The sequence below is a fragment of the Mesorhizobium sp. ORS 3428 genome (assembly GCF_001854785.1).
Classification (GTDB): domain Bacteria; phylum Pseudomonadota; class Alphaproteobacteria; order Rhizobiales; family Rhizobiaceae; genus Mesorhizobium.
This window is the reverse complement of the sequence record NZ_MDFL01000001.1, coordinates 230,686-288,356: the sequence shown is the minus strand read 5'-3', so window position 1 is coordinate 288,356 and position 57,671 is coordinate 230,686. Positions and strand designations below refer to the sequence as shown.

The following is a 57,671-nucleotide window of genomic DNA, read 5'->3' as shown; positions in this document are numbered from 1 at the left end:
TCACCACGATACCTTGCTCGGCGTCGACGACGAAACCGGAGCCCAGCGACTGCACCTTCTGCCCGGCGCCGCCCTTGTCGCCGTTGCGGTTCTTGAAGAAGTCGTCGAAGAAATCCTGGAAGGGCGAGCCTTCGGGGAGTTGCGGCATCGGCACCGCGCCCGGGCCTTCCGTGCCTTTCACCGTCTGCGAGGTCGAGATGTTGACCACCGCGCCAAGCAGGCGCTCGGCGAGATCGGCGACGGAAGGTGGACCGTCGGAGGCGACCGTGGGTGTCACGAAAGACGGGACGGCAAGGATGCCGACGGCGAACGCGGTGGCGCCGGCGAAAAGCGTGCGCCGCGCCGCGCGCAACAGGGTGTCGGATATCATCGTAGCCTCCCGGTGTTTCAGAAAGGGAAAAGCGCTTCCGCAAAGGCGCCGGTCCGATTCATGTTGGCAAGAATTAAGGCACGTTTGCGGCTATAGCTATCGGCGCAAGATTAATCGTCAATCGCTGCGGCACCAAGGAATTTCATCAGCCGCGGACCAGCCAGACGATCCCGACGCCGATGGCGATGGCCGCCAGCCCACCGAGCCGCAACGTACTCTCCGGCATCGACTGCACCTCCGCCGCGAGTTTCCGGGCCAGGGCCGGAAACCCGCCATAGACCAGGCCCTCGATGACGAGGACCAGACCGATTGCCGCGAGAAGGTCCTGCACCGCCCGCTACTGGGTGCTGCTGGGCTGCGCCGCCGCCGGCGCGGCCGGCCCCGGCTGCGCTGCACCCGGTTGAGGTCCCGTTGCCGGTCCGGAGGCAGGCTTGCTGTCCGGATCACGGAAGAAGCGGAAGAATTCCGAACTGGGCGACAGCACCATGGTCGTGCCGGTGTTGTCCAGCGCCGTGCCATAGGCGTTCATCGAGCGGTAGAAATCGAAGAAGGCCGGGTCGCGCTTGTAGGCTTCCGCAAAGGTCGCGCTGCGCTGCGCCTCGCCCTCGCCGCGCAGGATTTCCGATTCCTTCTGCGCCTCGGCGATGATCTCGACGACCTCGCRGTCGGCCCGCGCCTTGATACGCTGTGCCGCCTCGTTGCCGCGCGCCCTCAACCGCTCGGCTTCYGCCAGACGTTCGGCCTTCATGCGGTCGTAGGTCTGCTGCGAGACTTCCGCCGTCAGATCCGTCCGGCGGATGCGCACATCCTCGATGTCGAGACCGAGCGACGTTGCGTCAGGGCGCAGCTGGTCGCGCACCTCGCGCATCATGACGGCGCGTTCCTCGGAGAGCGCCGCCTCGAAGTCGCGCAGGCCGTAGACACGGCGTAGCGCCGCATCGAGGCGCGTTCTCAGCCGGGCTTCGGCCAATTCCACCTGCCCGGAGACCGCCGCGCGGAAGGTGCGCGGATCCGAGATGCGATAGGCGATGAAGGCGTCAACCTCGTAGAACTTGCCGCCGGAGACCTGGACGCGGATGTTGTCGAGGTCGAAGCGCATCACCTTCTTCTCGATCATCTGGACGCTGTCGGCGTCGAAGAAGGCGAAAGGCGCCTTGAAGTAGATGCCGGGCTCGCTCTTGACATCGATGATCTCGCCGAATCTCAGCACGATCGCCTGTTGGCCAGCATTGACCACGAAGACCGACGAATAGAGGAGGAACAGAAGGACGGCCGCGATGACGGCAACGATGGGAAGACGGTTGGCCATCACTGCTTACCTCCGAACGCCGGCGCCGGCGGCGCCTTCGGCTGCAGTGCCGGCAACGGTAGATAGGGAAGTACGCCCTGTCCGCTGCCCTGCTCGACGACGACCTTGTTCGAGTCTTTCAGGATCCTCTCCATCGTTTCCAGGTAAAGCCGCTTGCGCGTCACGTCGGGCGCCTTGGCGTATTCGTTGTAGACGGAGATGAAGCGCTGCGCCTCACCTTCCGCCTCCTGCACGACGCGGTTCTTGTAGGCGGCAGCGTCCTCGCGGATCTGCGCCGCCTCGCCGCGCGCCTGGCCGAGCTTCTGGTTGGAATACTGGTTGGCCTGCTCGACGAACTTGTCCTCGTCCTGCTCGGCGCGCTGCACCTCGTCGAAGGCATCGGCCACCTCGCGCGGCGGTGCCGCGTCCTCGATCGAGATCGCRTTGACTTGCAAGCCAGTCTTGTAACCGTCGAGCGTCGTCTGGATGATCTCGCGCACGGATGCCGCGATACCCTGGCGGTCGTCGCGGAAGATGTCCTGCGCCGGGCGCCGGCCGACCACTTCACGCATCGCGCTTTCGGCCACCTGCGCCAGCATGCCGTCCGGATCGGAGACGTCGAACAGATAGGACCTGGGGTCGGAAACCTGGTAGGCGACCGAAAACTGCACGTTGACGATGTTCTGGTCGCCGGAGAGCATCAGCCCGGCGCTGTTGCTGCTTGACCCGCCGCCGCCGATGCTGACCAGTTGTTCGGAGATCTTGGCCGTCTCGACCGTTTCGATCGGCCACCAGTGGAAATGCAGGCCGGGCTGCGAAAGCTCTTCTTTCGGCTTGCCGAAGCGCAATTCGACGGCGACCTCGTCGGGCTGCACAGTGTAGATTGCCTTGAAGGCCCAAAGCACGACAAGCGCGAGCGCAATCAGCCCGAGGACGGCCGGGCTGGCGCCGCCGCCTCCCGGAAGAGCACGCCGCAGCCTGTCCTGGCCGCGGCGGATGATGTCTTCGAGGTCGGGTGGCGAACCCTGCGGTCCGCTCGGCCCTCTCGGCCCCTGCCCCCAGGGTCCCTGATTGCCGCCGCCGCCCCAAGGGCCRCCGCCACCGCTCTTGTCGTTCCAGGGCATGAATGTCCTTTCGGTTCGGTTCCCTCGGGCCTTGCGGCGCAATCTTGATGTCGTTCTTCTATAGGGACGCTGTGAGGCGCTTTCAACGCGATCTGCCACCCGCGCTGTGCGATTTGGGCGGGCAGCGACCCTTTGTCGTCGTCACCGACCGTCGCAGCGGCGCTCGTAGACCGTGTAACGCGTTGCGTGGCTATCCTTTTCGCCTGCCGGAAAATCCTCGGAACGGACGATCCGCCAGGCGGCCGGGTCGATCGGCGGGAAATGCGCATCGCCATCGACCTCGGCCAGCACATGCGTGACGTGCAGACGGTCGGCGAGCGGCAGGGCCTGGGCATAGATCTGGCCGCCGCCGACCACGCAGATCTCCTCGGCACCGGCCATGCAGCGGCCGCGGACTTTAGCGAGCGCAATCGCCTCGTCGAGCGAATGCGCGACTTCGATGCCCTCGGCACGCCAGCCCTTGTCCCGCGTCACCACGATGTTGACCCTGCCGGGCAGCGGCCGGCCGATGCCTTCATAAGTCTTGCGGCCCATGATGATCGGCTTGCCCATCGTGTCGGCCTTGAAGCGCTTGAGATCGCTGGAAAGCCGCCAGGGCAGCCCGCCTTCGCGCCCGATCACGCCGTTCTCGGYAATGGCGACATAGATCGCGATATCCATCAGCCACCGTTCCCGCTATTGTCCGAGGGCACGAGCAGCAGGACGTCGATGTCGTGCTCGGGATAGAAATCCTTGGCCGCCATTTCGAACGTGGTCGGACCCACCTTGCGCACATTGCTCCCACAGAACGAAACCAGGGTCTTGGGGTTGCCCTTGTCGATGGTCAGCTTGAAATTGCCGATATTGCCGGACGCCCAGTTGCCCCCGGTGGTCAGAATATAGGCGATGCGGCTTTCGAAATACTTCGGATAGCTGTCGGCATTTTCCTTCGCCGCCTTGCGCACCGCGTTCTCGAACCCACCGTCCATGCAATAGCGGGTCTTGTAGGTGTCGTACTGGCCCTGGAACTTGCCGTCATAATAGAAGCTGACGGAGGACGTGCCGCCGACGCTCGGCTTGTAGCGGTGCGAAACATGGACTTCCTTGTTCGCCGGGAAGGTCGAGCGCCACCAATAGGTCGAGCGCAATTGCCAGAACGGCGCGTAGACGGTTTGCATGCCCGAGCCGTTGTCGGCGGTATCCTCGATGACGATGCCGCGGTTCTCCCAATCCTCTGCGACGGCCTTCGGCAGCTTCGCCAGCGCCGCCTTGGCCGCATCGCCGAAGGGATAAAGCGGCACATTCTGGGCCTTGAGGTCGGCGGAGATGTCGATGCCCAGCGCGAATGCCCTTTGCTCCAGCTGCGGTTTCGCATCGACGCCGTCGATTGTCACCTCGAAGCCTAGGAAATTGTCGCTCTGGGCTTCGGGGATTGCCGGCATTTCGTTCGGATCGCCCTCGATGTCCGGCATCGGGAACGCGACGATGGCGCTGACGTCCTTGTCGGTGTTGTTGCGGAAGACGTAGTCGACGGTCACCTTTTCCGGCRAGATGAAGAGATCCTCGCTTTCCATGGCGACCGCATCGCTGCGCGACAGGATCAGCCCCCCGGTGCCAAGCTCGGCGACCGAATCGTTGGCGAAGGCCGGCGCAGCCAAAAGTGCCAGCGCTGCGGTCAGGATGGTGCGAAACATGGATCCCCCTCTCGATGGCCGCACCGGAATGATCCGGATGCGCGATTCCATCTAGAGCAATTCCAGGAAAAATGTGTAACGGTTTTCCGTCTGGAATTGCGCAAGGCAAATAGCTAGAGCAGGTCAGCGTCTTGACCAAACGACGGACTGCTCCAGCCGTTTCGATGCGGTGTTGCAAAGGCTTTGCGCCTGGCCCGCGTTTGTCGACGCCGGTCTGGACACCGGCCGCCCGATCGGGCAGGAGATCGCTTCATGCGCAAGCTTCTCGTCATCGGCATCGGCGCCGGCAATCCCGACCACATGACCGTCCAGGCCATCAACGGCCTGAACTGCGCCGATGTGCTGTTCATTCCCGATAAGGGTGCCAAGAAGAACGACCTTGCAGAACTGCGCCGGCAGATCTGCGACCGCTTCGTCAGCAACCCGAAATCGCGCCGGGTCGAGTTCGATGTCCCGGTTCGGGCCGAGCCGACATCGTCTTATCGCGAGATCGTCGACGATTGGCACGAGGCGATTGCCGAGATCTATGAGCGGCTGATCCGTGACGAGCTTGCCGAAGACGGYTGCGGCGCCTTCCTGATCTGGGGCGATCCCTCGCTTTACGACAGCGCGCTGCGCATTCTCGAGCGCGTGCGCCTGAGAGGCAATGTCGGTTTCGAGCTGGAAGTTATCCCGGGCATCACCGCGATCCAGGCGCTGGCCGCCGCCCACGCGACCGCCCTCAACCGCATTGGCGATTCGATCCTGGTCACCACCGGCCGCCGCCTCACCGAGGAAGGGCTGCCCGCGAATGCCGGCTCAACTGTGGTGATGCTCGACGGCAAATGCGCCTTCAACACGCTGGCCGACAAGGATGTCTTCATCCAATGGGGCGCCTATCTCGGCACGCCGGACGAAATCGTTGTTTCCGGCCGGCTCGGCGATGTCGGCGCCGAGATCGAGAAGGTCCGTGAGGAAGCCCGGCGCAGAAAGGGCTGGATCATGGATACTTATATGCTGAGGAAGCCTGGAGCATAGGCAGTAGGCAGTAGGGATTGGGCAGTAGGGCGATCGAGAGTCGCCGATGCCATTGGGACTGCTTACTGCCTATTCCCTACTCCGCATCTATCTCCGCCTRCAACGCCTGCATGTGCACGGCCGCCGCCGAGGCGGCCGCGCGCTCGATGGCCCTGAAGCGGCTGACAACGGCAAGGCCCACCGCCGTCAACTGCGCGCCGCCGCCCTTCCTGCCGCCGGTCTGCGCCGCGACCAGYGGCTTGCCGAACACGCGGTTCATGTCCTCGACAAGATCCCAGGCGTGCTTGTAGGACATCTCCATGCCGCGCGCCGCGGCTGAGATCGAGCCGAAAGCGGCGATCTGCTCCAAAAGCTCGATCTTGCCCGGGCCGATGCGCCCATCGGGATCGAGATTTATGCGCAAGCTCAGCGACGGCATCCCTTGTCCTCCGCGGTCACGCCGAAAGTACCCCCTTTACGGCCAAATCGCTATTCCATTGCAACATAGCGGTATGCTCTTTCGTCAACCATCGGCTTCCGCCGGCAGCCCGGGCCCGGTCGTCGCACTGTCGAAGCTCACCGTCTTGATCACCGCGAAGACCTTGCGGCCGAGCGCAAGGCGCAAGGTTTGTTTCGACTGTTCGGTGATGCGGGCCAGCACGGTTGCGCCATTGCAATCAATGGCGATTTCCACCGTGGGCCCGACGCCCGGCCTGACTGCCGCGATCGTTCCCGCCAAAATGTTGAGCGCGCTGAGGCCCGCCGGCTGCTCGGTCGCGATCATGACGTCGCGGGCTCGGATGCGGAGCCGCACCAGAGCTCCGGCCGGCAGCGCGAGACGCTGCACGCGGATCTCGCCGGCCGGCGAGGCGAGCACGGTCATGCCGAAGGCCTCGTCGTGGCGCAGCACCCTTGTGTCGAGCACCGCGCCGCCCTCGCCTCGCTCCTCCGCCGGCAGGAGGTCGAGCCGCTGCATGATCGCCTCGGTCGGGCCGGAGGCCGCCACCTTGCCTTGCGAAAGCACCACCACTTCGCTTGCCAGGCGCGCCACTTCGGCGATGGAATGGCTGACATAGACGATCGGGATCTTCGTCTCGTCGCGCAGCCGCTCGATATAAGGCAGAATCTCGGCCTTGCGCGCCTCGTCGAGCGAAGCGAGCGGCTCGTCCATCAAAAGCAGCTTCGGGCTGGCAAGCAGGGCACGACCGATCGCCACGCGCTGCTTTTCGCCCCCGGACAGTTTCGCCGGTCGCCGGTCGAGCAGATGGCCGATGCCGAGGAGATCGACCACCGCGTCGATGTTGGCGTAGCGCTCGGAACGCGGCGTGAACCAGCGTCCGTAGCGCAGATTGCCCGCGACGCTCATATGCGGGAAGAGCCGCGCATCCTGGAACACCATGCCGATCCGCCGCTTGTGCATCGGCACGAAGATGCCGGCGGCGGTATCGACCAGCACCCGCCCGTCGACCGCGATGCGCCCCTTCTTCGGCCGGATCAGCCCTGCGATCAGGTTGATCAGCGTCGACTTGCCGGAGCCCGACGGCCCGAACAGCGCCGTCAGCCGCCCGGCGCTCTCGAAATCCGCCTCGATCGCGAAACCGCCGAGGCGATGACTGATGTCGACCGCGAGCGTCATTCTATGTCCATCTGCCGGCCGACCCGCCGCGCAAGGACCTCGGAGGCAACCAGCGCCGCCATCGAGACGACGATCGAGATCAGCGTCAGCCTGAGCGCCCCGGGATCGCCGCCCGGCACCTGCGTGAAGGTGTAGATCGCCGAGGGCAGCGTCTGCGTCTCGTTGGGGATGTTGGAGACGAAGGTGATCGTGGCGCCGAACTCACCCATCGCCTTGGCGAAGGACAAGATCGCGCCGGCGATCAGCCCGGGCAGGGTCAGCGGCAGCGTGATGGTGGCGAACACCCAGAGCGGATTTGCGCCGAGCGTGCCGGCCGCCGCCTCCATCTTGCGGTCGACCGCCTCGATCGACAGCCGGATCGCCCGCACCATAAGCGGGAAACCCATCWCCCCGCAGGCAAGCGCGGCACCCGTCCAGCGAAAGGAAAAGACGATGCCGATATGCTCGGCCAGGAAGGCGCCGGCCGGTCCGCGCCGGCCGAAGGTGAGCAAGAGCAGATAGCCGGTCACCACCGGCGGCAGGATCAGCGGCAAGTGCACCAGCCCGTTGAGCAGCGTCTTGCCCCAGAAGCGCCCCCGGGCCAGCAACAGCGCAATCAGGATGCCCGGCGGCAGGCTGGCGATCATCGCCACCGTCGCCACCTTGATGGACAGCCGGACCGCATTCCATTCGTCGGGAGTGAGGTCCAGAAACCAATTCATGGGCGGTGTCAGGTCTTTCTCAGTTGCTCGGCGCGAGCACCGTAAAACCCTGTTGCTTGAAGAGGGCGGCGGCCTTGGCCGACTCGACGCATTTCAGGAAGGCAGCCGTATCCTTGTCCTTCGAATCCGCCGTCTGGGCAATCGGGTAGATGATCGGCGGGTGCGAATCCTCGGGGAAGGTTCCGACGACCTTGACGCCCTTATCGGCATGCGCGTCGGTGGCGTAGACGATGCCGAGCGCGGCCTCGCCCGTCGACACCAGCTTCAGCGCCGCGCGAACGTTCTCGGCCTGCGCGACCTTGCCCTCGACCGAGGACCATATCCCCAGCGATTCCAGCGCCGCCTTGCCGTATTTGCCGGCCGGCACGGCCTTGACATCGCCCATGGCGAGCCTGCTGTCGCCGATCAGCCTGGCGAGATCGAAACCCTTTTCGACCTTCGCCTCGACCTTGGAATCCTTCGGCGCCACCAGCACGATCYGGTTGCCGAGCAGCTTCACCTCGGTGTCGGGCCTGATCAGCTTCCTGTCGGAAAGGTACTTCATCCAGTCCAGATCGGCTGAGACGAAGACATCGGCCGGCGCGCCGCCTTCGATCTGCTTGGCCAGCGCCGAGCTTGCGGCATAGGAAATGGTGGCGGCCTCGCCGACCTCCGGCTCGCAAGCCTTGTTCACAGCATCGAGCGCCTCCTTGAGGCTTGYCGCTGCGAACACGACAACCTTGTCGTCGGCATGAGCCGCCGGCACAGCGGCCATCAGCGCCGCTGTCAAACCGCCGATGGCGATCGCCTTCCARCCAAAGCCTCTGCCCGTCATGAATCCTCTCCCTGTTCGAAATCCGCGCGGTTCCGAGCCCTTGATCGATATATCCAGATGAACATAACAAGGGAAGCGATTTTACCACCGAACGACAGGCTCGTCCCAGCTTGCGATAAAGTCCGCACGATACAGCGATGGCTGAGGAGAGGTCACCGAGACCGTCAAGGGGATGTCAGCATCGACACCGGCGCCGGCGTTAGCGTCACCGCTTCAATCACCAATGAGGCTGTTGCTCACCTGCAGCTCGAAAAGAGCAAGCAAGCCATCGACTGGCGGACACTAGCGGCGGCCGAAACGGACCTTAGACCGCGATCGGCGCCTTGATGCTCGCGTCTGCAAAATAGTTCTCGAGGCGGAAATCCTCGAAGCGGAAGGCAAAGAGATCCTTCACCTCCGGATTGATCCACATCGTCGGCAGCGGCTTCGGCGTGCGCCGCATCTGCTCGCGCGCCTGCTCAAAATGATTCGAGTAAAGATGCGCGTCGCCGAGCGTATGGATGAAGTCGCCTGGTTTCAGCCCCGTCACCTGCGCCACCATCATGGTCAGCAGTGCATAGGACGCGATGTTGAACGGCACGCCGAGGAAGATGTCGGCCGAGCGCTGGTAGAGCTGGCACGAGAGCCGGCCTTCCGAGACATAGAACTGGAACAGGCAGTGGCACGGCGGCAGCGCCATGGCCTCAACCTCGGCCGGGTTCCAGGCCGATACGATCAGCCGCCGCGAATTGGGATTCTTGCGTATTTCCTTGAGAAGTCCCGCGATCTGGTCGATCTCGCCGCCATGCCCGTCCGGCCACGAGCGCCACTGCTTGCCGTAGACGGGGCCGAGATCGCCGTTCTCGTCGGCCCATTCGTCCCAGATCGTGACGCCGTTGTCGTTGAGATATTTGATGTTGGTGTCGCCGGCCAGGAACCAAAGGAGTTCGTGGATGATCGACTTCAGATGCAGCTTCTTGGTGGTGGTGACCGGAAAGCCGCGCGAAAGGTCGAAGCGCATCTGGTAACCGAACACCGACCGCGTGCCGGTGCCGGTGCGGTCGCCGCGATCGGCGCCGTTCTCCAGCACGTGCTTCAGCAGGTCGAGATATTGGCGCATTGGCTCCGCCTCGATTCGGATGACAAGCGATCATAGCCGACTGGCCGCCGCCCGAATACCGTCACAGATGTGGATCGCGCGCCAGGAAGTCCAGGGCGCCGACACGGATCGGTCCGTGYCGGCAGCCGAGGGCTGGGTTTCAGAGGGAGYCGAGTTTGCCCAAATCCTTGGCGACCAGATAGTAGAAGGTCACGCGGCTCTTGGTGTTGTCCGCGGCCATCGCCTTGCAGACCTTCTCGATCGCGGCGTCGGCCTTCGTGGCGTCGGCGACGCCGAGTTTCTTGCCGACCCAGTTTTCCCGGACGCGCTCGAGTTCCTTCGGGTCCGTGCAGGAAACCAGCGAGGAATCGCGGTTCCTGAGCGCGATGCCCAGATGCTTGACGATCTTCTCGACCTCGTCGGCGCTGGCGCCGGCATCGTATTTCTTCACATCCGCAAGATAGTCGGCCATCGAATTTCCCTCGTCGGCGCCACGGATCCGATCGATGAGGCTTGTGGCGCGCAGCGCAACTTTTGCGCTAGGTCAGAGATTCCTCATCGCGGCGAAGCTTCGATTGAGTAAGCGCGCAAGTCAACCCTCGGCTGGGCCGTTTGGCGCGGGGGACAAGTGGCGGTTTGGCCCTTTCATTTTCCATGATCGCTCCCTATATTCGCTTCGTCGGCTTGACCGACTATGGCGATAAACAGGCGATGAAATAAGCCGTTCGGACCCGGGGGCGGTACCCGGCGCCTCCACCAAAAACCGCTCTTCTAAAGGGAGCGGCTTTTGCTGGGGGCGAAATAGGATCGACGAAGGTGTAAAGATCGTACTTTCGCCCGGCATTGTACCACCGTCATCGGGCTAAACTTATAGTTGCCAACGACAACTATGCGGAAGCTCGTCTCGCCGCTTAATGCGGTGCGAACGCTTCAAATCAAGTCCTAGAGGTTCGCACTTCTAGGCGGGGTTCGGAGGTACCTGGCAACAGAAACCTCCACCTTTCTCCCCTCTTTGCTTCCTTCCCAGCTCCACCGAACGGCCAAGGCCCGTCCGGCGCGCATGCGTCGTTCGGCCTGTCGGTCATCTTCCATGGACAAGCCATGCAAAACCATTCCGATCGATTCTTCGTGCTGACCGGCGGTCCCGGTTCCGGCAAGACCACGCTGATCGAGGCGCTGAAGTCCGCCGGTCTCTCGACGGCGCCGGAGGCCGGACGCGGCATCATCCGCGACCAGACGGCTATCGGCGGCCCTGCCCTTCCCTGGCAGGATCCGACGCTCTTTGCCGAGCTGATGCTGTCATGGGAGCTGCGTTCCTGGCATGCCGCGAGGAGCGAGCCCGGTCCGGTCTTCTTCGATCGCGGTGTGCCGGACACGATCGGCTATCTCAGGCTCGGCGGCCTGCCGGTGCCGAGTCACCTCACGCGTGCCGCGTCGACATTCCGCTATGCGCGCCGCGTCTTCATCGCGCCGCCATGGCCAGAGGTCTTTGCCCAGGACGAGGAGAGGAAACAGACGCTCGACGAAGCCGAGCGCACCTACCACTCAGTGGCCGGCGCCTATGCCGAGCTCGGCTACGAACTGGTGCCTCTGCCGCTCGCGCCGGTCGAGGAACGCGTGCGCTTCATGGTCGATGCAGCCGGATTGCCACGAACATGAAAAAGGCCGGGCGGCCCCGGCCTTCCTCAGTATTTGGGAGCTGTCACTCCGCCGGCGCTTCAACTGCTTCCCGCGCGCGGCCGAGCGTAAGCTTGGCCAGGCTGAACGAGATGACCGCGCAGAGCGTGATACCGGCGACCATCGGCAGCGGCGTGCCGTCGAAGAAGAGGCCTGCAACGCCCATCGCCAGCGCGCCGATGGCGAARTGCAGCGTGCCCATCAGCGCCGAGGCGGTGCCGGCGATCTCGCCATGCTCTTCCATGGCCAGCACCGAGGTGGTCGGGATGACCAGGCCGAGGAAGCCGTAGCCGACAAAGAGCAGCGCCGCCATCACGTCGAGCCGATCGACGCCCGAGGCCATGATCGCGAACAGCGCCACCATCACCGTGGCGTAGCCGGTCACCGCCACCCAGACGACGCGCTTCAAGCCGAAGCGATCCGCCAGCATTCCCGTCAGCTGCGACATGCCGATGAAGGCGACCGCATTGATCGAGAAGAACACGCTGTAGACCGATGGCGACAGGCCGTAATGGCCGATCAGGATGAAGGACGAACTCGACAGATAGACGAAGAAGYTCGCAATGCCGAAGCCCGCGATCGCCGTCAGGCCGAGAAATTGCGGTCACCCATCAGGTACCGGTAACCGGCCAGCGCCGTGCCGAAGGACGAGTTGGCGCGCTCCTCGACCGACCGCGTCTCTTTCAGCGAAGTGGCGAGCAGGATGGTGGCTAAAGCCGCTGCGCCAGTCACGGTCCAGAACACCGCGCGCCAGCCAAAGCTTTCGATGATCTGGCTGCCGGTCAGCGGCGCCAGGATCGGCGACACTGAGAATACCAGCATCAAGAGCGACATCAGCTTGGCGGCCTCGTTGCCGGTGTGCAGGTCGCGCACGACTGCGCGCGGCACCGCCATGCCGGCGCTGGCGCCGAGCCCCTGCAGGAAGCGGAAGGCGATCAGCCATTCGATGTTTGGCGCCATCGCCGAGCCGACGCCGCCGACCATGAACAAGGCGAGCCCGACATAGAGCGGCAGCTTGCGTCCGACCATGTCGGAGATCGGTCCGACGACGATCTGGCCGAAGCCCATCGACAGGAAGAAGATCAGCAGGCTCATCTGCACGGCGGCGGTTCCGGCCTTCAAATCCTCGCCGATCGACGGCAGCGCGGGAAGATACATATCGATGGCGAATGGGCCGATTGCGGACAACAAGCCGAGCACGACCGCGACGCGGAGGAATTTGGGACTCATGATAGGGCTTCTTTCGGATCTGGTTGCCGCCGTGGTCGGGCGTCTACCCCAGGACGTTCCATCCCGTGGAAATCCGACATCCGAGAGCGAATTCATTCGTCTCTTCAGAACGAATTCATCGTCTCCCGCGGCGCGAACTTCCCTTTGTTGTGTCCAGAAATTTAGACAGCCTTGTCCAATTCGTCAATCACCGCTATATAGTTTTTTATGAAGCTCGGCGTTTCTCCTGACACTTTCCCGCCACGCAGCCATGAGGCCAAGCGCATATCAGTGGTCGACGCTGCCGCTTCGGTTTTCTGCCGGGAGGGCTACGCCGGCGCCAATATCGACCTGATCGCGGCAGAGGCCGGTGTTTCACGCCAGACCGTCTACAACCACCATGGCGACAAGGAAAAGCTCTTCATGGCCGTCGTGCGCGACCTGACCGAGCGCTGCAATGCCGGCATCTTTGCCACGATAGCCACCTTCCCCGACCAGCMGACCGATCTCGAAGCCGATCTCATCGCATTTGCCGTGCGCATGAACCGCAACTGCATCTGCAACCGCGAAGGCAGGTTCCTGCGCAAGCTGATCCAGGCCGAAGGCGAGCRCTATCCCGAGCTCTTTGCCGAATGGCGCGAGCAGGGACCGGGCCGCACCTGGTCGGCACTCGCCGCCCGCTTCGCGCGACTTGCCTATGCGGGGCACCTGTCGATCGACGATCCCGACGTGGCGGCGCGCCAGTTCCTCGCCCTGGTCAATGCCGAGCTGCAGGTAACCTTCATGCTCGGCGGCATGCCGACCGAGGAGGAGGTGCTGCGCTCCGCCACCAACGGCGTGCGCACCTTCCTCAGCGCTTTCGGCTCTCGCAAAACAGCGACCGTCAAGCGGGCCGACCTCGCCCCTGTCTGAACCGATCAAATCGCCGGCAGTCCTCTTGGCCTTAGCGTTCGGCGCCTATATGCGGTTTACGCCGCGCCCAAGCTTGATTACAGCTATGCGGACGATTCAACGGAAACCGACCATCACATGGCCGACGACCACATCCGCTACGACATTCTCGCCCAGGAGGCATTGCGCGGCGTCATGCGCAAGGTTCTGGCCGAGGTCGCGCGCACTGGCCTTCCCGGCAACCACCACTTTTTCATCACCTTCCTGACCGGCGCGCCCGGCGTGCGCATTTCCTCGCGGCTGCGCGAACGCTACCCCGAGCAGATGACCATCGTCATCCAGTTCCAGTATTGGGACCTGAAGGTGACCGATACCGGCTTCGAGGTGGGGCTGTCCTTCTCGGACGTGCCTGAAAAGCTCGAAATCCCCTTCTCCGCCGTGCGCGGCTTCTACGACCCTTCGGTGAATTTCGAACTCGAATTCGACGTCAAGGCCGAGGGCGCTGCGGAAGACGACGCCGCCGCTCCTGCCTCGGAACCCGTTGCGGCGGTGGCCGAAAAGAAGCCGGAATCGAAGAAGAAGGCCGCCGAGGCCGAGAAGAAGCCGTCCGTCGCCGACACCGGCGRCAAGGGCGCCGACGTAGTTTCGCTCGACGCTTTCCGCAAGAAGTGAACCGGGACATGGGCGAGGTCGTCAATCTCCGCCAGGCCCGCAAGCAGAAAGCGCGCATCGCGAAGGAGCGCCTGGCCGGTGAGAACCGGGCATTGCACGGCCGCTCAAAGGCCCAGCGCGAGCGTGATCGGCTGAATTCCGACAGCGCGGAAAAATTCATGGACGGCCATCGCCGCGAAAAGCCCGGCGATCCGAACAAACGCTGAGCATCTGAGATGGCCGCGGTCGAAAAACGCTCGGTGACGATCCGCGGCCACCGCACCAGTTTTTCCTTGGAGCAGCCCTTCTACGATGACCTCGTAGCGATCGCGGCAGAGCGTTCGATCTCGCTGGCGGCCCTTGTCGCCGAGATCGATGCAACGCGGACCCGTGACGCCAACCTCTCCTCCGCCCTGAGGCTCTATGTGCTGGCCTGGGCCAAGCGCGGCGGCAAGTCCTGAAAGCAACTACGTCGTCGTATCGCCGATGCTTTGCTGTGCCTTGCGCTTGGCTCCGAAGCTGAGCAAGGCGGAGCGGTCTCGTTCCTCCGCCTGCTTCTTCGAGCGCACCCGCATCAGATCCTTCCAGCCGACATAGCCGACGAGCCGGGCATCCTCGCGCGAGACGACTGGCAGGTGCGAGACATTGGCCAAGAGAAGCTTGTCCGACAGCCCCTCCAGATATTCGTCCGGATAGGCGAGCGTGACCTTGCTGCCGRCAAGCAGCTCGCCGAGCGTCGTCTTGCGATGCATGCCGGCACGACGCCAGCGCAGGATAGCGGGCGGATCGATGAGGCCGAGCACATGCCCTTCCTCGTCGATCACAGGGAAGCTCGGATGCCGCGTCTCCGGCGCGGTGAGGAAGGCGGCCGCGCCATGCAACGTCATCGTTGCCGGCACGCTCTCGACCTTGGTGGTCATCACTTCGCGCACCCTGGTCAGCGCGAAGGGATCGACGCGATACTCGCGCACGAGATGATGCCCGCGCCGCGCCACCTTTTCGGTCAGGATCGAGCGCTTCATCAACAGCACGGTGACGGCGTGAGCGGTGGCGCAGGCTGCGATCAGCGGCACCAGCATGTGAGTATTGCCGGTAAGCTCGACCGCGAAGAAGGTCGCGGTCAGCGGCGCGCGCATGGTACCGCCCATGGTCGCGGCCATCGCCAGCAGTGGCCAGAAGCCAGGCGTCGCCTCGGGCAGGATGCCGGCAAGCGCCGCTCCCATCGCGCCGCCCATGATCAGCAGGGGCGCCAGCACGCCGCCCGACGTTCCGGATCCCAGCGCCACCGACCAGATCACGGCCTTCGCCACCAGCAGCATGAGCGCCGCGCCCGCGACGACACGGCCATCGAGCATATTGGCGATGTTGTCGTAGCCGACGCCGAGCGCCTGCGGCTCGATCAGCCCGCCGATGCCGACCACAAGTCCGCCGATCATCGGCCACCACATCCAGTGGATGGGCAGCTTCTGGAAGGCGTCCTCGCAGGCATAGACCATTTGCGTCAGCAGGCCCGAAAGGAGCCCGGCGGCAATACCGACCAACACCCAGCCGCCCAATCCGGCGACCGACGGCTCCATGCTGCCTGAGAACGGAAAGATTGGGCCCGGCAGGTGCAGCAAGGTGCGTTCGACCTCGGCGACGATGGCCGCGACGGCGACCGGGATGAAGCTGCGCGGCGTCCATTCGAACAGCAGCAACTCGACGGCCAGCATTATTGCCGCGATCGGCGTTCCGAATACCGTCGTCATGCCGGCCGCTGCGCCCGCCACCAGCAGCGTCTTGCGCTCATTGTCGCTGACCGGCAGCATCTGGGCGATCAGCGAGCCGATGGCGCCCCCGGTCATGATGATCGGGCCTTCGGCGCCGAACGGGCCGCCCGAGCCGATCGAGATCRCCGACGACAGCGGCTTCAGCACCGCGACCTTGGCGTCGAGCCGCGAGCGGCCGAGCAGGATGGCCTCGATGGCTTCGGGAATGCCGTGGCCGCGGATCTTCTCGCTGCCGAAGCGGGCCATCAGGCCGATGATCAGCGCGCCGATCACCGGCACGATCACGGCGGCATAGCCGAGCGGGGTATCCTCGAGCCTGAGCTCCGCCAGCGTGAACTGGCCGAAATAGGCGATGTTGGTAGCGAGCCGGATGAGCTTCAAGAGCACGATGCCGGCAAACAGCCCCGCGGTCGCGACCACRACCGCGATTGCCGCGATGATGAGCACACGCGGATCGGTGGTGAAGTCGCGGAGGTGGCCGTTTCCGGCATGAGCGGATTTCATTGGGGAGCCTGAGCTTTCTGGCGGCGCACCCGCCGTCCGGTTTTTCGCGCGGCTACATATCGTAACACGATATAATTCTTCAAGGGCGTTTCTCGATCATCGATCCGCGTCATTTTGGACAAGGATCGAGCTGAACAGGGTCGCGCCGAGCCGCCCTGAGCTTTCGTAGGAGTTGAGCTTTCGCCGGAATGGTCCATAAGTCGGGAAATGACGCCGCCGAAGAAAGCACGCCCCGCCATCAGCCAAGCCGACTACCAGCGGCTGTCGCAGTTCCGCTATCTGATCCGCCGTTTCCTTGAATTCAGCCAGCTCCAGGCGAACGAGGCTGGCCTGACCCCGCGCCAGCACCAGGCGCTGCTGGCGATCAAGGGCTACCCCGGCGGCGGGCCGGTGGCGATCGGCGATCTGGCGGAGCGGTTGCGCATCCGACACCACAGCGCCGTCGAACTGGTGAACCGCCTCAGCGAGGCCGGACTGGTCACGAGGGATCAGGACAAGGCCGACCACCGCCGCGTGCTGCTGCAGCTCACGCCTCTCGCCGATGATCGCCTCGCCGAATTGTCGGCCGTCCATCTCGACGAGCTTTCGCGGATCGAGCCAATGCTGCGCCGGCTGCTTTTTCGTCAGGAACCGTCCTGAACATCGCAAGCTGAATCCGGAATTGYCGGGGCCCTCAGGACGAACAGCCGCTATCCGCCGTCCAGCGATTTCAGCAGATTGTCGATCGTGAACGGGTTGGCCTTGGGTTTCGGCGGGGGCTGCGCATTGTCGTTGGCGGGCGGCAGCGGCACGCGCTCGATCTTTGTTTCACTCGCCTTGCGCTCGGCCTCCAGCCTCGCCTGCTCCGCCTTCTTGCGGTCCGCCTCGGCCTGCGCCTTGGCCGCCTCGTCGGCGGCTTGCTGTTCGGCCTTGGCCTTCGCATCGGCCTCGGCCTTGGCTTTCGCTTCAGCCTCCTCTTTGGCGCGCGCCTCGGCCTGAGCCTTCGCGTCGGCCTCAGCCTTCGCCCTCGCCTCTTCTTCCGCCTTGGCTTTTGCTTCGGCTTCCGCCTTTGCCTGCGCCTCCGCTTCTGCCTTTGCCTGCGCCTCAGCCTCGGCTTTCGCCCGGGCTTCGGCCTCTGCCTTCTGCCGCGCCTCTTCCTCTTGCCGGCGCAACTCCTCGGCCGCGCGATCGCGTTCGGTTTGGAGCGCCGCGTAGTAGCGCACCTCACGCCGCAGCCTCTGCTTCTCGAGCAGTTCCGCCTGCATGGCCTCGACCCGCTGCTGCTCCTTCTCCAGCGCGCGCTGCGTCAGGAACTGCGCCAGCGGCGCGCTGTCGAACTCAGGCGCCATCGCCCCGAGCGGCCCGGCAAGGCTGAAATTCACCGCCGGCTCGGAGCCGACCAGCGCCTCGTCGCCGGGATGATAGGTGATCGCGCCCTTGGCGGAGACTGTGCCGGCGTTGAGGTCTGCCATGACGTCTGCCGACAGGGTCGCCGCCGGGCTGTTGAGGCTGATCGGCGGCGCCCGCAGCGTGCCGTTGGCAACTGTGAAGGCGATCTCCGTGTCGCCAGCCGGGAAACTGCCCTCCCCGGCGATCTGCGGCGCGAAACCGGCTGTTTTGGCGGCATCGATGTCGCGCCCTATAGCGTCGGCCTTCGCGATGATGGGCGCAAAGGCATCGGGATTGATGCCGGCAATGGTCAAGCCTTTCAGCGCTGCCGTGCCGGACCCGGACAAGGCGGCAACCATCGCATCGACCGACTTGCCGCTGGTCGACAGCGCCGCCGAGATGTCGCCGCTGGCGCTGATGCCGGCACCCGGCAGCACGGCGGACAGGTCGCCGCCGGCCAGCTTCAGCTGCGCCGAAAACAGGCCGGTGCCTTCCGTGTTCTTGAGCTCGAGCAGGCCGGTCAGCGCACCGCCAAAGAGCTTGGCCTTGATGTCTGAGACATGGATGCCTTCCTGGTCGAGCTTCAGCGACAGGGCGGCGTCATGCGCGGTGGCGAACGGTCCGGCGGCGAGGGCTGCCGTGTTGAGGTCGAGATCGGCGCTAAACGGCAGGGTCGACTTCTGGCTGAACGGCGCGGTTGGCCAGCCTTTCTTGGCGGGACTGAAGGACTGGTCGCCGAACAGCGAGACCGCCAGCGGATCGAGATCGAGCTCGTCGAGCGCCAGCGCGCCGGCAAGATGCGGCAGTCCGTCCTTCATGTCGACATTGACGTCGCCGGACACCGCCGCCTTGTTGATCGCACCGTTGAGGCCGCTCAGCACCAGAAGCCCGCTGCCGAAATCGGCATCGGCGGCGAGCGATGCCGAAGTGCCCGTGCCCATGCCGGGCAGCCCGACACCGGTCGTCATCAGCCACGGCTCGATATCGGCGGCGTCGAGATTGACCTTGCCCTTCGCCGTGGCGCCTTGCTCCGTCTCGGCGACGGTCCCGTCAAAACTCGCCCTGAATTCATCGGCCGTCAGGTTGAAGCTGGTCGCCAGACCGCCCCCTAGCGAACCTTTCGCAGTGACGTCGGTGGTCGCCTGTCCAAGCATGCCGAGCGGCAGCGCCGGCAGGCCGTAGAGCGCAAGCAGCGTGGCGGCATTCTCGTTCCTGGCGTTGAAGGTAAGCGATACCGGCGCCTCCGGAAGTCGATCCGGCGACCCCTTGCCCGAGAGCGAAGCCGAAAAGGTCGAGCCGCCGGCCTTGCCGTGCGCGGAAAGCGCAAGCCCCGTGGTGCCGTCGCCATTGTCGGCGGCACTCGTCACCAGGTCGATGCGGGCGTCCTGGAACAGTTCGGGATAGGCAGCCGCACGGGCGGCCAGGCCCTTCAGAACCTGATTGTCCGGATAATGCTGTGCTGCGACATCGATCAGTGGCTTCAGATCGACGGCAACGACGGAAGCGTCGAGCTTGCCGGTCGGGCTCTGCGGGAAATCCTTGATGCGGCCGGTGGCGCTGATCGAGGCGCCGGCAAGCCCGCCGACTGAAAGCCGGTCGATTTCGAGCAATCCCTGGCGAAGTCTCAACGCCGTATCCAGTGTATCGGCCGTCAGCCCCCCAGCGCTGACCGGGCCCGCCTTGATCTGGAAATCGAGGTCGCGGTCCGAAAACCGGTTGGCGCCCTTGTCGCTGACGAAGATCGAGGCGAAGGCCGCCAGGCCGTCGACATCGAGATCGCCGCCTTCCAGCCGCATCAGCACCGATGGCCTCGCACCCTCGGGCTGGCTGGAATCGATGCTGCCCGAGAATTTCGCCTTGCCGAGGATGAGTTCGAGATCGCTGAAGGATTGCCGGTTCTCGCTGAGATCGACCTTGGCCCTGAAGCCCGCCGCCGGCAGGCGGCGGATCGCCTCATCGACATCCTTCGATAGCCAGGCGGCGAAGCCGGATGGCTGTCCGACCGCAAGCAGCAACGAGCCCCTGAAGCCGAAATGGTCTTCGACGCTCAGCATGCCATTGGCTTCGAGCGTCGCGCGGCCGGGCAGCGTCGCGGCAAGCGACTTCACCGACCAGCCGCCCTCGGCCGGCTCGGCCGAAAGGCGCACGTCGCGCACTGTCGTGTCGCCCGCCACCACCGCCGGCAGCCGGACCTCGACCGTGCCCGGGATCGTCGGCTTCGGCATGTGCAGCAGCGTCTGCTCGAACGCCGCTATGCGCTGATCGAGCGTCAGCCCTGCTCCCGCAGCCCCGCCGACGGCCTCGTCGAACTGAACCTGCGCGCCGCTCGCCTCGATCGAGAAATGCGGCTTGAGGCCGAGATCGACCGAGGCCTTCCCGTCGGCGGTGTAGGGATTGTCGAGTGGTCCGGTTTCGAAGCGGAACTCATCGACATTGAGCTTCCGATGGTCGAGCGCGAACTTGCCGTTGAGCCGAAAGCCCGGATCAGGCTTGCCGGCGCTGGCCTTGACCGGCTCGCCATCGGTGCCGCGCAGTTCAACCGAGCTCCTGTCGCCAGCGTTTTTGTCCGCGTTTGCAATCTTGAACTGGCCGGAATAGGCCGCCGCGCCCTTGACGATGCCGGCATTGCCGTCGGTCTCGAAAGCCAGAGGGTAGTCCTCTGGATCGGCTTTCACCCTTAGCCGCATCTGGCCGTCTGCCTCCACCTTGCCGGTGGAGGCGGATACTTCCGTGCGCATGCCGTCGAACCGCAGCGTGCCGTCCATCCGCCATGGGCCGGCAAGCGATTTGGCGGAAATCGTCGAGTCGAGCTCGGTAATCAGGTGGCTCCGCCCGCCGGCGGCATGGCGCAGTTCGATCTGCCCTTCGGTCACGGTCAGCTTCTCGATCGCGATCTGGTTGGGATCGAAAGGCGTCGAGGGCCGGATCGCCCAGTCGACCGTGCCGTCGCCGGCGACGTCGATGGTTGCTTTCGGATGCACCAGCCGCATGTCGAAGATCAGCAGCTCGCCGCGCAGGAAGGGCGCCAGTTCCGCATCCATCGAGAACGTTTCGACCGTCATTGCCGGCTGGCCGCCAGGGCCGCCGGCAACCTCGACATTCGAGAAGGTCACTGACGGGAACGGCAGAAGCCGTGCGGTGGCGTCGCCTTTCACCGTCACCTTGYGGCCGAGGATGGTGCTCGCCTCGCGCTCGAAATCGCCGCGATAGCCGGTCCAGTCGATGAAATACGGCACCACCAGCGCCGCGCACAGCACCARCACGAACAGGCCACCGAAGATCACGAACAGGCGTGCGAGCATCTGCTCTCCGGATTGAAAGTCAGCCGCACTCTACCTGCATCCGCGTGTCGATAAAGAGGCAATTCCGCCGGCGAGTCTCTAGGCTCGCGGCAGGATCTTGCCCGGATTCATGATGTTCAGCGGATCGAGCGCCTGCTTGATGGTCCGCATCACGTCGACGCCGTGGCCGAGCTCATGGCGCAGGAAGCCGACCTTGCCCTGGCCGATACCGTGCTCGCCGGTGCAGGTTCCCTCCATGGCGATCGCACGCATATTGAGCCTGGCGACGAATTTCTCCGCAAGCGCGATCTCTTGTGGGTTGTCGACGTCCATCAGTACCAAAACGTGGAAATTGCCGTCGCCGGCATGGCCGACGATCGGCGCGATCAGGCCCATCTCGGCAATGTCGGCCTCGGTTTCCGTCACGCATTCAGCAAGGCGCGAGATCGGCACGCAGACATCGGTCGAAAGCCCCTTGGCGCCGGGACGCAGCGTCAGCGACGACCAATAGGCGTCGTGCCGCGCCTTCCAGAGCTTCGTCCGCTCCTCGGCGACGCTGGTCCACAGGAACGGGCCCCCGCCCTGCTCATCGGCGATCATGCCGAAGGTCTCGGCCTGTTCGGCGACGCCGGCGTCGCTGCCATGGAATTCGACGAACAGGCACGGGCTTTCGGGATAGTCGAGCTTCGAATGGTTCTTCATCGCCCGCATCTGCAGCGCGTTGACCAGTTCGATGCGCGCCACCGGAATGCCCATCTGAATGGTCGCTATCACCGTGTTGCAGGCCGCCTCAAGAGTCGGGAACGGGCAGACGCCGCCAGAGATCGCCTGCGGAATGCCCTGCAGGCGGAGCGTCAGCGACGTGATGATGCCCAGAGTGCCTTCCGAGCCGACCAAAAGCCGCGTCAGGTCGTAGCCGGCCGAACTCTTCTTCGCCCGCTTGCCGGTCGTCACCGCCTCGCCATCGGCCATGACCGCGGTCAGCGACAGCACGTTCTCCCGCATCGTGCCGTAGCGCACGGCGTTGGTGCCGGAGGCGCGTGTCGCTGCCATGCCGCCGAGCGAGGCATTGGCGCCCGGATCGATCGGGAAGAACAGGCCGGTGTCGCGCAGGTGCCGGTTGAGGTCCTCGCGCGTCACGCCGGGCTCGACTGTGCAGTCGAGATCCTGCGGATTGACCGAAAGGATGCRGTTCATGYGCGAGGTGTCGATCGRGATGCCGCCGCCGGGCGCGTTGGTGTGGCCCTCGAGCGAGGAGCCGACGCCGAAGGCGATGACCGGCACGCGATGCGCGGCGCAGGCGCGCACGATCTCCTGCACCTCCGGCGTCGATTCGGCATAGGCGACGCCGTCCGGCGCCTGGGTCGGGATGTAGGTGGTGGTGTGCGCATGCTGGCTGCGGATCGCCTCGCCGGTCTGGAAGCGCTCTCCGAAGCGCTGCTTGAGGATGCCGAGCACCGTGGCGATGCCTTCCTCGTTGCGCTCGACGGGATTGAGGTCGCTCAAAGCCATGAATTCCTCCGCGAATGGACCAGCGGCCACTCTTGCCATGCAGCTATGGATGATGCCTAAAGCAATTCCAGGAAAACTGTGAAGCGGTTTTCCGTCCGGAATTGCTCCAGAACAAAGAGAACCCTCCCAGCCACGCCCTGTCCAGCGACGATCGAGGAAAACCAGATGACGATGCCCGCGCCGATCATTTCCAACCCGATGGCGATCGAGAGGGACTGGATTGACTACAACGGCCATCTCAACATGGCCTATTACAACGTGCTGTTCGATCGCTGCTCGGACGAAGCTTTCGAATTGATGGGCATGGGGCCGAACTACGCCAAAGAGCGCCGCTTCACCATCTATACGGCGGAAGTCCATGTCTGCTACGTGCAGGAGCTGCATCTCGACCACAAGGTGAAGGTCTCGTTCCAGCTTATCGACCATGACGAGAAGCGGCTGAGAGCCTATCAGGAAATCCGCCATGTCGACGGCTGGCTGGCCGCAACTTCCGAGCAGCTTGCGCTGCATGTCGACATGGCCGGACCGAAGGTCGCCCCCTTCCCCGCCGACGTGCTGGCCAGGGTCGAGGCGATGCGCGCCGCCCATGCCGCGCTGCCGATGCCTGAGCGCGCCGGCCGCTCGATCGGCATCAAGCGCAAGAGCGCTTGAAAACCCGCGCGCCCGCGTTAACCTTACCAAGGTTTTAACGTGAACAAGCCGGTTGAGGCGTTGAACGACTCAGCGGCGCGTTCGAAAACCGCCATACCGGGTTATGCGCGGACGGCTGGCGGAATGCGGTGCGAGGCAAGTGCATGAAAACCGACATCAAGGTCGAAGTGGAGCGGTTGGCGGCCGATCCGCGTATCACCGACTATGATTTCTGGCGATCGCTGAAGAACGTCAACAACGAGATCTTCCACATCGCCAACAACAACGAGCCGATCCCCTTCGACATGATTCGCTGGCGAGCGATTCTCAAGCAGGCGCGCATGAAGCGCGGGCGTGTTTGAGCAATTCCAGGAAAAGTGCGCAGCGGTTTTCCGCCCGGGAATTGCGTCAAAACAACCAGAGAGCGGTTCGCCGTTTCCGTGAAACGGCGAACCTCCTCAGCGCGCCTTAAGACCGCCGAGCGGCGAACGCGGCTCGACTGGCGACGACTGTATGATGGCGGTGTTGGTCATCGCATAGGGAATGATCCTGTCGATCAGCCGCTCCAGTTCGGCCACCGAGCCGACATGCGCCAGCGCAATGAAGCAATCCTCGCCGGTAACCCGGTCGCATTGCGCGATTTCCGGTAGGTCGCGGATGATCTCGGTCACGACGGAAAGCTGCCCGGGAACCGGCCTGATCCGCAGCCATGCCGACAGCTTCATGCCGAGTGCTGCCGGATTGATCCTGACCGTATAGGCCTCGATCACGCCGTTCTCCTGCAGCTTGYGGATGCGCTCGGCCACGCTCGGCGCCGAGAGCCCGACGGCCCGCGCCAGCTCCRCCGTGCTGGTGCGCGCATCCTTTTCCAGGAGCCGCAGGATCTTCAGGTCCGCCGCATCCAGATCGGCATTTTCATTTCGAAGGCGCTTCAAGAAGATACCCTCATTTCTATGCAGGAAAAGGCCAATCTTCCCTTCTATCTTCCATATAAAGCATAAGTTTCGCCTGCGATAATGATCGCATGAAATCTCAAGCGCAAGCGCCGCTCGCAAACCAGGCCRCCAGCGAAGCCGGCCGCCCTGCTCTCGCAGTGCTGRCCAATACGCTGCCGCCGCATGTCTGGTTCTGCGTCAGCGCGGTCTTCCACTATCTCGGGCCGGCCTTCGCCGTGCTGCTGTTCGCTCAGGTCGGCGTGCTCGGCATGGCCTGGCTGCGCATCGCCTCGGCCGCGCTCATCTTCGCACCGCTCACCAGGCCGTGGACCGTCTTCGTGCAGGTCGACCGACGGGACCGCCTGCTCCTGTTTGCCTTCGGTGCCTGCCTGGCGGTGATGAACTGCTCGTTCTATCTCGCTCTCGACCGCCTGCCGATCTCGCTGGTCGCCGCAATCGAATTCGTCGGCACGATCGCCGTAGCACTGGCGGGTCTCAGAAGCCGGCGCAATTTCGCGGCGCTGGCCATTGCCGTCGCCGGCACCTTGCTGCTGATCGATATCAAATGGTCCAGCGATCCCATTGGTCTGTTCTGGGCCTTTCTCAACGGCGCGCTGTTCGTCGGCTACATCGTCATCGGCCACCGCGTCGCCCAGACCGGCATCGGCATAGCCGGCCTCGGCACAGCGATGGCGATCGCTTTCCTCGTTGTGCTGCCCATCGGCTTCAGCGAAGCACTGCCGGCCTTCACGGCGCCGCAACTGCTGTTCGCCGCCATCGGCGTCGGCGTCTGCTCCTCGGTTATTCCCTACATCTGCGACCAGCTCGCCATGGCGCGGCTGCCGCGCGCGAGCTTCGCACTGATGCTCTCGCTCTTGCCGCTCACCGCGACGCTGATCGGTGTCATCGTGCTGAGGCAGGTTCCGAGCCTCAGCGATTGCCTCGGTATCGCGCTGGTCGTGGCGGGCGTCGCCCTGCACAAGCCCGCCCCGAAGTGAGCAAAGGTGAGGCGTGTCGAGACTCAGGTCAGGCCAGCTTCTCCTTGAGGAAGGCGACCGTCCTCCCCCAGGCAAGATCGGCCGCCTTCTTGTCATAACGGGCGGCCGAGGTGTCATTGTTGAAGGCGTGATTGACGCCGTCGTAGATGAAGACCTTGTACTCGACATGCGCGGCATCGAGGGCCTTCTTGTAGGCATCGATGCCGGCGTCGATGCGTTTGTCCAGCCCGGCATAATGCAACAGCAGCGCGGCCTTGATCTTCGGCACATCCTCGGCTTTCGGCTGCATGCCGTAATAGGCGACTGCGGCGCTGAGGTCCGGTGAATGGACGGCGAGCGTGTTCACCGCGCCACCGCCCCAGCAGAATCCGACCGCGCCGACCTTGCTGTTACCGTCCTTGTCGCCCTTGAGATAGGCGACGGTCGCGACGCCATCGGCCGCGACTTGGGCAGCATCGAGGTTGGTGAACATGTCGCGTGCCCTGTCCTCGTCGGTGGGCGTGCCGCCGAGCGGCGACAGGAAATCGGGCGCCAGCGCAACGAAGCCTTCCACCGCCACGCGCCGGGCGACATCGCGGATATGCGGGTTGAGACCCCGGTTCTCATGGACGACCATGACCATTCCGGGCTTGTCAGACCGGTTCGCCGGCTTGACCAGATAGCCCTTCATCTCGCCGCTGCTCCCCGGATAGGTGATGTCTTCACCCTTCACCCTCGGATCGTTCTCGGCGACGATCGCCGCCTTGGCCGAATTAGCCGCCGGCATCGGTGCGATCGCCGCGGCCGCCGCGCCCGACCCGGCAAGCTTGGTCAGCTGCTCCATGAATCTCCGCCGGTCGAGGGTGAGGTGCGTGTACTCGTCATAGGCATCGATCATCGCCTGAGTGATGACGGGCTTGGCAGCAGGTTCGGTCATGGCTCTCCTCGGCGTCCGGACGGGCTGACGCGCAAGATAGGGTTGAAGCTTGCGCGGTCCAGTCACGGACAGGTGACGATTTGGTGCGCCCGATCGCGGCGCAATAGGCACCCTGGGGCGCCCATCACATTTTGGTCATTTCCGAAGGTCTTGATGGTGCCGTCACATTAGGAAAGGAAGCTGCCGACGCGGCCGCGTCCGATCCAAACGACAAAGGGGAACGCCATGAACGTCCAGGATATCGTCAACACAGTTTCGCAAAAGACAGGGTTGGACCAAGCGACCACCGAAAAGGTCGTCGGCACCATCTTCTCGGTGCTCGAGCACGAGGCGGAAGGCACCAGCGTCTCGTCCTTCTTCGCCAAGATCCCCGGCGCCGATGCGCTGGCCCAGCAGTACGATGTGATGGCCGCCGGCGCCGCGCCTGGTTCGGGCGGCGGCTTGCTGTCGTCGCTGCAGGGCGCGCTGGGCAGCGTGCTCGGCGAAAAGGCCGGCGCGCTGATCAACGGCGTCGCGGTTCTTAAGGAATCCGGCCTCGACATGGCGCAGATCCGTCAGGCCGGCGAGACCCTGATCAAGCAGGCTGAAGCGGCCGCTGGCCCGGATCTTACCAACCAGGTGCTCGGCCAGGTGCCCAGCCTCAGGAGCCATCTCGGCCTTTAGTTTGGTCGGAGCGCCAGAGCCGCTCCGCTCGATCACTGCGGCGGCCATGCTGGTTGGTGGACAATTATCTTCGCCTGCGACGGATCGGTCCGAAGATATCGACATTGTTTTGCTGTCTCATCCTACACATTCCGGAAACCATGCTCCGTGCCCGCATGGCCGGCGCCGATGCAATTAACCGCTCATTAGCGGTTGCATTCCAAGTTCAGCATTGAGTTATCGGTATTCCGCGTTGGGGCGACTGCCTCTTTATGCCTATGTCGTACTCCGAGCCCTGATCTGGAAATCGGACGTTCGCGCACACGAACGCCGGGCGCGGTTTGACGAGGGAAGAAGGTCTGCACCTCCGAGATCGAAGAGGCAATCAGGCCATGATGCGCGTCATCTCCTGCGTGACTGTAGAGCACAATCTCTGGCTTGTGCTGGTCGCGGCGCTGGTCTGCAGCGCCGGGTCCTGGGCGACGATCAGGCTTTTCCTTCGAGCCCATGAAGCGACCGGTCTGCAGCAGATAGGCTGGCATTTCCTGACCGGGGTGTGCGCGGGATCGTCGATCTGGTGCACGCATTTCGTCGCCATGCTGGCCTATGACCCCGGCGCGCCGATCACCTTCGATCCGGTCCTGACGATTGCCTCTCTGTTCATCGCCATGGCGGGTACCGCCGCCGGCTTCATCGCAGCGACGGGCCATGCCCCGCGCATTGCCCCCATCGTCGGCGGCACCATTGTCGGCCTGGCGATCTCCGGCATGCACTATACCGGCATGGCCGCCTACCGCGTCGACGGCCTTGTCGAATGGGATATGGCTTATTTGGTGGCATCTATCGCGCTATCCGTGGTCTTTGCCTGCCTTTCGCTCAGCGTCGCCCTCGACAGCCGGATAGCTGGCCATAAATATTGGGCCGCGGCGATCCTTGTCACGGCCATCGTCAGCCTTCACTTCACCGCGATGGCCGCGCTGCGGGTGACGCCGCTGGCAACTCAGGCCAGCCATACCGATGCGGCGGCCTTGCATGCCATGGCGCTTGGCATCGCGGTGGCCGGGCTGATTATCGTCGGCACCGGGCTCGCCAGCTACCTGATCGACGACCGCACGCGCTTGGAGACCGTCGAGCGCCTGAACCACCTCGCGATGAATGACACTCTCACCGGCCTGCCGAACCGGGCTAACTTCAACGAATACCTCGACCGTGAGATCGACCGCGCCAGGGAACTCGGCTGCAAGGTGGCGGTCGTCGGCATCGATCTCGACCGGTTCAAGGAAATCAACGACATCTGGGGCCATGGCGCCGGGGACATGGCGCTCAAGACGCTCGCCGGACGAATGAGTGCGCTCCTCCAGGAAGGCGAGTTCATCGCGCGGCTCGGCGGCGACGAGTTTGCCGGGGTCAAGCGCATGAAAGCGCAATCGGACCTTCTGGATTTCGTCTCCCGTCTGGAGGCTGCGCTGATGGCGCCGATCCGGATCGCCGAGGTCGAAACGGCTACCGGCGCCAGCCTTGGCGTCGCCATCTACCCCACCGACGCCCAGAACCGCGAAACCCTCGTCAATAACGCCGACCTGGCGATGTACCGGGCCAAGGCGAATGTGACGCAAAGCGTGTGCTTCTATGAGCAGGCCATGGATGAGGCTGTTCGCGCCAACCGCACGCTCGCCAACGACCTCCGAGACGCTGTYGAGAACGGCCAGCTCGACCTGCACTATCAGGTGCAGACATCGGTCTCGACCGGGGAAATCCGCGGCTATGAGGCTTTGCTGCGCTGGAAGCACCCGACACGCGGTAATGTCTCTCCGGCGGAGTTCATCCCGCTCGCCGAGGAAAACGGCCTCATCCTGCCGCTCGGTGAATGGGTTTTGCGCACCGCCTGCGCCAAAGCAGCGTCGTGGGAAACCCTCTACAAGGTCGCGGTCAATCTCTCTCCGGTCCAGTTCGCCCATGCCGACTTGCCGAAGCTGATCCACGAGATATTGCTGGAAACCGGCCTCAAGCCGAGCCGGCTCGAGTTGGAGATCACCGAATCCACCATCATCGCCGACAAAATCCGCACCTTGAACATCCTGCGGCGGATCAAGGCGCTTGGCGTCACCATCGCCATTGACGATTTCGGCACAGGCTATTCCTCGCTGGAAACGCTGCGCGCCTTCCCGTTCGACAAGATCAAGCTCGACCGCTCCTTCATGTCCGAAGTCGAAACCAGCCCGCAGGCGAAGGCCATCATCCGCGCCGTGCTGGCGCTCGGCCAAAGCCTCCATATCCCTGTGCTCGCCGAAGGCGTGGAGACGCACAGCCAGTTGGCGATCCTGCGCGTGGAAGGCTGCAACGAAGCGCAAGGATACCTGCTCGGCCGCCCGGCCCCCTTCGCCGATATCTTCGCGCCGGCCTCTCGGCCTGGCGTTGACATGAGCACAATGTCAGTTGCAATGCCCACCCAGGCCGTCGCCTAACGCAATAGACAGCTGAAATTCAGCGCGGGCCGAGCCGTTCGCCGAATATCATCCATCTACTTCGGCAATGTGTAGGCCATCACATAGTCGCCCGGCTTGGTACCGACCGAGCCGTGACCGGGCCGGCGCCGCGCCTGGTTCGGGCGGCGGCTTGCTGTCGTCGCTGCGAGCGCGCTTGGTCAAACAGGCCGAAGCGGCCGCCGGCCCGGATCTCACCAACCAGGTACTCGGCCAGGTGCCCCCTGAGGAGCCGTCACGGCCTTTGAACTAGTCGGCCGGCGAAGGCAATTGCCGGGCTGTTGCCTGCACGGCCGGCATCACGTGGATAATAGTGCGTGAGCACACGCCCGTGCTGAATGGCCTTTCAGCGGCACGTCGGGCGGTGCTATGTCTCGCTGATGGATAGCGTCGCCTCAATACTCCGACGCGCCCGCGATGCCTATGAGAAGCGGGCATGGGCGGATGCGCTGGGGTTGCTGCAGGCCGCGGACGAAGCCACCGCTTTGGGAACAGACGATCTGGAACGGATGTTCTGGTCGGCTGGAATGCTGGATCGCGATACGGATATCCTTGCCGCAGCCGAACGCCTCGTCAAAGCGCATAGCGATGCGGGCCGTGACGACCGKGCGGCATATTGGGCGTGCTTCCATGGCTCCCGGCTGCTGGTATTGGGCGAGCATGGCCGTGCAACCGCGTGGCTGCAGCGGGCGCAGCGCCTTGCGGAGAGCTTTGGTCGCGAATGCTCAACACAGGGCTATCTGGTTTTGCTGGCGGCCCAGAAGGACCTCAGGGCAGGCAGCGACGAGACATCCGCCGCGCTTGCAAGGCAGGCGCTGGCGATAGGCGAACGCTGCTGCGACATCGACCTGATAGCCTTCGCCAGATGCGTTCTCGGCCGTGCCCTGGTGCGGGAAGGGCGTGTCGAGGAAGGCATCGCATCTCTGGATGAGGCCATGCTGCCCGTGATCGGCGGCGAGCTCACGCCAGTTATCACAGGGATCATCTACTGTAATCTCATCGCTGAATGTCGTCAGGTCTATGCGCTCGATCGCTCTCGCGAATGGACGGATGCCCTGTCGAACTGGTGTGGAGCACAGCCGCAGCTGGTCGTGTTCAATGGCGCCTGCATGCTGCATCGGGCCGAGATCATGGAATTGAACGGCAATTGGCAGGAGGCGATCGCGGAGTCGCGGCGGGCGGCATCTTCCCCCATTGCCAAGCCGAGCCGCAACGACACGGCCGCCGGGGCCGCCTATCAGGAGGCCGAAATCCATCGCCTGCGCGGCGAATTCGCCGCCGCCGAGGCGCTTTACCGAAATGCCAGCCGGCTCGGGCTCGAACCGCAGCCCGGTATGGCCCTGCTGCGTCTCGCGCAGGGCCGGGCGGAACAGGCGGCGGCAACCATACGTCGCGTGCTCGCCACCACCGAAGCACCGCTCAGCCGTGCCCGCCTGCTCCCGACGCTGATCGAGATCGCGATCGCGGCGGGCGCGGTCGACGAGGCCCGCGACGCCTGCCAGGAACTGGAGGCCACCGCCACCCGGTTCGCGACCGAGATTCTGGGAGYGATCGCGTCGCAGGCAAAAGGCGAAATCGAAATGCATGACGGCAACGCGGCGGCAGCGCTCGGGCATTTCCGCTCGGCGCTGGCGATCTGGCAGCGCGCCGGGGCTCCCTACCTGGAAGCGCGGCTGCGCATGCTGGCCGGCCAGGCCTGCCGCATGCTCGGGGACGAGGACGGCGCGGGGCTTGAGTTCGACGCCGCGCGTTCGGTTTTCGCGGAACTCGGCGCCGTGCCCGATCTCGACCGTCTCAACGCATTGGCCAAGTCCCGCGCGCCACCATCGGCGCACGGGTTGACACGGCGCGAGGTAGAGGTCCTGGGCCACGTCGCCGCAGGCAAGACCAACAGGGCGATAGCAGCCGAACTTGGCCTCAGCGAAAAGACCGTCGACCGCCACGTCTCCAACATCTTCGACAAGCTTGCGGTCAATTCACGCGCCGCGGCAACCGCCTACGCATTCCAGAAAGGCCTGCTTTGACGCCTGTCGATCTTCCGGTGACTTTGGCCTGACCTGAATCGCCTCAGGCCAAATTCCGCTCTCGTGGGGAAAAATCCCCATTGCCTTTCCTTTGCCGCATGGGGTCTATCCCCGAAGCGCGTCGATGGGTTGGTTCGCTATTCTTCTCCCGTGGCTCACCAAAGCCGGATGGAGACGGACATGAATCGACCAACCGAACCGATTTCAGTGCGCCAGACGAAGCAGCAAGGCACCGGCGCGGTCGACATAGCTGAGACCAAGGCACGCGCCGGTGCGCTGCTGGAACTCGGCGCGGCATTAATCAAGCTGCAGGCTGACACAGCACAGGCGCAAGCGGAGCATGCGGACCTAGGCAACGAGCTTCGGCCGGCGCCGCGGGAAGAGCGTTTCGACGTCGTCATCGTCGGCGCAGGCCAGAGCGGCCTTTCCGTAGGTCACTATCTTGCCCGCAAGGGGGTCAAGTTCGTCATCTTGGAAGCGCGCGAGCGCATCGGTGACATCTGGCGCTCGCGTTGGGATTCGCTGCGCCTCTTCACGCCGGCGCGCTTCGATGGGCTGGCGGGCATGCGCTTCCCGGCTCCCGCCTATTCCTTCCCGACCAAGGATGAAATGGCCGACTATCTGGAGACCTATGCGGAGAAATTTGCCCTGCCGGTACGCACGGGGATCAAGGTCGACGAGGTCAGGCGCCACGGCGAGCGTTACGTCGTCATTGCGGGCGAAAGCCGTTTCACCGCCGATCACGTCGTGGTTGCCGCCGCAAGCTACCAGAAGCCGAAGATTCCCGATTTCGCCGCCCTGCTTGATCCGTCGATACGGCAATTCCACTCTTCCGGCTACAAGAACCCGGCGCAACTCAAGGCCGGTGGTGTGCTTCTGGTCGGCGCCGGCAATTCGGGCGCGGAGATTGCCATGGACCTCTCCGCCACGCACCGCGTGTGGCTGGCAGGGCGGCACCCCGGTCACATCCCGGTCGCCTATAATGGCGCCGTCGCCCTGCGCCTAGTGATACCCTTTATCTTCCRCGTCGTTCTCCACCGTCTGCTTTCCGTGGATACCCCCATCGGGAGGAAGGCACGACCCGGACATCTCGCCCATGRCCTGCCGCTGATCCGGGTAAGGCCGCAACAGATGGATGCCGCCGGGATAAGCCGGGTGGGGCGCGTCGCCGCCGTCGAGGATGGCAAGCCGGTGCTCGAAAGCGGCAAGGTCCTCGATGTCGAGAACGTCGTCTGGTGCACCGGCTTCCGGCCCGGACTGGATTGGATCAAGCTGCCGATCTTCGACGAGAGCGGCCGGCCCAGGCAATATCGCGGCGTCGTCACTGGTGAACCGGGCCTCTATGTCTGCAGCCTGCCGTTCCAGCACTCTCCTTCCTCCAACATGATTCACGGCGCGGAAAGGGACGCCGGCTATGTGGCGGATGCGATAGGCGCGCGGATGCGGGCAGCGCAAAAATGGAACAAAACGTAGACGCTTCTGGCCTTTCGCTGCCGAATCACTACATTCGGGGACGATGTCCGGCTTTTCGGAAGACATGCCCTTCTTTGACGAACCGAATGCGCGGCCCGCGGCCCCATCGGGCATTGCTGCGCGCGCCATGGCGGCCCGCAGCGCGCAGAACCGCGCGCCCGATTACCTCAAAGGCCTCAATCCCGAGCAGCGGCTGGCCGTTGAAACCACGGAAGGCCCGGTCCTGGTGCTGGCCGGCGCCGGCACCGGCAAGACGCGGGTTCTGACCACGCGCATCGCCCACATCCTTGCCACCGGCAGGGCCTTCCCTTCGCAGATTCTGGCCGTCACCTTCACCAACAAAGCCGCGCGCGAGATGAAGCAGCGCATCGGCATCCTGATCGGCGATGAGAACGTCGAGGGCATGCCCTGGCTCGGCACCTTCCACTCGATCGGCGTCAAGCTCTTGCGCCGTCACGCCGAGCTTGCCGGGCTGAGATCCGATTTCACCATTCTCGACACCGAAGACGTGGTGCGGCTGCTCAAGCAGATCATCCAGGCCGAGAATCTGGACGACAAGCGCTGGCCGGCCAAGCAGTTCGCCCAAATGATCGACAACTGGAAGAACAAGGGCCTCGGCCCGGACGAGATTCCGGAAGGCGATGCGCGCAGCTTCGGCAACGGCAAGGGCCGCCAGCTCTACAAGGCCTATCAGGAACGGCTGCAGACACTGAACGCCTGCGATTTCGGCGATCTCCTCTACCACCCGATCCGGATCTTCCGCGCCTATCCGGATGTGCTGAAGGACTATCACCGCAAGTTCAAATACATCCTGGTCGACGAGTATCAGGACACCAACACCGCGCAGTACATGTGGCTGCGCTTGCTGGCGCAGAGACCTACCTCCCCCTCGATGGGTGAGGTCGCGCCGCGGAGCGGCGCGGGTGGGGGTGGCAGCGCCGGCGCCGGTCACCCCTCCCCGTCGCTTCGCGACGACCCTCCCCATCGAGGGGAGGGTAAGGCGCGATCGGCCGAAACCCGTGCCACCATAAACATCTGCTGCGTCGGCGACGACGACCAGTCGATCTATGGCTGGCGCGGCGCCGAGGTCGACAACATCCTGCGCTTCGACAAGGACTTTCCGGGCGCCACCATCATCCGGCTCGAACGCAACTACCGCTCGACCGCGCACATCCTGGGCGCGGCCTCCCATCTCATCGCCCACAATGAAGGCCGCTTCGGCAAGACGTTGTTCACCGACCGCAACGACCCCGAGGACGGCAAGGTGCAGGTCCATGCCGCCTGGGACTCGGAAGAAGAGGCGCGCGCCGTCGGCGAGGCCATCGAGGCCTATCAGCGGCAGAAGCACAACCTCAACGACATGGCGATCCTGGTGCGCGCATCCTTCCAGATGCGCGCGTTCGAAGACCGCTTCATCACGCTAGGCCTCAACTACCGCGTCATCGGCGGCCCGCGCTTCTACGAGCGGCTGGAAATCCGCGACGCGCTCGCCTTCTTCCGCGTCGTCTCCAACAGCGGCGACGACCTCGCCTTCGAGCGGATCGTCAACGTGCCGAAGCGCGGGCTCGGCGAAGCCACCATCCGCCAGATCCACGACACGGCGCGCGCCATGCGCATACCGATGCTGGAAGCTGCTGCCAGRCTCGCCGAAAGCGACGAGCTGAAGCCGAAGCCGCGCGCGGCACTGCGCGAGGTCGCCGCCAATTTCGAGCGCTGRCAAAAGGCGCTGGAGACCACGCCGCATACCGAGCTCGCCGAGACCATTCTCGAGGAGAGCGGCTACACCGACATGTGGAGGAACGACCGTTCGGCGGAAGCGCCCGGACGGCTGGAGAATCTCAAGGAACTGATCCGCTCCATGGAGGAGTACGAGTCGCTGCGTTCCTTCCTCGAGCATGTTGCGCTTGTCATGGAGGCCGAGCAAGGCGAGTCGCTCGATGCCGTCTCGATCATGACGCTGCACTCGGCCAAGGGCCTGGAATTCGAGACCGTCTTCCTCCCCGGTTGGGAGGAAGGCCTCTTTCCCCATCAGCGGGCGCTGGACGAAGGCGGCCGTTCAGGGCTGGAGGAAGAGCRCCGGCTTGCTTATGTCGGACTGACCCGCGCCAAGCGGAACCTGCACATCTGGTTCGTCTCCAACCGGCTGATCCACGGCCTGTGGCAATCGACGATCCCCTCGCGCTTTCTCGACGAATTGCCGGAGACCCATGTCGACGTCGCCGACGGCGGCAATTCCTATGGCGGCTACGGCAATCCCTACGGCGGCGGCGCCTTCGCCTCGGGCCGCGGCGGCGGACGCCAGAACCCTTATGGCGCGTCGCGCTTCGACAATATCGGCGCCGAGAAATCCGGCAGCTTCTCCAACACCTATGCGACGCCCGGCTGGCAGCGAGCCCAACAGAACCGCACCGAGGCGACCGACCGCAACTGGGGCACCCGCTCCGGCCACCACGTCGAGCGCATCGGATACGGCGAGACCGACTCCGGTTATGGTGCCGGCCGCACCAGCGTGAAGGGCCGCACCATCGAGGGCGAACTCGTTGCCAAATCGGTCGCCGACACGCCATCCGCCTTCAAGCTCGGCGACCGCGTGTTCCACCAGAAGTTCGGCAACGGCAACATCGCGGCCATCGACGGCAACAAGCTCACTATAGACTTCGACAAAGCCGGCCAGAAACGTGTGCTGGACGGATTCGTCACCAGCGTTTGAGTGGCTACCGTCAACGAGCACCCATCAGAAACTGCAGCCGCTCACCTATACCTCGCCTGGTTCCATTTATGGCCGAGCAGCGACAGGATGATGATCAGTCCGTTGAAGAACTGGACGTAGAAGCCGCTGAGGCCCGCCGCCACCACGCCGGTCTGGATGAAGGAGACCGTGACCGCGCCGATCGCGCCGCCGACCACAGTGCCGATGCCGCCCCAGGTCGGCGTGCCGCCGACAAAGACCGAGGCCAGCACCGGCAGCAGATAACCGTCACCCGCCGTCGGCCACCAGGTGAAGTTGATCATCACCGAGAAGGTGCCGGCGATCGCGGCCCCGATGCCGACGAAGACGAACACTTTGACCCGCACGCGCTTGACGTCGATGCCCATCTGCTTGGCGCTGTCCGGATTGTCGCCCACCACCTTCACCTGCGCGCCGAAGCGGTGGCGGTTGTAGAGCAGCGCCGAAAACACGACGAAGGCGGTGGCCCAGAAGATCTGCACCGGAATGCCGGAGATCTGGCTGGAGAAGATCGCGTAAGCGGAACTGTTGGCAAGACTGGTCAGCGCCGTCGACTTGCCCTCGTTGATGATCTGGATCAGGCCGCGCAGCAGGAAGTTCATGCCGAGCGTGGCGATCAACGACGACAGGCCGCCATAGACGACCAGCGACCCGACCAGGAAGCCGAGCAGCGTGCCGGTGACGAGCGCCGCCGCAATGCCGAGGAACGGATCGTAGYCGGCCTGCACGACGATCGCGAAGACCCACGAGGCGAAGCCCATGGTCGCCGGGAACGACAGATCGATCTCGCCGCAGGTGACGACGAAGACCAGCGGCACGACCACGAACAGCGCCACGGGCAGCGTCGTGAGCACAGAGCTGTAGAGATACCAGGTGGTGAAGACGGTCGGGTTGGCGATTATGAACACCGCCATCATGACCACGAACACAGCGAGCGTGCCGAGGGCCGCGCGATTGTCGAGGACGAAGCCGCGCAGCCAATGATCGGAGGGATGGCTCCAATCCTTGCCMGAGTCCTTGGTTGCTTGGCCGCTTGCCCTTCCGAGAGACGTTTGCAGATCGGGTTCCATGGCCTTGCTCATCACGCTCTCTGCTCCGCTCCACCTGCCTCGTGCAGCCCCGGCAAGCCGTCGGGATGCGCGATGTCTTCCATGAAATTGATAAGGTCGTCGGCCGACTTGACCTCGCTGCGATCGGCCGTCAGCGCCACCCTGCCGCGGTCGAGCACCACGAAACGGTCGGCAATATCGAAGACGTGGTGGATGTTGTGGCCGATGAACAGGATCGATCGGCCGCTCGCCCGCACCTGGCGCACGAAATGGAAGACCTTGGCGGTCTCGGTCAGCGACAGCGCCGTCGTCGGCTCATCGAGGATGATCAGTTCCGCCTGTTTGTAGATGGCCCGCGCAATAGCCACGCCCTGGCGTTCGCCGCCCGAAAGTTGGCCGACGATGGAATGCGGCGTGAACACTTTCGAGGTGAAGCCGATCTCGCGCATCAGCCGGCTCGCCTCTTCGATCTCCTTGCCGACCTTCAGCCAGCCGAGAAGGCCGGTGAGCTCGCGCCCCATGAAAATGTTGCGCACGATGGTCTGCTGGACAGCAAGAGCCCGGTCCTGGAACACCGTCTCGATGCCGGCGTCGCGCGAGCGGGCAGCACTCCATCCGGTGACCGGCTTGCCGCGCACGAGGATATCGCCGCTAGTCGGCTTGACCACGCCGGACAGGATCTTGATCAGCGTCGACTTGCCGGCACCGTTGTCGCCGATCAGGCCGACCACCTCGCCGCGGTCGACGCTCAGATTGACGCCGCCCAGCGCATAGACCTGGCCATAGGATTTCGTGATGTCGCGCAGTTCGATGATGCGTTCGCCCATGCGATCCTCGCTTGAACTGTCTGCCGGCCGCTCGCCGGCGGTCTGGCCGGCCGGGCCTATTCCCGGCCGGCCGCTTGGGAGGTCAACGCAGCGCCTGCTTGGCCAACTCAGCGACGATCTCGTAGTTCTGCGGTGTCACGAAGCCGGCGCCAGTGTCGACATTCATCGGCGCGAGGCCGAGCACCACTTGCTGGCAGAGGCTCAAGATCGGCAGATAGCCCTGCAGGAACGGCTGCTGGTCGGCCGTCAGTTGCACCCAGCCGCCCTTGAAGCCTTCGACGATCTGCGGGCTGGTGTCGAAGCCGAAGTTGAAGATGTCGCCGGGCTTGCGCCCCGCCGCCTGCATGTAGGTGGCGACATTGCCGAGCATCTGGCCGCCGGGATAGCCGACCGCCTTGACGTCCGGATGGTTTAGCAGCGCCGCGGTGATCACCGGAATGGCGAGGTTAGGATCGGACGCCCATTCGCCGCTCGGCGGCGAGGAGAGCTGGATCACCTCGACGCCTGCTTCCTTCAAGGCCGCCACCGTGCCGCGCTCGCGCGCGCCGCGGTTCTCGTTCTCGAAGGGACCGATCATGATCGCCTTGTCGCCAGCCTTGAGCTTGGCGAGCTTGAGGGCTTCGGCGCCGAGCGCGCGGCCCTGCTGCTCCTGCTGCGCGCCGACATAGCCGCCGCCGAACGCCGCCACGACTTTCGGCACCGGCACGTTCTGGTACATCATCTTGATGCCGTCCTTATGCGCCTGTTCGGCCAGCGGCATGATCGCCGCGTCGCCCGGATGGCCCATCATGGCGATGCCCTGCGGCTTGACCGACACCGCCTCGCGCAGCTGCTGCACCATCTTCTCGACGTCCCAGCCGGAAAAGATGTAGTCGACCTTAGGTCCGAGATCGGCGGCGGCCTGCTTGGCGCCATTGTAGACGATGGTGCCGAAGGCGTCGCCCTCGGCCCCGCCGACGAAGAAGCGGATGTGGACATCCTTGCACCATTGCGCGTCGAGCGCCTGCGCCGGCAAGGTGGAGATCGAGGCGCAGAGCACCGCGGCAGCCGCCGCGACGGTCGAGCGCAGAACAGTCCTTCTGGTCATGATGCTCATGCACGTTCCTCCCTTTTGTCCCTCGCAACGGAGGGTTTCGACGATTGCTTCGGCTTGACGCCGCAGTCCCTGGCGGCCGGCTCCTCCCGCCGGCCGGTCCTCACACCGGATTAGGCAGGTAGCTGGCGCCTCCCCTGCACTGCTTCAGATAGTCGAGCGCCCGGACCTGGCCGGTGATCTCGAGGTCGCCGCGATAGACGGGGTCGTGCCAGCCTTCGATGTCGATGGCACCGCGATAGCCGGCGAGCCGCAGCTCGCTGATCACCCGCGTCCAGTCGCTGTCGCCGAAGCCTGGCGTGCGCATCTGCACGAACGGCAGGCGGCCGAACACGCCATGCTCGCGGATCACGTCCCAGCGCACCGTCGCGTCCTTGCCGTGGACGTGGAAGATGCGCGGCGCCCATTTGCGGATCTGCGGGATCGGGTCGATCAGATAGACGAGCTGGTGGCAGGGCTCCCATTCGAGGCCGAGATTGTCGTCCGGCAGCTCGTTGAACATCAGCTCCCAGGCGTCCGGATTGTGGGCGATGTTCCAGTCGCCGCTCGCCCAGTTGCCGTCCATGGCGCAATTCTCGAAGGCGATGCGCACGCCCTTGTCGGCGGCGCGTTTGGCCAATGGTCCCCACACCTCGCGGAAGCGCGGCAGGCTGTCGGTCAGCGGCTTGCCGCGGATGCGGCCGGTGAAGCCGGTGACTGTGGAAGTGCCGAACAGATGCGCATTGTCGATGACGGTCTCCCAGGCCTTCAGCACGCCGCGGTCGACATCGCCGCTTTCCAGCGGATTGCCGAACACCCCGATCGAGGACACCGCCACATCGGCATCGCCGATCGCCTCGCGGATCTGACCGGCGAGCCGTGGCAGGTCCTTGCCGCCCAGCGTCTGCCAGAAGAAAGGCTGGATGCTCTCGAAGCCGAGCGGCAGGATCTGCCTGACATAGGCGGCCGGATCGTCGAGATTGRCCCGCACCATCGTGCCGATCCTGATGTCGAGAAGCGGGTTTGGCATCGTCATCCTTCCTCAGCCGCGATCGCGACCCGCCTTCCGGTTTCCGCGCTTTCGATCGCGCCGAAGACCATGGCCAGGCTCTTGATGTTGTCGGCGCCGCGCGTCTCCGGCTCGGTGCCGGTCTCGATCGCGTGCATGAAATCCTTGATGATGCCGAGATGGCCGTCGACGCGGTCGACGGGATCGAGCGCCGGCACTTCGATGGGTATGGTTTTGGCGAACAGGCCTTCGCGGCCCGGCACCACAGCTTCCGCCTTCAGCGCATCGTGGCCGTCCCATGTGATGCTGCCGCGCTCGGCGACGATCCGCCATGTGCTTTCCCAGCTGGTGCGGAAGCCGTCGGCGCACCAGGAGCCGGCATAGGTGAAGACCTTGCCGCCGCCGAGATCGAATATCGCGCTGGCCGACGATCCCTGCCGATACCAGGAATTGGCCGGCTCCCATTCCTGGCAATAGACGCTGGCCGGTTCGYCGCCGACCATGTAGCGGGCAGCGTCGAAAGTATGGATCGCCATGTCGAGCAACAGCACATGGGCCATCTCCTCACGAAAACCGCCGAAATGCGGCGCCACGAAGAAGTCGGCATGGATGCTGGTGGGCTGACCGATGGCGCCCGAGTCCAGGAAACGTCTGATCCGCCTGACATTGGCGACATAGCGGCGGTTCTGCATGACGGCGTGGATGCGCCCCGCCCGGCGCGCCGCTTCGACGATGGCGCGCGCGTTTTCGGCGCTGTCGGCCAGCGGCTTCTCGGTAAGCAGATGGCAATTGTGGGCAAAGGCCGTAAGCGCGACCTCGCGGCGCGCCGCAGGGACCACGACATCGAACACAGCATCGGCCCGGGTCTGGTCGAGAACGGCGTTGAGGCTGGTGTCGATGACGGCGCTGGAGAGCTCGTACTCGCGCGCCCTCGCCTGCGCCCGCTCGGCGTCGAGATCGACAAGGCCGACAATGGCAAGCCCGTCGATCCGCCTTGCGGCATCGAGCCAGTGCTTGCTCATGGCTCCGCACCCGACCAGGACGACGTTCATCATCCAGCGCTCCTCCCGTCCGGYCCTCCAGACCGAATGTCACGGCATCCACGGCATGACCGTAAACGTTTTTCCGTAAACGTTTACGACAACACACCCGATGGCGTAGAATGTCAATCACCCGATCGCGAAAATCGTCATTGGCTGCTTGGCCTGAGCGGCGGCCGGTGCTAGCGAAGAAGGGGGAGAACCGGCCTTGGCGTCCAGCATCCACGATCTCGCGCGTCACCTGAACATCTCGATCGGCACCGTGTCGCGGGCGCTGAACGGCCGTGCCGACGTCAATGCCGAGACGCGCCAGCGCGTGCTCGACGCGGCCAGGAAGCTGAACTATTCGCCCAACCAGTCCGGCCGCAGCCTGCGCCAGGGCGCCACCCGTTCGATCGCCTTCATGCTGCAGCCGCATCCCGGCGACCAGCAATATGGCGAGCCCTTCTTCATTCCGTTCCTGACCGGGCTGCAGGCGCGGCTTGCCGAAAGCGGCCTCGACCTGATCGTAGTGATGGGCGCGCCGGGCGACTACCAGCAGGAGCGCCTGCGCCGTGTTGTCGAGACGCGCCGGGCCGACGCCGTCGTGCTGGCCTGGACGCGGCGCGAGGACGAGCGCATCGACTATCTCACCGAGGCGGGCTTTCCCTTCGCCACACTTGGCCGCAGCCGCTCCGGCGGGAAGTCGTACCCTTCGCTCGACCTCGATTTCGAGAAGGCCGGCGCCGACGCGGTCGACCGGCTGGTCGCGCGCGGCCACCGCCGCATCGCCGCCATCCGCCCTTCCCTCGACCTGAATTTCGGTCACCTGTTCCTTGCAGGCTATCGCAAGGCGCTGCGCCGTCATGGCATCGAGATCGATCCCAGTCTCATCGCGGAGGACTTCATCAACGAAGCCGGCGGCTATCACGTGACGCCGCGGGTAATGCTCTCCAAGAACAGGCCGACGGCCATCATCTTCAACAACGACGCCATGGCTCTCGGTGGCTGCAAGGCGCTGGTCGAGATGGGCATCAGGCCGGGCCAAGACGTTGCAGTGATCGTCATCGTCGATACACCGCTTTGYCGCTATTTCTCGCCGGCGCTCACCGGCTTCCGCCCGGCGCTGGAGCCGATGGGACAGCGGCTGGCCGAGATGCTGCTCGCCTCGCTTCCCGCCTATGCCGGTCCGGAAGGCCCGCGCACCATCCGCGAGGTCTGGCCACTGGAGCTCGTCGCGCGCGAAAGCGATTGAGCGAGACGCTTCCCCTTCTCCCCTTGTGGGAGAAGGTGGCCGAGCGAAGCTCGGCCGGATGAGGGGTGCTGGACGGATCGCTGCATTAAAGGACTAAGCACTTATAATCATTTGATTTTCCTACGCCTCATTTCTTCCAGCACCCCTCATCCGTCTCGGCGCTGACGCGCCGATCCACCTTCTCCCACAAGGGAAGAAGGGGAAGTGGATCCCTTCTGTCACGCAACCATCACGTTCAAGTCCTAGACCGCTCAACGGAAGCGGGCTCGCCGCATCCTCGATCCGCGCCCTCTCAGCCATTGGCTGCTCGTCAAGAAAGGGGATATTTCATGAAGCATCTCAACCGAACCGTCGCGCTCGGCGCGGCGCTTGCCCTGTTCACCGCCCTGAACCCGGCGCTTGCCGACGGCATCGCCTACGTCAACAAGGGGCTTGTYGGCGTCGGCCGCATTCCGGCCAGCCAGAAGGACAAGTTCGGCGAGACCTTCGGCTCGGGCTCCGGCATGTCGATCGACACCAAGTCCTGGACGCGCGACGGCGCCGGCTACAAGGGCTCCCTCTGGCTGCTGCCGGACCGCGGCTACAACGTCGTCGGCACCACCGACTATCGCCCGCGCGTAAACACCATTTCGGTCGAGCTGACGCCGACTGCTCCGGGCGCGGCGCCCGCCGCCGGRCAGGAGCAGTCCGGCCTGAAAGCGACGCTCGCAGACACCATGCTCTTGACCGGCGACAAGGGCGCCGACGCCACCGGCCTCGATCCCCTGAACGGGGTGCGCCCGGYCGCCGGCGACATGCCGATGCTGCCGCAGGCCGACAACGGCAAGCTTTCACTGGACGACGAGGCGATCGTGCGCCTGCCCGACGGCACCATGTTCATCTCCGACGAATATGGTCCGAACATCTACCGCTTCTCGGCCGACGGCCGTCTGATGTCGGCCACCCAGCCGCCGGCCGCCCTGGTGCCGATGCGCCACGGCAAGCCGAACTTTGCTTCCGACAATCCTGGCCCAGGCGCCGCCGAGCCCGATCCGAAGGATCCGGAAACCGGCCGCCAGAACAACCAGGGCCTCGAAGGCATGTCGATGACGCCGGACGGCAAGTTCCTGATCGCCGTACTGCAGTCGGCGACCCGCCAGGACGGCGGCGATTCCGGCGCGACCCGCCAGAACACCCGCGCGCTTGTCTATGACGCCTCCGACCTCGCCCACCTCAAGCTGGCGCATGAATACGTCGTGCCRCTGCCGGTGTTCAAGGACGCCAAGGGCAAGACCAAGGTGGCCGCGCAGAGCGAGATCGTGGCGCTCTCCGACAAGAGCTTCCTGATGCTGGCGCGCGACAGCGGCAACGGCCAGGGCGTGAAGGGCGACGAGTCGCTCTATCGCAAGATTGAGATCGTCGACCTCTCCGCGGCGACAGATATCGCCAACGGCCCGTTCGACGCTGCCGACAAGCCGGTCGCGCCGAAGGGCGTGCTCGATCCGTCGGTGACGCCGGCCAAGCTCACTTCCTTCATCGACATCAACGACAAGGGCGAGCTCGGCCGCTTCGCCCTGCACAATGGCGCGCCGAACGACAGGAACAACCTCTCCGAGAAGTGGGAGGCGATGTCGCTGGTGAGCGTGCTCGATCCGAAGCTGCCCGACGACTATTTCCTGTTCGTCGCCAACGACAACGACTTCCTGACCCAGGACGGCTTCCAGGTCGGCGCGCCCTATAAGGCTGAGGATGGCGCCGATGTCGACACCACTTTCCTGGTCTATCAGGTCACCCTGCCCGGCCTGTCGGGAAGCACTGTCGCCGCGCAATAAGCGCCACAGGGTCGGACGCTGCGCCGCGTCTGGCCCAGCCTGTCAGGGATGCATGAGCGTCAGGCCTGCGATAGCATCGCGGGCCTGATGCATTTTCGGTGCCCGCCATGGATGACAACAAGCCCACTCGCCGGCGGACCGCCGACCTGACCAGCGGCCCCATTACCCGCACGCTGCTTCTGTTTGCCTTGCCCGTGCTGGGCTCCAACGTGCTGCAGTCGCTCAATGGTTCGATCAATGCGGTCTGGGTCGGCCGTTTCCTCGGCGAGGCGGCGCTCACCGCGACCTCCAATGCCAATCTGGTGCTGTTCCTGATCCTCGGCACGGTCTTCGGCATCGGCATGGCGGCAACCATCCTGGTCGCGCAGGCCGTCGGCGGCCGCGACCTGCCGGAGGCCCGGCGCATCGTCGGCACAAGCGCGACCTTCTTCTTCCTCGTCTCGGTGGTCTTCGCGGTCTGCGGCTGGATCTGGGTCGACGCCATCCTCACCGGGCTCGGCACGCCGGCCGACGCCTTGCCGCTGGCGCGCGCCTATCTGCGCATCATCTTCGTCGCCGTSCCGATGATGAACCTCTTGTCCTTCGTCATGACGGTGCTGCGCGGCGCCGGCGATTCGCGCACGCCCTTTGTCTTCATGGCGCTGGCGGTTGTGCTCGACRTCGTCTTGAACCCGCTTCTCATTCGCGGCATCGGCCCCTTCCCGACGCTCGGCATCGCCGGTTCGGCCACCTCGACACTGGTCGGCCAGACTGTGAGCGTGATCGCCATCCTGATCGTGCTTTATGCGCGCAAGAATCCGCTGCGGCTGGCGGGCAGCGACCTCACCCTGCTCAGGCCCGATCCGGCGCTGCTGCGCATCGTCGTCTCCAAGGGCGTTCCCATGGGTCTGCAGATGATCGTCATCTCGGCCGCGGCGCTCACCGTGATGGGGATCGTCAACTCCTACGGGTCGCAAGTCGCCGCCGCCTACGGCATCGCCGCGCAGCTCTGGACCTATATCCAGATGCCGGCCTTGGCCATCGGCGCCGCCGTCTCCTCGATGGCGGCGCAGAATGTCGGCGCCGGCCGCTGGGACCGCATCGGCAAGGTCGCCGCTTCCGGCGTCGGATTCAACCTCGTGCTCACCGGCGCACTCGTGGCGCTGATCTTCCTCTTCGACAGGCCCGTGCTCAGCCTTTTCTTGAGCGGCGACAGCACGGCGATCGACATCGCCGCCCACATCAACAAGGTTGCGTCCTGGTCCTTCATCCTGTTCGGCATCACCATCGTGCTCTTCGCCACGGTGCGCGCCACCGGCGCCGTCATGCCGCCGCTGATCATCCTGATCATTTCGGTGCTGATCGTGCGCACCGGCTTTGCCTATTCCTTCAGGAGCGTGATCGGCCAGGAGGCACTTTGGTGGAGTTTCCCGGCTGGCTCGATCACCTCTCTGGTGTTGGCCGCCGGCTATTATCGTTTCGGTCGTTGGCGCACCATGCATATGATCGAGGACAGGCCGGCCGCGGGCGAGCCGCCGGACACGGGCCTCGGCATCCCACGCCAGCGCGCGCACCTCTCGCCCGGGACGCCGAACGGCTGAAGGCGCCGCTGGACTGATTGAGATCACCTTGCGTAGCGCGCGCCAAAGGCCAGCGCCACCAGCGAGAAGATCGTGATCATGCCGGCGAAGGCCAGGCTTGCCGCGGTCGCGCTTGTCCAGCTCGACAGCACGCCGATGCCGATGACCGGCAGCGCATTGCCGCAGAAGCAGCAGACGAAGAAGGCCGAAACCACCTCGGCGCGGCGGTCGGCCGGCGCGATGTGGTTCACCACTTGCAGGCCGCCGCGATAGCCGAAGGCGGCGGCAACGCCGCACAGTGCCGTGCCGATGACCATTGTTGCCGCGGAGGCGAAGACTTGCGCCGCGACAATCAGCGCCACCGTCGGGATCATCAGGACAAGCGCGGCGAGCATCGTGAAGCGGCTGGACAGTCGCGCCGTCACCAGGATCGTCGCGGCCGCCACGATCGACAGTTCGAAGAACAGTCCACCGGCCTCGGCGTGGTTGGATATATGCAGCTGCTGCGCCAGGATGCTCGGCGCCAGCGCGGCATAGAAGCCGACCAGCGCCATGGCGCCGAAGCCGGTCACCGCCGGCGCCACGAAAAGCGCGCGGATGCCGGCCGGAACCGAAAGCCGAGGCCGCATCGGGATTTCTGCGAGCCGCTTGGTCTGAGGCACGGTTTCCCGCGTGCGCCAGATCATCAGGGTCACCAGCAGAAGCAGGGCGAGATAGACGGCAAAGACCAGCCTGAGCGGCCAGGGCGCGTATTCGGCGAGCAGCCCCGACAGCAAAGCGCCGCCGCCAAGGCCGAGGAAGTTGGTGCCGGTGGCAATGATGGCGGCGCGCGACTTGTCCTCGCCCTCGATCAGTTCGGCGAGCCACGCAGTGCCGGTTCCCGCCCCCACCCCGATGCCGAGCCCGCTGAGGATGCGGGCGATGTCCAGCCAGGCGACATTCTCTGCGAGCAGAAAGAACGCGGCGCTGACCACAGCAACGGCCATTGCCGCCAGCGCGGCCGGACGACGGCCGACGACGTCCGACAACCGTCCGAAAAACATGAGCGCCGCCAGATTGCCGACGACATAGACGGCGTAGACCAGCGTCAGCGTGATCTGCGAAAAGCCGAAGGCCTGCTTGTAGATCACGTAGAGCGGCGTCAAAGCCGTGCTGCCGGCAAACAGCGCCGCGATCATCGCGGCAACGGCAAGCATTGCGACGCCACCGCCGAGTTCATTGTCGCGGGTCATTGCTTGAGCGTAGGTCATCGGAACCTCCGGCCGGTTGCAAGTCCCAACCATGTAGTGGAGGCCTTGGCGCTTTCCGAACGCCCTCCTGACAATTCTGGCAGTATGGCCTTGCGCGAAATCCTCCCGTAACCTTTGTCGGCCAGTGACGGAGGAACCATGGGCAAAGGAAGGGTCGAGGCGTTCACCGATGGCGTCGTCGCCATCATCATCACCATCATGGTGCTGGAACTCAAAGTGCCGCATGGTGAGGACCTTGYCGCGCTGGCGCCGCTCTGGCCCATCTTCTTCAGCTATGTGCTGTCCWTCATCAATGTCGGCATCTACTGGAACAACCTGCACAACATGTTCCACACCGTGCAGCGCGTCGACGGCCGTGTCTTGTGGGCCAACCTCAATCTTTTGTTCTGGCTGTCGCTGATGCCGGTGACCACGGCCTTCATGGGCGAGAACCATTTCGCGCCGGTGCCGGTCGCCGTCTATGGCGTCGACCTGGCGCTCTGCGCCGTTGCCTACAACATCCTGGTCATCAAACTGCGCCATCTRCACGGGGCCGAGACGACCTTTGCCAGGGCGGTGGGCCAGGATCGCAAGGGCAAGATTTCGCTGGCCCTCTACCTTGCTGCGATAGCACTGACCTTCGTCAGCCAATGGATCGGCGTTGCAATCTACGTGGTGGTCGCGACCATCTGGTTCGCGCCGGACAAGCGTTTCGAAAGGCTGATCGAAAAATAGCCGGAGCAGGAAAAGTTCGTAGCGGTTTTCGTCCGGAAATTTGCGAAAAAGATAAAGACCCGCCCTACTTCCGCATCGCCTTCAGCTTCTCGGCCGCCGAGGCCGCAAGATCGGCGTAGCGCTCCTCCAACTGCTCGGCTGCCTTGATGACAGGAAAATCGTGGCCGAACTTTTCCAGCGCCAGACGCAGCTTCTCGGCAAAGTCCGCCTGTTCCTCCAGCGCCGCAAACAGTGTCTTGACCTGCGCCTCGCTGATGTCGGGGTTGGCAAGCATCTTCGGCACGTCGCGGCTCATCTGGTCGCCGGTGGCGGTCTGCTCCTTCAGGATTCCGATCCAGTCGGTCAAATGCCGTGCTCCTTTGTCCGCAGCATGCGCGCCACGAGCAGTCGCGGTCAACCCGTTGCCGCTATTTGCGGTCAACCCGTTGCGGCGATCGAGGCTTGCCTCGGCTCCGGCCGGCGTTAAGTTCGGCTCACTCGAACAAGGACACCGATCATGACCAGCGACGCCGAAATCCAGACCGCCCTGCCCGCTTTCGCTTCCGGCAATGTCGCCGTCATCACCGGCGGCGCCAGCGGCATCGGCCTYGCGGCAGCGAAGCGGTACGCCGGCATGGGCATGAAGACGGTCATTGCCGACATCGACGGCGCGCGACTCGACGGGGCTCGGCAGGCGGTCGCCGCAATCGGCGGCGAAGACGCCGTTGTTGCCATTGCCACCGATGTTTCCAGGGCCGACGAAGTCGACCGGCTGGCAGAAGCCGCCTACAGCGCCTTCGGCTCGGTCTCGGTGCTGATGAACAATGCCGGCGTTGGCAACAACCCGGGCAGACCGTGGGAGAATCGCGACGCCTGGAAGCGGCTGCTGGACGTCAACTTCTGGGGTATCGTGCATGGCGTGGAGGCCTTTGCACCACGCATGCTGGCCGCCGGCAAGCCCGGCCTGATCATCAACACCGGTTCCAAGCAGGGCATCACCACGCCGCCCGGCAATCTCGCCTACAACGTATCGAAAGCGGGCGTGAAGACATTCACCGAAGGCCTGGCACATGCGCTGCGCAACGAGCCCGGGGCAACGGTCACGGCGCACCTCTTGATACCGGGCTTCACCTATACCGGCCTGACCGAGGGCGCGACGGAAAAGCCGGCCGGCGCGTGGACGGGCGAGCAGGTGATCGATTTCATGCTGGCATCGCTCAAGCGCGGCGACTTCTATATCCTCTGCCCGGACAACGAGGTCGCGCGTCCGATGGACGAAAAGCGCATGGCCTGGGCGATCGGCGACATCATCGAGAACCGCCCTGCCTTGTCACGCTGGTATCCGGACCACAAGGACGCGTTCGCGGCCTTCATGAGCCAGTAGAGCAATTCCAGGAAAAGTGTGAAACGGTTTTCCGCCCGGAATTGCGTCAAAACAAAGAGAGCAATTCAGGAAAAGTGCGCAGCGGTTTTCCGCCCGGAATTGCGTCAAAACAAACAGATAGAGCGGTTGTGGGGTTCCGTGAGACGGTGAACCGATCTCACGGGCTCGTTCAGGCGGCCTTCTTCTTGGAGCTGTGYTTCCTCGCCACGGCCTTCTTGGCGGCTRCTTCGGCGACCTCCCGGTCGTGCCGCTTTGCAGCCTTTTCGCATTTTTCGCGGATCTCCTCGACCTCGGATTCGGTCAAATGCTCGATGCCTATGAACTGATTGTGGGCGCGGCTCACGCGGATCAGTTCGTCGAGCTTGGTCTGGATGGCGGCGGCGTCGCGGTTCTGCGTGTTCTGGATGAGGAACACCATCAGAAAGGTCACGATGGTAGTGCCGGTGTTGATGACCAGCTGCCAGGTATCGGAGAAGCCGAAAAACGGGCCGCTCGCCGCCCACACGGCAACAATAAGCACGCAAATGACGAAGCTCGGCGGCATGCCGGCCAGATRGGCCACCCAATTGGCAATCTTGGTGAAGAGTTTCTCGATCATCCATCCCTCGATGAGCCGCGGGAGCGCGGCATTTCGAAAGAAAACAAGGCGCTGGCCCCTCGGGTTCCCGCCGATCGAATTTTCCACCGCCAGACAGCGCCGAGAGCTAGGGCGTTTCGCTTTCCCAACGATCGAGGAACTCGTCTATCGGCAGCGACTGCATGTCCGGGACTGCCTTGGCGAGTTTTTCCGGAGCCCAGTCCCACCAGGCGAGGTTCTCGATGCGCGCCGCGATGTCGGCGGCGAACCTTTGGCGCAGCCGCTTCGCCGGAACGCCGGCGACGATCGTGTAAGGCGCTACGTCATGCGTCACCACGGCATTGGCGCCGATGACAGCGCCGTTGCCGATCGTGACGCCAGGCATGACCACCGCGCCATGGCCGATCCAGACATCGTTGCCGATGCTGACGGGTTTTGCCTGCCGCCGCGCGCGAAAGGCCGCGTCGACGCCAAGCCAGCGGAAATATTCGTTCGGCCGATAGCTGACCTTGTGCTGCGTCAGCCGTTCGATCGGATGCTCGAGCGCATTGATGCGGCTGTTGGCGGCCATCGAGCAGAACTTGCCGATCGTCGTGTAGATTGCCTCCGAATGGCGCTCGAAATAGGAAAAGTCGCCGACCGTCACCTCGCGCAGGATCACCCGCTCGCCGATCGAGGCATAGCGGCCGAGCTTGCACCCCTTCAGCTCCGCGGTCGGATGGATGCGCGGCTCGGGATCTTTCGGGACGAGGTGTTCAGGACGGTCCATGGCGCGGCTTTACGCCGGCCGGGATTACCCTGCAAGCCATTGCCCGGGGCCGATGCCTGTCTGAGATGTCCCCAGGAATCTGTTATTGTGGCTTGCCCTTCGTCCAGCTCACATTCTGACCGTAGAGCGGCACGGTCGTGACCGACATCTTCGCCGAGCCATTCTGCACCTGGCGCGAATGCGACAGATAGATCAGCGTCTCGTTCTTCTTGTCGTAGATGCGGTTCACCACCTGCTTCTTCCAGATCAGGCTGAGGCCCTGCTTGAACACCTCCTCGCCCTTCTCGCTCATGTCGATGTCGCCGATGGTGATCGGGCCGGTCTGGCGGCAGGAGATCGAGGAATCGGAGGGATCCTCGAACCAGTTGCCCTTGTGCAGCCGATCGATGATGCTGCGATCGAAATAGGCGACATGGCAGGTGACGCCGTCCACTTTCGGATCCTTGATGGCCTCGACCATGATGTCGTTGCCGACCCAGTCGACCCCGACCTTGYCGACCTCGTCAGCGGCCGCGGCGCCGGCGCTCAGGGCAAGGCATGCGGCGAACAAGCCGATCAGTTTTCGCAAGGAAGCCTCCTCGGTTCGCGTTTGGCCGATGTCAGGTGGGATAAGACCTTGGCATTTGCAAGCAGATCGGTGACCTGGGCGCTCGCGTCATCGGCCACAGATCGCTACGGTTGMGGCAACGCGACATCTTTGCGCATATCTCTTTGGCCCATATGTTCCCAGAACGACGTGCGGATAGGTAGTTAGCTGACAAAGCGCTCCTCGCGCCCAACGACGGCAGACTGAAATGGCAAACCAACCCTCCCCTGTTATGCGGTTTATTCTCATCGGCATCCTAGTGCTGATGGCTACGGTAACAGGTATAATGACGTTCCGTTGGTATCACGAATTATATGGTGGCGAGCCTTAYGGCGCGGCGTTCTCTCTCACCGACGAGAAAGGCGCGCCGATCACCGAGGCCGCGTTCCGGGGCCATCCAAGCCTTGTCTTCTTTGGWTACACCAACTGTCCCGACGTGTGCCCGACCACGCTCTTCGAAATGGCCGGTTGGCTGAAGACTCTTGGCAACGACGGCAAAGATCTCCATGGTTATTTCGTCACGGTGGATCCGGAGCGCGACACACCTGAGGTCATGAAGACCTATGTGAGCAGTCTCTCAGATCGTATCACTGGCATTACCGGCGATCCCGACAAGGTGCACGCCATGGCCAAGGCCTTCGGCATCTACTGGAGGAAGGTCGACACGAGCGATGGCAACTACACGATGGACCACACGGCCTCGGTGCTGCYGCTCAATGCCAAGGGCGAGTTCGCCGGCACCATCGCTTACGGCGAAAGCGCCGACRCCGCCATCGCCAAGCTGAAGCGGCTGGCCGCCGGTGGCCAAGCATGATCCCGATCCGAAGGATAGCGTAGCAAAAAGCGGGAACCGGTTCTCGGAAAGATCATGCTCAGACAAGAGTCGCCCTGATGGCGCAGACCAGGCTCCATTTCACCGCGGGAAAGTTCGAGGCCGACCGCATCTTCGCGGCGCTCGACGCCGCCTTCGAGGATGACGGCCTGCCGCTTGCCGTGCTGGAGGTCGACGAGGATAAAGACATCCACGAAGTGTCGCTCTACGCCGACGGCGATGTCGAAGCGATTGAGGCGCGCATAAGGGACATCCTCGCGGGTCTCGCTTTGTCGAAGCAGGTCGAACGCGAAGCGCTCCCCGACATCGACTGGGTCGCGCGCTCGCTCGAAGGGCTGAAGCCGGTGCGTGCCGGGCGCTTCTTCGTTCATGGCGCGCATGATCGCGGCAAGCGACGCAGCGGCGATCTCGCCATCGAGATCGAGGCGGGCCTTGCCTTCGGCACCGGCCATCACGGCACCACCGCCGGCTGCCTCGAAATGCTGGATCAGGTCGTGCAGCGCGAGCGTCCGCGCAACGCGCTCGATCTCGGAACGGGCAGCGCGGTACTGGCGATCGCGTTGGCCAAGCTCGCGCATATTCCCGTGCTGGCGACGGACATCGACCCGATTGCCGTCAAGGTCGCCGCCGCCAATGCGCGCCTCAATCACGTGAAGGCGCTTGTCGAGACGGTGACGGCGCCAGGTTTCCATCACCCGATCTTCGCCAGGCGCGCGCCCTTCGACCTGATCGTCGCCAACATCCTGGCGCGGCCGCTGATGCGGCTGGCGCCCGAGATGGCGAAGCACATCAGGCTGGGCGGCTCGCTGGTGCTTTCCGGCATCCTCGACCGGCAGCGCGACGCGGTGATCTCAGCCTATGTCGGCCAGAGCTTCCGCCACGCCCGGACGTTGCATCGCGAGGGCTGGGTGACGATCCACCTCAAGCGCTGAGACAAGCAAAACCCAGCCAGTCTGGCCCTGCCGAAATCGATTCCGGTTTCCAAGGCCATGCGCTACGGTTCCGGCAAGCATTCGAGGGAGATTCCACCATGTTCCAGACCTTTGACTCCGCCGGCGATCCGGCTGTCGGCAAGCCGCGTGTGGCGATGCTGCGCCAATGGCTGGCGGAGAACGGGTTGGACGGCTTCATGGTGCCGCGCGCCGACGAGCACCAGGGYGAATATGTCGCCGACCGTTCGGCGCGGCTGAAATGGCTGACCGGCTTCAGCGGCTCGGCCGGCGTCRCCATCATCCTGCGCGACCGCGCCTTCATCTTCGTCGACGGCCGCTATACGTTGCAGGTGCGGGGCGAAGTCGACCTTTCGATTTTCGCCATCGAGAGCCTTATCGATAACCCGCCGCCCAGCTGGATCAAGGACAATCTCGGCAAGGGCGCGCGGCTCGGCTTCGACCCCTGGCTGCACACGATCGGCGAGGTCAAGGCGCTGAAAGCTTCGGCCGAGCAGTCGGGCGCGGCCTTGGTGCCGCTCGACAAGAATCCGATCGACATCATCTGGAAGGACCAGCCCGAACCGCCACGGGCGCCGGTCGAGCTCCACCCGATCGCCTTTGCAGGCGAGCTTGCCAAGGACAAGCTGGCACGGCTGGCAAGCGCGATCCAAAAAGACGGCGCGACGCACGCCGTGCTGACCGATCCCTCCTCCATCGCCTGGGCCTTCAACATCCGTGGCGGTGACCTGCCGCACACGCCGCTCGCGCTCGGCTTCGCCATCCTCGCCGCCGACGGCAAGCACCAGCTCTTCATGGACAAGCGCAAATTCTCGCGCCAGGTCGCCGCTTATCTTACCCAGCTTGCAGACCTGCACGATCCGGGCGAATTCGAAGCGGCGGTCGCCAACCTCGCCAAGGGCGGCAAAATCGCGCTCGACCCGGTGCTGGCGGCCGAGAAGCTCAAGATGCTGGTCGAGGACAATGGCGGCAAGGTCGTCTCGGCGGCCGACCCCGCCCGCATTCCGCGCGCCACCAAGAACCAGGCCGAGATCAACGGCAGTCGCGCCGCGCACCGCCGCGACGGCGCCGCGGTCGCCAAGCTGCTCTGCTGGCTCGACCGGCAGAAGCCGGGCTCATTCGACGAGATCGACGTCGTTACCAAGCTCGAAGAGGTGCGCCGGCAGACCGGCGAGGAAACGCAGATGCCGCTGCGCGACGTCTCCTTCGACACCATTTCCGGTGCCGGCCCGAATGGCGCCATCATGCACTACCGCGTCTCGCGCGCCACCAGCCGCAAGCTGAAAAGCGGCGAGCTGTTCCTGCTCGACTCCGGCGGCCAATATCAGGACGGCACCACCGACATCACCCGCACCGTGCCGATCGGCCAGCCGACCGAGGAGATGCGCGAGCGCTTCACACTGGTGCTGAAGGGCATGATCGGCATCTCGACGCTGCGCTTTCCGGCCGGCACGCGCGGCTCGGAAATCGACGCCGTTGCCCGCATGGCGCTGTGGAAGCATGGCTGCGACTTCGCCCACGGCACCGGCCACGGCGTCGGCTCCTATCTCGCCGTACATGAAGGGCCGCAGCGCATCGCCCGCACCGGCACCGAGAAGCTGCTTGCCGGCATGATGCTTTCCAACGAACCGGGCTACTACAAGGAAGGTTCCTACGGTATCCGCATCGAGAACCTTGTCGTGGTCACGCCGGCTGAGCAGATTGAAGGCGGCGATATYGCCATGCACGGCTTCGAGACGCTGACGCTGGCGCCGATCGACAAGCGCCTCATCCGCTCCKAGCTGTTGACCCGCGACGAGCTGCATTGGCTCGACCAGTATCACGCGCGCGTGCTTTCCGAGATCGGCCCGATGGTGGACGGAGAGACGTTGGCCTGGCTGGAGAAGGCGACCGCGCCGCTGCCGCACGACGCCAAGATCTGATCCTTCGACAGGTCGGCGCCGCCCCTCATTGCCCTGCCGGGCATTTCTCCCGTATAATGACGGGGAGAAAGACGCTCTCGCTGATGGTTTCGCAAACTACCAACGTCGCAGAATGAACGCCGGCGCCGCAGCCGTCCACCTTCTCCCCGTCACTATACGGGGAGAAGGTGCCGGCAGGCGGATGAGGGGCGGCGAAAGCGATTCAGGATGAAGGGCTACCCCACAAAAGCGATTCAGGATGAAGGGCTACCCCACAAACTGCCTGGCGACGATCAGCACCGCGGCGCCGGCCAAAAACATCGCCATCAGGCCGCCACGCAGCGACACGATCGCCGTGACAATCAGCGCCGCCCACTCGGCGGGTCCAGCATGCAGAAGCTCCGGCGCCACCAGCGTCGTCAGCACCGCCGCCGGCACGGCGTTGAGGCCGGCCTCGACGCGCGGATGGATGCTCTCGAAGCGCGAGATGACGAGGTGGCCGCCGACGCGCGTCAGATAGGTGGCGATCGCGCCGGCGAGGATGATCCAGAAGGTGGTGCTCATGAGCGCTTCCCCACGCCGCTGTGATGCGGCGGCAGGATCACCGCCAGCAGCACGCCGGCAATCGCGCCGATCGAGACATGCCAGGGTGAGCCGACGGTTCTGTAGGCGACGATCGAGGCGGCCGCGCTGGCAGCCACCACCGGCAGCCACAGCGGCCGTTTGCGGAAGCCCATGACGAGGCCCAAGAAATAGATCGGCAGTAGGAAATCGATGCCCAGCGCATGGGTGTCCGGGATCATCTTGCCGAACACCGCGCCCAATCCGCTTTCGATCACCCAGAACATATAGACCGGCAGGCCGAGCCCCAGATACCAGACGAAGCCCACCGGCTGACCGGACTCTGCCCTGGCCTCGGCGATGGCATATTGCGGATCGGTGAGGACGAAATAGCCGAGCGCCTGTTGCACGATCGGCCAATGCGCGATGCGCCGCCCTATGCCGGCCGAATAGAGCACGTGGCGGAAGTTCACCGCGAAGATCGAGAGCACAACCAGCCACGGCGCGACATGCTGGCCGAACAGTTCGATGCCGACCATCTGGCTGACGCCGCCGAAAATCAGCGCGCTCATCAGAAAGGCCTCCAGCACCGAAAACCCGTTATCGACGGCGAGCGCGCCGAACAGCACCGCGAACGGCGCCGATGCGACGACGACCGGCATCGACAGCCGCACGCCGTCCCAGAAATCGCTTCTCGTACCGCTTTCGGAGATTGCTTCGGCCGACATCCAACGCTCCCTTGAGCGACTTCATGTAGGGAGCGTCGCCTTGCTTGTCACACCAATTTGCTTGAGCCAACGATCAGCGGAACTGATCGCCAGGCGCCTATGCGGCTCAGGACGCCGTGCCCTGGATCGCCCTGCCCCAATCGAGCAGCGGCTTGGCGCGCAAGGTGAAGCCGACGAGGTCGTCGACAAGCGCCGGCGAATAGATCGTCGCCGGATCGATCTCGTTCCGGACCAAAAAGTGCCGGTTGCGCACGGCCTGGGCGAGATCGTCTTCGCCGATTTCCTCGAAGCCGCGCGGGGCGCGCTTGAGGGCGTCCCCAGGGTCGAGCGCGAGACCGCCCTTCTCCAGCGCCGTTATCATGGCGCGGAACGCCGCCGGCTTTGTCACGATAGCTTTGCGCATCGCCTGTAGCAGTTCGGGGCCGGGCTGCCACCAGGCGACGCCGGCAAAGCAGTGCTCGAGCCCGATATGCACGTAGAAGACGCCCTGCTCCATCTTGGTGCCGTCGGGCGACAGGATGGCCGACAGATGCCGGTTGTAGGGCCGCTTGTCCTTGGAGAAGCGCACGTCGCGATTGATACGGAAGAGCGACTTCTTGCGGTCGCCGCGCAGGCCAAGGCCTGCCGCCGAGAAGCGTTCGCTGAGCGTCTCGACGAGATCGCAAAACGGCTCATGCAGTTCGCTCAGGTAGAGGTCGCGGTTTTCCTGGAACCATTCCCGGCTCTGGTGGAAGTCGAGCGCCTTGAGGAACGGAATCGCCTTCTCTCCAAAACCCTTGAACGCGCCGGCCATCAGCCGCTCCTGCCGATGCGCTGCAGCCAGGTGTCCTCGTCGATCACTTCGATGCCGAGGTCGGTCGCAACCTTGAGCTTGGAGCCGGCGCCCGGTCCCGCCACCACCAGATCGGTCTTGGCCGACACCGAGCCCGCGACCTTGGCGCCGAGCCGCTCCGCCATCGCCTTGGCTTCTGAACGCGTCATCTTTTCCAGCGTGCCGGTGAACACCACCGTCTTGCCGGAGACCTCGCTGCCGGCCGAGATCTCCATGACATATGGCTTCGGATGGACCTGGGCCAGCAGCGCATCGAGCACTTCGTCGTTGCGCTCGTTGCCGAAGAAATCGCGCAGCGCGCCGATCACCGTGTCGCCGATGCCGGTGATCGACGGGAAAACGTCATGCGGGTCGTCGGCCTTTGCCATTTCCTTGCCGACGCGGATCAGTTCCTCGATCGTCGAGAACTGGCGGGCCAGCACCGCCGCGGTGGTCTCGCCGATATGGCGGATGCCTAGCGCGAAGATGAAGCGGTCGAGCTCGGGCTCGCGGCGAGCGTCGATAGCCGCGAACAGCTTGTCCAAGCCTTCGTAGTTGCGTTCCTCGACGCTGCGCACATTCTTGCGCGTCTTGCCCGATGCGGCCTCGCGCTGCCTTGCCTGCTCCTCGCGCCGCTCGGCCAGCGCCCTGGTGACGGCCGGCCTTCGATCCTTGAGCGTGAAGATGTCGGCCGCGGTCTTGACCAGTCCCGCGTTGAAGAAGAGGTCGATGTTTTCCGCCCCCAGCCCCTCGATATCGAGCGCGCCGCGCGACACGAAATGGCGCAGCCTTTCCACGGCCTGCGCGGCGCAGATCAGCTCGCCGGTGCAGCGGCGTCGCGAATCCTCCTTGCCGGTCTTCTCGTTGATCTCGCGCGTCGCCGGCGAGCCGCAGACAGGACAGGTGTGCGGAAATTCGTAAGGCACCGCATCGACCGGACGCTTGTCGATGACGACGCTGACAATCTGCGGGATCACGTCCCCTGCCCGCTGGATCACCACCGTGTCGCCGATGCGGACGTCGACGCCGTCGCGGATCGGCTGGCCGTTGCTGTCGAAGCCCTTGATATAGTCCTCATTGTGCAGCGTGACGTTCTCGACCACCACGCCGCCGACCGTGACCGGCGCCAGCCGCGCGACCGGCGCCAGCGTGCCGGTGCGGCCGACCTGGATGTCGATCCTCTGCACGGTCGTCATCGCCTGCTCGGCCGGGAATTTGTGGGCGACCGCCCAGCGCGGCTCGCCGGTGACGAAACCCCAGCGGCGCTGCAGCTCAAGCTGGTCGACCTTGTAGACGACGCCGTCGATGTCGTAGCCGAGGGACGAGCGCTGCTCCTCGATCCGGTGGTAGTGGGCAATGAGCTCGTCAATCGACCTCGCCCGCACCATCAGCGGGCTGACCTTGAAGCCCCATTCCTTGAACTTCTGCACGGAATCATACTGGGTCGGAGCCGGATCCGCCGTCGTATAGCCCCAGGCATAGGCGAAGAATTTCAGGTTGCGGCTGGCGGTGACCGAAGGATCCTTCTGGCGCAGCGAGCCTGCCGCCGTGTTGYGCGGATTGACGTAATCCTGGCCGCCGATCGCCGCCGAGCGCTGCTTCAGCGCCTCGAATTCGGCATAGGTCATATAGACCTCGCCGCGGATCTCGATGACGT

The 57,671-nt window shown here is 64.4% G+C and carries 54 protein-coding genes, 1 other RNA gene and 1 pseudogene (2 of these 56 only partly in view); 24 read left to right on the top strand and 32 right to left on the bottom strand.

Features of this window, described 5'->3' with window-relative positions:
- From ORS3428_RS01275 to ORS3428_RS01250, 6 genes are all read right to left on the bottom strand, one after another.
- Positions 1 to 370, bottom strand: the 5' end (the start) of a protein-coding gene (locus ORS3428_RS01275; RefSeq protein ID WP_071093982.1) for a DegQ family serine endoprotease. The gene continues 1,145 nt to the left of window position 1, outside the view; 370 of the gene's 1,515 nt are visible here — the first part of the coding sequence; its start codon is at positions 368 to 370; its stop codon lies off the left edge, out of view.
- 145 nt (positions 371 to 515) lie between these two features.
- The gene (locus tag ORS3428_RS01270; RefSeq protein WP_071093981.1) at positions 516 to 701 is read right to left on the bottom strand and encodes a DUF2065 domain-containing protein; all 186 of its coding nucleotides are present in this window, start codon (positions 699 to 701) and stop codon (positions 516 to 518) included.
- A gap of 6 nt (positions 702 to 707) precedes the next feature.
- Positions 708 to 1,679: a protease modulator HflC gene (hflC, locus tag ORS3428_RS01265; protein ID WP_071093980.1), complete on the bottom strand. Its 972-nt coding sequence runs from the start codon at positions 1,677 to 1,679 to the stop codon at positions 708 to 710.
- Positions 1,679 to 2,782, bottom strand: a complete 1,104-nt coding sequence (gene hflK / locus ORS3428_RS01260) for an FtsH protease activity modulator HflK (RefSeq protein WP_071093979.1) — start codon at positions 2,780 to 2,782, stop codon at positions 1,679 to 1,681. The genes hflC and hflK overlap by 1 nt, the downstream gene beginning before the upstream one ends.
- A gap of 141 nt (positions 2,783 to 2,923) precedes the next feature.
- Complete coding sequence (locus ORS3428_RS01255) at positions 2,924 to 3,442, bottom strand: dihydrofolate reductase (RefSeq protein WP_071093978.1); 519 nt, start codon at positions 3,440 to 3,442, stop codon at positions 2,924 to 2,926.
- Positions 3,442 to 4,455 carry a DUF4424 domain-containing protein gene (locus ORS3428_RS01250; protein ID WP_071093977.1) on the bottom strand — a complete coding sequence of 338 codons (1,014 nt, stop codon included), beginning with the start codon at positions 4,453 to 4,455 and terminating at the stop codon, positions 3,442 to 3,444. Before ORS3428_RS01250 ends, ORS3428_RS01255 begins: the two co-directional genes overlap by 1 nt.
- A 252-nt stretch (positions 4,456 to 4,707) precedes the next feature.
- Between ORS3428_RS01250 and cobF the strand changes: the two genes are divergently transcribed.
- Positions 4,708 to 5,472, top strand: a complete 765-nt coding sequence (cobF, locus tag ORS3428_RS01245) for a precorrin-6A synthase (deacetylating) (RefSeq protein ID WP_071093976.1) — start codon at positions 4,708 to 4,710, stop codon at positions 5,470 to 5,472.
- Between the two features lie 76 nt (positions 5,473 to 5,548).
- On the opposite strand, the gene ORS3428_RS01240 is transcribed toward cobF, so the two are convergent.
- From ORS3428_RS01240 to ORS3428_RS01215, 6 genes are all read right to left on the bottom strand, one after another.
- Positions 5,549 to 5,890, bottom strand: a complete 342-nt coding sequence (locus ORS3428_RS01240) for a winged helix-turn-helix domain-containing protein (protein WP_071093975.1) — start codon at positions 5,888 to 5,890, stop codon at positions 5,549 to 5,551.
- 84 nt (positions 5,891 to 5,974) lie between these two features.
- Positions 5,975 to 7,087 (bottom strand): molybdenum ABC transporter ATP-binding protein, encoded by a 1,113-nt coding sequence (gene modC / locus ORS3428_RS01235; protein ID WP_071093974.1) that lies wholly within the window; start codon positions 7,085 to 7,087, stop codon positions 5,975 to 5,977.
- Positions 7,084 to 7,788, bottom strand: a complete 705-nt coding sequence (gene modB, locus ORS3428_RS01230) for a molybdate ABC transporter permease subunit (RefSeq protein ID WP_071093973.1) — start codon at positions 7,786 to 7,788, stop codon at positions 7,084 to 7,086. Before modB ends, modC begins: the two co-directional genes overlap by 4 nt.
- Before the next feature lie 19 nt (positions 7,789 to 7,807).
- On the bottom strand, positions 7,808 to 8,602 hold the full coding sequence (gene modA / locus ORS3428_RS01225; protein WP_071093972.1) for a molybdate ABC transporter substrate-binding protein: 795 nt from the start codon (positions 8,600 to 8,602) through the stop codon (positions 7,808 to 7,810).
- A 304-nt stretch (positions 8,603 to 8,906) separates the two neighbouring features.
- Positions 8,907 to 9,701 carry a thymidylate synthase gene (locus ORS3428_RS01220; RefSeq protein WP_071093971.1) on the bottom strand — a complete coding sequence of 265 codons (795 nt, stop codon included), beginning with the start codon at positions 9,699 to 9,701 and terminating at the stop codon, positions 8,907 to 8,909.
- Positions 9,702 to 9,840: 139 nt separating this feature from the next.
- A complete protein-coding gene (locus ORS3428_RS01215; protein WP_071093970.1) occupies positions 9,841 to 10,152 on the bottom strand; it encodes a DUF2853 family protein in 312 nt (103 codons plus the stop codon).
- A 167-nt stretch (positions 10,153 to 10,319) separates the two neighbouring features.
- On the opposite strand from ORS3428_RS01215, the gene ssrA reads away from it, so the two are divergent.
- Together ssrA and ORS3428_RS01205 are read left to right on the top strand one after the other, a co-directional pair.
- Positions 10,320 to 10,680: a transfer-messenger RNA gene (gene ssrA, locus ORS3428_RS01210) on the top strand.
- A 101-nt stretch (positions 10,681 to 10,781) separates the two neighbouring features.
- Positions 10,782 to 11,339 carry an AAA family ATPase gene (locus ORS3428_RS01205; protein ID WP_071093969.1) on the top strand — a complete coding sequence of 186 codons (558 nt, stop codon included), beginning with the start codon at positions 10,782 to 10,784 and terminating at the stop codon, positions 11,337 to 11,339.
- A gap of 43 nt (positions 11,340 to 11,382) precedes the next feature.
- On the opposite strand, the pseudogene ORS3428_RS01200 reads toward ORS3428_RS01205, so the two are convergent.
- Positions 11,383 to 12,587, bottom strand: a pseudogene (locus tag ORS3428_RS01200) (multidrug effflux MFS transporter).
- Between the two features lie 207 nt (positions 12,588 to 12,794).
- Here ORS3428_RS01200 and ORS3428_RS01195 point away from each other — a divergent pair.
- The 4 genes from ORS3428_RS01195 (at position 12,795) to ORS3428_RS01180 (ending at position 14,569) form a co-directional block, all read left to right on the top strand.
- Positions 12,795 to 13,478: a TetR/AcrR family transcriptional regulator gene (locus ORS3428_RS01195; protein ID WP_071093968.1), complete on the top strand. Its 684-nt coding sequence runs from the start codon at positions 12,795 to 12,797 to the stop codon at positions 13,476 to 13,478.
- 117 nt (positions 13,479 to 13,595) lie between these two features.
- Complete coding sequence (locus tag ORS3428_RS01190) at positions 13,596 to 14,129, top strand: SspB family protein (protein ID WP_071093967.1); 534 nt, start codon at positions 13,596 to 13,598, stop codon at positions 14,127 to 14,129.
- Between the two features lie 8 nt (positions 14,130 to 14,137).
- Positions 14,138 to 14,335 carry a DUF4169 family protein gene (locus ORS3428_RS01185; protein WP_071093966.1) on the top strand — a complete coding sequence of 66 codons (198 nt, stop codon included), beginning with the start codon at positions 14,138 to 14,140 and terminating at the stop codon, positions 14,333 to 14,335.
- Positions 14,336 to 14,344: 9 nt separating this feature from the next.
- Positions 14,345 to 14,569 carry a ribbon-helix-helix domain-containing protein gene (locus tag ORS3428_RS01180; RefSeq protein ID WP_071093965.1) on the top strand — a complete coding sequence of 75 codons (225 nt, stop codon included), beginning with the start codon at positions 14,345 to 14,347 and terminating at the stop codon, positions 14,567 to 14,569.
- Positions 14,570 to 14,575: 6 nt separating this feature from the next.
- On the opposite strand, the gene ORS3428_RS01175 is transcribed toward ORS3428_RS01180, so the two are convergent.
- Positions 14,576 to 16,381, bottom strand: a complete 1,806-nt coding sequence (locus ORS3428_RS01175; protein WP_071093964.1) for a chloride channel protein — start codon at positions 16,379 to 16,381, stop codon at positions 14,576 to 14,578.
- Positions 16,382 to 16,588: 207 nt separating this feature from the next.
- On the opposite strand from ORS3428_RS01175, the gene ORS3428_RS01170 reads away from it, so the two are divergent.
- Complete coding sequence (locus tag ORS3428_RS01170) at positions 16,589 to 17,020, top strand: MarR family winged helix-turn-helix transcriptional regulator (protein ID WP_071093963.1); 432 nt, start codon at positions 16,589 to 16,591, stop codon at positions 17,018 to 17,020.
- Between the two features lie 50 nt (positions 17,021 to 17,070).
- On the opposite strand, the gene ORS3428_RS01165 is transcribed toward ORS3428_RS01170, so the two are convergent.
- Both ORS3428_RS01165 and ORS3428_RS01160 read right to left on the bottom strand, forming a co-directional pair.
- Positions 17,071 to 21,051, bottom strand: a complete 3,981-nt coding sequence (locus ORS3428_RS01165) for an AsmA family protein (RefSeq protein WP_071093962.1) — start codon at positions 21,049 to 21,051, stop codon at positions 17,071 to 17,073.
- A gap of 78 nt (positions 21,052 to 21,129) precedes the next feature.
- Complete coding sequence (locus tag ORS3428_RS01160) at positions 21,130 to 22,542, bottom strand: FAD-binding oxidoreductase (RefSeq protein WP_071094050.1); 1,413 nt, start codon at positions 22,540 to 22,542, stop codon at positions 21,130 to 21,132.
- Between the two features lie 165 nt (positions 22,543 to 22,707).
- On the opposite strand from ORS3428_RS01160, the gene ORS3428_RS01155 reads away from it, so the two are divergent.
- Together ORS3428_RS01155 and ORS3428_RS01150 are read left to right on the top strand one after the other, a co-directional pair.
- The gene (locus tag ORS3428_RS01155) at positions 22,708 to 23,193 is read left to right on the top strand and encodes a thioesterase family protein (protein WP_071093961.1); all 486 of its coding nucleotides are present in this window, start codon (positions 22,708 to 22,710) and stop codon (positions 23,191 to 23,193) included.
- Between the two features lie 143 nt (positions 23,194 to 23,336).
- Positions 23,337 to 23,534, top strand: coding sequence for a hypothetical protein (locus ORS3428_RS01150; RefSeq protein WP_071093960.1), 198 nt, complete (start codon positions 23,337 to 23,339; stop codon positions 23,532 to 23,534).
- 96 nt (positions 23,535 to 23,630) lie between these two features.
- On the opposite strand, the gene ORS3428_RS01145 is transcribed toward ORS3428_RS01150, so the two are convergent.
- The gene (locus ORS3428_RS01145; RefSeq protein WP_071093959.1) at positions 23,631 to 24,107 is read right to left on the bottom strand and encodes an Lrp/AsnC family transcriptional regulator; all 477 of its coding nucleotides are present in this window, start codon (positions 24,105 to 24,107) and stop codon (positions 23,631 to 23,633) included.
- An 89-nt stretch (positions 24,108 to 24,196) separates the two neighbouring features.
- Here ORS3428_RS01145 and ORS3428_RS01140 point away from each other — a divergent pair, with 89 nt between their 5' ends.
- A complete protein-coding gene (locus ORS3428_RS01140; RefSeq protein WP_071093958.1) occupies positions 24,197 to 25,105 on the top strand; it encodes an EamA family transporter in 909 nt (302 codons plus the stop codon).
- A 28-nt stretch (positions 25,106 to 25,133) separates the two neighbouring features.
- Here ORS3428_RS01140 and ORS3428_RS01135 read toward each other — a convergent pair whose 3' ends face one another.
- Positions 25,134 to 26,021 carry a dienelactone hydrolase family protein gene (locus ORS3428_RS01135; protein WP_071093957.1) on the bottom strand — a complete coding sequence of 296 codons (888 nt, stop codon included), beginning with the start codon at positions 26,019 to 26,021 and terminating at the stop codon, positions 25,134 to 25,136.
- A gap of 225 nt (positions 26,022 to 26,246) precedes the next feature.
- Here ORS3428_RS01135 and ORS3428_RS01130 point away from each other — a divergent pair, with 225 nt between their 5' ends.
- From ORS3428_RS01130 to ORS3428_RS01110, 5 genes are all read left to right on the top strand, one after another.
- Complete coding sequence (locus ORS3428_RS01130) at positions 26,247 to 26,684, top strand: hypothetical protein (RefSeq protein ID WP_071093956.1); 438 nt, start codon at positions 26,247 to 26,249, stop codon at positions 26,682 to 26,684.
- Between the two features lie 371 nt (positions 26,685 to 27,055).
- The gene (locus tag ORS3428_RS01125; protein ID WP_071093955.1) at positions 27,056 to 29,128 is read left to right on the top strand and encodes a putative bifunctional diguanylate cyclase/phosphodiesterase; all 2,073 of its coding nucleotides are present in this window, start codon (positions 27,056 to 27,058) and stop codon (positions 29,126 to 29,128) included.
- Between the two features lie 398 nt (positions 29,129 to 29,526).
- Positions 29,527 to 31,170 (top strand): helix-turn-helix transcriptional regulator, encoded by a 1,644-nt coding sequence (locus tag ORS3428_RS34180; RefSeq protein ID WP_071093954.1) that lies wholly within the window; start codon positions 29,527 to 29,529, stop codon positions 31,168 to 31,170.
- Positions 31,171 to 31,350: 180 nt separating this feature from the next.
- Positions 31,351 to 32,643 carry a flavin-containing monooxygenase gene (locus ORS3428_RS01115; RefSeq protein WP_083354955.1) on the top strand — a complete coding sequence of 431 codons (1,293 nt, stop codon included), beginning with the start codon at positions 31,351 to 31,353 and terminating at the stop codon, positions 32,641 to 32,643.
- A 43-nt stretch (positions 32,644 to 32,686) separates the two neighbouring features.
- On the top strand, positions 32,687 to 35,353 hold the full coding sequence (locus tag ORS3428_RS01110) for an ATP-dependent helicase (protein WP_071093953.1): 2,667 nt from the start codon (positions 32,687 to 32,689) through the stop codon (positions 35,351 to 35,353).
- A 41-nt stretch (positions 35,354 to 35,394) separates the two neighbouring features.
- Here ORS3428_RS01110 and ORS3428_RS01105 read toward each other — a convergent pair whose 3' ends face one another.
- From ORS3428_RS01105 to ORS3428_RS01085, 5 genes are all read right to left on the bottom strand, one after another.
- Positions 35,395 to 36,453, bottom strand: a complete 1,059-nt coding sequence (locus ORS3428_RS01105) for an ABC transporter permease (protein WP_071093952.1) — start codon at positions 36,451 to 36,453, stop codon at positions 35,395 to 35,397.
- Positions 36,453 to 37,247, bottom strand: coding sequence for an ATP-binding cassette domain-containing protein (locus ORS3428_RS01100; protein WP_071093951.1), 795 nt, complete (start codon positions 37,245 to 37,247; stop codon positions 36,453 to 36,455). The genes ORS3428_RS01105 and ORS3428_RS01100 overlap by 1 nt, the downstream gene beginning before the upstream one ends.
- Positions 37,248 to 37,329: 82 nt before the next feature.
- Entirely contained in the window at positions 37,330 to 38,343 is a 1,014-nt protein-coding gene (locus tag ORS3428_RS01095) for a substrate-binding domain-containing protein (protein ID WP_071093950.1), read from the bottom strand.
- A 100-nt stretch (positions 38,344 to 38,443) separates the two neighbouring features.
- Positions 38,444 to 39,349 (bottom strand): sugar phosphate isomerase/epimerase family protein, encoded by a 906-nt coding sequence (locus ORS3428_RS01090; RefSeq protein WP_201788287.1) that lies wholly within the window; start codon positions 39,347 to 39,349, stop codon positions 38,444 to 38,446.
- Between the two features lie 2 nt (positions 39,350 to 39,351).
- On the bottom strand, positions 39,352 to 40,383 hold the full coding sequence (locus ORS3428_RS01085; protein ID WP_071093948.1) for a Gfo/Idh/MocA family protein: 1,032 nt from the start codon (positions 40,381 to 40,383) through the stop codon (positions 39,352 to 39,354).
- 193 nt (positions 40,384 to 40,576) lie between these two features.
- Between ORS3428_RS01085 and ORS3428_RS01080 the strand changes: the two genes are divergently transcribed.
- The 3 genes from ORS3428_RS01080 to ORS3428_RS01070 all read left to right on the top strand — a co-directional run bounded on the left by ORS3428_RS01080 (position 40,577) and on the right by ORS3428_RS01070 (position 44,993).
- A complete protein-coding gene (locus ORS3428_RS01080; RefSeq protein ID WP_071093947.1) occupies positions 40,577 to 41,602 on the top strand; it encodes a LacI family DNA-binding transcriptional regulator in 1,026 nt (341 codons plus the stop codon).
- A 329-nt stretch (positions 41,603 to 41,931) separates the two neighbouring features.
- On the top strand, positions 41,932 to 43,413 hold the full coding sequence (locus ORS3428_RS01075) for an esterase-like activity of phytase family protein (RefSeq protein WP_071093946.1): 1,482 nt from the start codon (positions 41,932 to 41,934) through the stop codon (positions 43,411 to 43,413).
- Between the two features lie 107 nt (positions 43,414 to 43,520).
- Positions 43,521 to 44,993, top strand: a complete 1,473-nt coding sequence (locus tag ORS3428_RS01070) for an MATE family efflux transporter (RefSeq protein ID WP_071093945.1) — start codon at positions 43,521 to 43,523, stop codon at positions 44,991 to 44,993.
- 23 nt (positions 44,994 to 45,016) lie between these two features.
- On the opposite strand, the gene ORS3428_RS01065 is transcribed toward ORS3428_RS01070, so the two are convergent.
- Positions 45,017 to 46,222 (bottom strand): MFS transporter, encoded by a 1,206-nt coding sequence (locus ORS3428_RS01065; protein WP_083354949.1) that lies wholly within the window; start codon positions 46,220 to 46,222, stop codon positions 45,017 to 45,019.
- Between the two features lie 138 nt (positions 46,223 to 46,360).
- Between ORS3428_RS01065 and ORS3428_RS01060 the strand changes: the two genes are divergently transcribed.
- Complete coding sequence (locus tag ORS3428_RS01060) at positions 46,361 to 46,936, top strand: TMEM175 family protein (protein ID WP_071093944.1); 576 nt, start codon at positions 46,361 to 46,363, stop codon at positions 46,934 to 46,936.
- A gap of 64 nt (positions 46,937 to 47,000) precedes the next feature.
- Here ORS3428_RS01060 and ORS3428_RS01055 read toward each other — a convergent pair whose 3' ends face one another.
- Positions 47,001 to 47,282: a hypothetical protein gene (locus ORS3428_RS01055; protein WP_071093943.1), complete on the bottom strand. Its 282-nt coding sequence runs from the start codon at positions 47,280 to 47,282 to the stop codon at positions 47,001 to 47,003.
- A gap of 150 nt (positions 47,283 to 47,432) precedes the next feature.
- On the opposite strand from ORS3428_RS01055, the gene ORS3428_RS01050 reads away from it, so the two are divergent.
- Positions 47,433 to 48,299: an SDR family NAD(P)-dependent oxidoreductase gene (locus ORS3428_RS01050; RefSeq protein ID WP_071093942.1), complete on the top strand. Its 867-nt coding sequence runs from the start codon at positions 47,433 to 47,435 to the stop codon at positions 48,297 to 48,299.
- Between the two features lie 169 nt (positions 48,300 to 48,468).
- On the opposite strand, the gene ORS3428_RS01045 is transcribed toward ORS3428_RS01050, so the two are convergent.
- From ORS3428_RS01045 to ORS3428_RS01035, 3 genes are all read right to left on the bottom strand, one after another.
- Positions 48,469 to 48,897, bottom strand: a complete 429-nt coding sequence (locus ORS3428_RS01045) for a low affinity iron permease family protein (RefSeq protein WP_071094047.1) — start codon at positions 48,895 to 48,897, stop codon at positions 48,469 to 48,471.
- A 106-nt stretch (positions 48,898 to 49,003) separates the two neighbouring features.
- Positions 49,004 to 49,645, bottom strand: coding sequence for a DapH/DapD/GlmU-related protein (locus ORS3428_RS01040; protein WP_071093941.1), 642 nt, complete (start codon positions 49,643 to 49,645; stop codon positions 49,004 to 49,006).
- Positions 49,646 to 49,727: 82 nt separating this feature from the next.
- Positions 49,728 to 50,213: a CreA family protein gene (locus tag ORS3428_RS01035; RefSeq protein WP_071093940.1), complete on the bottom strand. Its 486-nt coding sequence runs from the start codon at positions 50,211 to 50,213 to the stop codon at positions 49,728 to 49,730.
- Positions 50,214 to 50,439: 226 nt separating this feature from the next.
- Here ORS3428_RS01035 and ORS3428_RS01030 point away from each other — a divergent pair, with 226 nt between their 5' ends.
- The 3 genes from ORS3428_RS01030 (at position 50,440) to ORS3428_RS01020 (ending at position 53,935) form a co-directional block, all read left to right on the top strand.
- Positions 50,440 to 51,045: an SCO family protein gene (locus ORS3428_RS01030; RefSeq protein WP_071093939.1), complete on the top strand. Its 606-nt coding sequence runs from the start codon at positions 50,440 to 50,442 to the stop codon at positions 51,043 to 51,045.
- A gap of 77 nt (positions 51,046 to 51,122) precedes the next feature.
- Positions 51,123 to 51,995, top strand: a complete 873-nt coding sequence (locus tag ORS3428_RS01025; RefSeq protein WP_071093938.1) for a 50S ribosomal protein L11 methyltransferase — start codon at positions 51,123 to 51,125, stop codon at positions 51,993 to 51,995.
- Between the two features lie 98 nt (positions 51,996 to 52,093).
- The gene (locus ORS3428_RS01020) at positions 52,094 to 53,935 is read left to right on the top strand and encodes an aminopeptidase P family protein (RefSeq protein ID WP_071093937.1); all 1,842 of its coding nucleotides are present in this window, start codon (positions 52,094 to 52,096) and stop codon (positions 53,933 to 53,935) included.
- 246 nt (positions 53,936 to 54,181) lie between these two features.
- On the opposite strand, the gene ORS3428_RS01015 is transcribed toward ORS3428_RS01020, so the two are convergent.
- The 4 genes from ORS3428_RS01015 to ligA all read right to left on the bottom strand — a co-directional run.
- Complete coding sequence (locus ORS3428_RS01015) at positions 54,182 to 54,478, bottom strand: AzlD family protein (protein WP_071093936.1); 297 nt, start codon at positions 54,476 to 54,478, stop codon at positions 54,182 to 54,184.
- Positions 54,475 to 55,203 carry an AzlC family ABC transporter permease gene (locus ORS3428_RS01010; protein ID WP_071093935.1) on the bottom strand — a complete coding sequence of 243 codons (729 nt, stop codon included), beginning with the start codon at positions 55,201 to 55,203 and terminating at the stop codon, positions 54,475 to 54,477. Before ORS3428_RS01010 ends, ORS3428_RS01015 begins: the two co-directional genes overlap by 4 nt.
- A 106-nt stretch (positions 55,204 to 55,309) precedes the next feature.
- Positions 55,310 to 55,996: a DUF2461 domain-containing protein gene (locus ORS3428_RS01005; protein ID WP_071093934.1), complete on the bottom strand. Its 687-nt coding sequence runs from the start codon at positions 55,994 to 55,996 to the stop codon at positions 55,310 to 55,312.
- On the bottom strand, positions 55,996 to 57,671 hold the 3' portion of the coding sequence (gene ligA, locus ORS3428_RS01000; RefSeq protein WP_071093933.1) for an NAD-dependent DNA ligase LigA. It continues 532 nt past the right edge of the window; only the last 1,676 of its 2,208 coding nucleotides appear in the window; its start codon lies beyond the right edge, outside the window; the stop codon is at positions 55,996 to 55,998. The genes ORS3428_RS01005 and ligA overlap by 1 nt, the downstream gene beginning before the upstream one ends.

Excerpts from the sequence above, each read along its gene's own strand:
- modC (WP_071093974.1), bottom strand. The coding sequence starts at position 7,087 with ATGACGCTCGCGGTCGACATCAGTCATCGCCTCGGCGGTTTCGCGATC.
- ORS3428_RS01220 (WP_071093971.1), bottom strand. The coding sequence starts at position 9,701 with ATGCGCCAATATCTCGACCTGCTGAAGCACGTGCTGGAGAACGGCGCC.
- ORS3428_RS01205 (WP_071093969.1), top strand. The coding sequence starts at position 10,782 with ATGCAAAACCATTCCGATCGATTCTTCGTGCTGACCGGCGGTCCCGGT.
- ORS3428_RS01185 (WP_071093966.1), top strand. The coding sequence starts at position 14,138 with ATGGGCGAGGTCGTCAATCTCCGCCAGGCCCGCAAGCAGAAAGCGCGC.
- ORS3428_RS01180 (WP_071093965.1), top strand. The coding sequence starts at position 14,345 with ATGGCCGCGGTCGAAAAACGCTCGGTGACGATCCGCGGCCACCGCACC.
- ORS3428_RS01170 (WP_071093963.1), top strand. The coding sequence starts at position 16,589 with ATGACGCCGCCGAAGAAAGCACGCCCCGCCATCAGCCAAGCCGACTAC.
- ORS3428_RS01155 (WP_071093961.1), top strand. The coding sequence starts at position 22,708 with ATGACGATGCCCGCGCCGATCATTTCCAACCCGATGGCGATCGAGAGG.
- ORS3428_RS01150 (WP_071093960.1), top strand. The coding sequence starts at position 23,337 with ATGAAAACCGACATCAAGGTCGAAGTGGAGCGGTTGGCGGCCGATCCG.
- ORS3428_RS01135 (WP_071093957.1), bottom strand. The coding sequence starts at position 26,021 with ATGACCGAACCTGCTGCCAAGCCCGTCATCACTCAGGCGATGATCGAT.
- ORS3428_RS01130 (WP_071093956.1), top strand. The coding sequence starts at position 26,247 with ATGAACGTCCAGGATATCGTCAACACAGTTTCGCAAAAGACAGGGTTG.
- ORS3428_RS01100 (WP_071093951.1), bottom strand. The coding sequence starts at position 37,247 with ATGGGCGAACGCATCATCGAACTGCGCGACATCACGAAATCCTATGGC.
- ORS3428_RS01095 (WP_071093950.1), bottom strand. The coding sequence starts at position 38,343 with ATGAGCATCATGACCAGAAGGACTGTTCTGCGCTCGACCGTCGCGGCG.
- ORS3428_RS01065 (WP_083354949.1), bottom strand. The coding sequence starts at position 46,222 with ATGACCTACGCTCAAGCAATGACCCGCGACAATGAACTCGGCGGTGGC.
- ORS3428_RS01040 (WP_071093941.1), bottom strand. The coding sequence starts at position 49,645 with ATGGACCGTCCTGAACACCTCGTCCCGAAAGATCCCGAGCCGCGCATC.
- ORS3428_RS01025 (WP_071093938.1), top strand. The coding sequence starts at position 51,123 with ATGGCGCAGACCAGGCTCCATTTCACCGCGGGAAAGTTCGAGGCCGAC.
- ORS3428_RS01015 (WP_071093936.1), bottom strand. The coding sequence starts at position 54,478 with ATGAGCACCACCTTCTGGATCATCCTCGCCGGCGCGATCGCCACCTAT.
- ORS3428_RS01010 (WP_071093935.1), bottom strand. The coding sequence starts at position 55,203 with ATGTCGGCCGAAGCAATCTCCGAAAGCGGTACGAGAAGCGATTTCTGG.
- ORS3428_RS01005 (WP_071093934.1), bottom strand. The coding sequence starts at position 55,996 with ATGGCCGGCGCGTTCAAGGGTTTTGGAGAGAAGGCGATTCCGTTCCTC.